General features: G+C 65.3%; 55 protein-coding genes, 2 tRNA genes, 1 other RNA gene and 2 pseudogenes (1 of these 60 only partly in view). 16 read left to right on the top strand and 44 right to left on the bottom strand.

Annotated elements, in window-relative coordinates; all coding sequences use genetic code 11:
- Positions 1-720: 720 nt before the first annotated feature.
- From ACKN61_RS16490 to fabD, 9 genes are all read right to left on the bottom strand, one after another.
- Positions 721-1080, bottom strand: coding sequence for a PilZ domain-containing protein (locus ACKN61_RS16490; protein WP_031373658.1), 360 nt, complete (start codon positions 1078-1080; stop codon positions 721-723).
- On the bottom strand, positions 1077-2054 hold the full coding sequence (locus tag ACKN61_RS16495; protein WP_408950448.1) for a DNA polymerase III subunit delta': 978 nt from the start codon (positions 2052-2054) through the stop codon (positions 1077-1079). Before ACKN61_RS16495 ends, ACKN61_RS16490 begins: the two co-directional genes overlap by 4 nt.
- Complete coding sequence (tmk, locus tag ACKN61_RS16500) at positions 2051-2707, bottom strand: dTMP kinase (protein ID WP_408950449.1); 657 nt, start codon at positions 2705-2707, stop codon at positions 2051-2053. Before tmk ends, ACKN61_RS16495 begins: the two co-directional genes overlap by 4 nt.
- Positions 2704-3852 carry an endolytic transglycosylase MltG gene (gene mltG, locus ACKN61_RS16505; RefSeq protein WP_408950450.1) on the bottom strand — a complete coding sequence of 383 codons (1149 nt, stop codon included), beginning with the start codon at positions 3850-3852 and terminating at the stop codon, positions 2704-2706. The genes tmk and mltG overlap by 4 nt, the downstream gene beginning before the upstream one ends.
- 67 nt (positions 3853-3919) lie before the next feature.
- Entirely contained in the window at positions 3920-4765 is an 846-nt protein-coding gene (gene pabC / locus ACKN61_RS16510) for an aminodeoxychorismate lyase (RefSeq protein ID WP_408950451.1), read from the bottom strand.
- A 133-nt stretch (positions 4766-4898) separates the two neighbouring features.
- A complete protein-coding gene (gene fabF / locus ACKN61_RS16515) occupies positions 4899-6149 on the bottom strand; it encodes a beta-ketoacyl-ACP synthase II (protein WP_031373653.1) in 1251 nt (416 codons plus the stop codon).
- A 157-nt stretch (positions 6150-6306) separates the two neighbouring features.
- A complete protein-coding gene (acpP, locus tag ACKN61_RS16520) occupies positions 6307-6546 on the bottom strand; it encodes an acyl carrier protein (protein WP_031373652.1) in 240 nt (79 codons plus the stop codon).
- 128 nt (positions 6547-6674) lie between these two features.
- Entirely contained in the window at positions 6675-7421 is a 747-nt protein-coding gene (fabG, locus tag ACKN61_RS16525) for a 3-oxoacyl-ACP reductase FabG (protein WP_031373651.1), read from the bottom strand.
- A 194-nt stretch (positions 7422-7615) separates the two neighbouring features.
- Positions 7616-8500: an ACP S-malonyltransferase gene (gene fabD, locus ACKN61_RS16530; RefSeq protein ID WP_408953846.1), complete on the bottom strand. Its 885-nt coding sequence runs from the start codon at positions 8498-8500 to the stop codon at positions 7616-7618.
- Positions 8501-8586: 86 nt separating this feature from the next.
- Between fabD and ACKN61_RS16535 the strand changes: the two genes are divergently transcribed.
- Positions 8587-9546, top strand: a complete 960-nt coding sequence (locus ACKN61_RS16535) for a hypothetical protein (RefSeq protein WP_408950452.1) — start codon at positions 8587-8589, stop codon at positions 9544-9546.
- Between the two features lie 3 nt (positions 9547-9549).
- Here ACKN61_RS16535 and ACKN61_RS16540 read toward each other — a convergent pair whose 3' ends face one another.
- The 3 genes from ACKN61_RS16540 to ACKN61_RS16550 all read right to left on the bottom strand — a co-directional run bounded on the left by ACKN61_RS16540 (position 9550) and on the right by ACKN61_RS16550 (position 11643).
- A complete protein-coding gene (locus ACKN61_RS16540; RefSeq protein ID WP_223621683.1) occupies positions 9550-10530 on the bottom strand; it encodes a beta-ketoacyl-ACP synthase III in 981 nt (326 codons plus the stop codon).
- 265 nt (positions 10531-10795) lie between these two features.
- Entirely contained in the window at positions 10796-10990 is a 195-nt protein-coding gene (gene rpmF, locus ACKN61_RS16545; protein WP_031373696.1) for a 50S ribosomal protein L32, read from the bottom strand.
- Between the two features lie 131 nt (positions 10991-11121).
- Complete coding sequence (locus ACKN61_RS16550; protein WP_031373697.1) at positions 11122-11643, bottom strand: YceD family protein; 522 nt, start codon at positions 11641-11643, stop codon at positions 11122-11124.
- 126 nt (positions 11644-11769) lie between these two features.
- Between ACKN61_RS16550 and ACKN61_RS16555 the strand changes: the two genes are divergently transcribed.
- Together ACKN61_RS16555 and ACKN61_RS16560 are read left to right on the top strand one after the other, a co-directional pair.
- Complete coding sequence (locus ACKN61_RS16555) at positions 11770-12132, top strand: hypothetical protein (protein ID WP_152566378.1); 363 nt, start codon at positions 11770-11772, stop codon at positions 12130-12132.
- 55 nt (positions 12133-12187) lie between these two features.
- Positions 12188-12766 (top strand): Maf family protein, encoded by a 579-nt coding sequence (locus ACKN61_RS16560; RefSeq protein ID WP_408950453.1) that lies wholly within the window; start codon positions 12188-12190, stop codon positions 12764-12766.
- A gap of 64 nt (positions 12767-12830) precedes the next feature.
- Here the strand turns inward: ACKN61_RS16560 and ACKN61_RS16565 are convergent, their stop codons facing one another.
- Positions 12831-14681 carry an ArnT family glycosyltransferase gene (locus ACKN61_RS16565; RefSeq protein ID WP_408950454.1) on the bottom strand — a complete coding sequence of 617 codons (1851 nt, stop codon included), beginning with the start codon at positions 14679-14681 and terminating at the stop codon, positions 12831-12833.
- A 312-nt stretch (positions 14682-14993) separates the two neighbouring features.
- On the opposite strand from ACKN61_RS16565, the gene ACKN61_RS16570 reads away from it, so the two are divergent.
- The 4 genes from ACKN61_RS16570 (at position 14994) to ACKN61_RS16585 (ending at position 19471) form a co-directional block, all read left to right on the top strand.
- Positions 14994-15968, top strand: coding sequence for a MoxR family ATPase (locus ACKN61_RS16570; RefSeq protein ID WP_031373701.1), 975 nt, complete (start codon positions 14994-14996; stop codon positions 15966-15968).
- Positions 15969-16060: 92 nt separating this feature from the next.
- Positions 16061-16993, top strand: a complete 933-nt coding sequence (locus ACKN61_RS16575; protein WP_408953847.1) for a DUF58 domain-containing protein — start codon at positions 16061-16063, stop codon at positions 16991-16993.
- Positions 16986-18989 carry a DUF3488 and DUF4129 domain-containing transglutaminase family protein gene (locus ACKN61_RS16580; protein WP_408950455.1) on the top strand — a complete coding sequence of 668 codons (2004 nt, stop codon included), beginning with the start codon at positions 16986-16988 and terminating at the stop codon, positions 18987-18989. The genes ACKN61_RS16575 and ACKN61_RS16580 overlap by 8 nt, the downstream gene beginning before the upstream one ends.
- Positions 18986-19471 (top strand): Slp family lipoprotein, encoded by a 486-nt coding sequence (locus tag ACKN61_RS16585; protein ID WP_408950456.1) that lies wholly within the window; start codon positions 18986-18988, stop codon positions 19469-19471. The genes ACKN61_RS16580 and ACKN61_RS16585 overlap by 4 nt, the downstream gene beginning before the upstream one ends.
- A gap of 188 nt (positions 19472-19659) precedes the next feature.
- Here the strand turns inward: ACKN61_RS16585 and ACKN61_RS16590 are convergent, their stop codons facing one another.
- The 5 genes from ACKN61_RS16590 to dnaX form a co-directional block, all read right to left on the bottom strand.
- A complete protein-coding gene (locus tag ACKN61_RS16590; protein ID WP_408950457.1) occupies positions 19660-20013 on the bottom strand; it encodes a histidine triad nucleotide-binding protein in 354 nt (117 codons plus the stop codon).
- 175 nt (positions 20014-20188) lie between these two features.
- Positions 20189-20788, bottom strand: a complete 600-nt coding sequence (gene recR / locus ACKN61_RS16595; RefSeq protein ID WP_031373706.1) for a recombination mediator RecR — start codon at positions 20786-20788, stop codon at positions 20189-20191.
- 61 nt (positions 20789-20849) lie between these two features.
- A complete protein-coding gene (locus ACKN61_RS16600) occupies positions 20850-21083 on the bottom strand; it encodes a hypothetical protein (protein WP_031373707.1) in 234 nt (77 codons plus the stop codon).
- Between the two features lie 16 nt (positions 21084-21099).
- Entirely contained in the window at positions 21100-21420 is a 321-nt protein-coding gene (locus ACKN61_RS16605) for a YbaB/EbfC family nucleoid-associated protein (protein ID WP_031373708.1), read from the bottom strand.
- Between the two features lie 116 nt (positions 21421-21536).
- Entirely contained in the window at positions 21537-23744 is a 2208-nt protein-coding gene (gene dnaX, locus ACKN61_RS16610; RefSeq protein WP_408950458.1) for a DNA polymerase III subunit gamma/tau, read from the bottom strand.
- Positions 23745-23988: 244 nt separating this feature from the next.
- On the opposite strand from dnaX, the gene ACKN61_RS16615 reads away from it, so the two are divergent.
- Positions 23989-24081: transfer RNA gene (locus ACKN61_RS16615), tRNA-Ser, on the top strand.
- 289 nt (positions 24082-24370) lie between these two features.
- Positions 24371-24913 carry a putative immunity protein gene (locus ACKN61_RS16620; RefSeq protein WP_408950459.1) on the top strand — a complete coding sequence of 181 codons (543 nt, stop codon included), beginning with the start codon at positions 24371-24373 and terminating at the stop codon, positions 24911-24913.
- A gap of 66 nt (positions 24914-24979) precedes the next feature.
- Here ACKN61_RS16620 and ACKN61_RS16625 read toward each other — a convergent pair whose 3' ends face one another.
- The 11 genes and pseudogenes from ACKN61_RS16625 to ACKN61_RS16675 form a co-directional block, all read right to left on the bottom strand.
- Positions 24980-25246: a hypothetical protein gene (locus ACKN61_RS16625; protein ID WP_408950460.1), complete on the bottom strand. Its 267-nt coding sequence runs from the start codon at positions 25244-25246 to the stop codon at positions 24980-24982.
- A gap of 119 nt (positions 25247-25365) precedes the next feature.
- A complete protein-coding gene (locus ACKN61_RS16630) occupies positions 25366-25626 on the bottom strand; it encodes a hypothetical protein (RefSeq protein WP_408950461.1) in 261 nt (86 codons plus the stop codon).
- Positions 25627-25949: 323 nt separating this feature from the next.
- Complete coding sequence (locus ACKN61_RS16635; protein WP_408950462.1) at positions 25950-26330, bottom strand: hypothetical protein; 381 nt, start codon at positions 26328-26330, stop codon at positions 25950-25952.
- A gap of 265 nt (positions 26331-26595) precedes the next feature.
- Positions 26596-27183, bottom strand: coding sequence for a TonB family protein (locus ACKN61_RS16640; RefSeq protein WP_408950463.1), 588 nt, complete (start codon positions 27181-27183; stop codon positions 26596-26598).
- A gap of 647 nt (positions 27184-27830) precedes the next feature.
- Positions 27831-28454, bottom strand: coding sequence for a hypothetical protein (locus tag ACKN61_RS16645; RefSeq protein ID WP_408950464.1), 624 nt, complete (start codon positions 28452-28454; stop codon positions 27831-27833).
- A gap of 223 nt (positions 28455-28677) precedes the next feature.
- Entirely contained in the window at positions 28678-29061 is a 384-nt protein-coding gene (locus ACKN61_RS16650) for an ankyrin repeat domain-containing protein (RefSeq protein WP_408950465.1), read from the bottom strand.
- A 1195-nt stretch (positions 29062-30256) separates the two neighbouring features.
- On the bottom strand, positions 30257-30736 hold the full coding sequence (locus ACKN61_RS16655; RefSeq protein ID WP_408950466.1) for a hypothetical protein: 480 nt from the start codon (positions 30734-30736) through the stop codon (positions 30257-30259).
- Between the two features lie 3 nt (positions 30737-30739).
- Positions 30740-31588, bottom strand: a pseudogene (locus ACKN61_RS16660) (RHS repeat-associated core domain-containing protein); the annotation flags it as partial.
- A 637-nt stretch (positions 31589-32225) separates the two neighbouring features.
- Positions 32226-33299, bottom strand: a pseudogene (locus ACKN61_RS16665) (RHS repeat-associated core domain-containing protein); the annotation flags it as partial.
- A 187-nt stretch (positions 33300-33486) separates the two neighbouring features.
- Positions 33487-33828 carry a hypothetical protein gene (locus tag ACKN61_RS16670; protein WP_408950467.1) on the bottom strand — a complete coding sequence of 114 codons (342 nt, stop codon included), beginning with the start codon at positions 33826-33828 and terminating at the stop codon, positions 33487-33489.
- Positions 33829-33839: 11 nt separating this feature from the next.
- Positions 33840-38627, bottom strand: a complete 4788-nt coding sequence (locus ACKN61_RS16675; RefSeq protein ID WP_408950468.1) for an RHS repeat-associated core domain-containing protein — start codon at positions 38625-38627, stop codon at positions 33840-33842.
- Positions 38628-39523: 896 nt separating this feature from the next.
- Here ACKN61_RS16675 and ACKN61_RS16680 point away from each other — a divergent pair.
- Positions 39524-40852 carry a glycosyl hydrolase family 28-related protein gene (locus ACKN61_RS16680; RefSeq protein ID WP_408950469.1) on the top strand — a complete coding sequence of 443 codons (1329 nt, stop codon included), beginning with the start codon at positions 39524-39526 and terminating at the stop codon, positions 40850-40852.
- 90 nt (positions 40853-40942) lie between these two features.
- Here ACKN61_RS16680 and ACKN61_RS16685 read toward each other — a convergent pair whose 3' ends face one another.
- On the bottom strand, positions 40943-41677 hold the full coding sequence (locus tag ACKN61_RS16685; RefSeq protein WP_408950470.1) for a metallophosphoesterase family protein: 735 nt from the start codon (positions 41675-41677) through the stop codon (positions 40943-40945).
- 229 nt (positions 41678-41906) lie between these two features.
- Between ACKN61_RS16685 and ffs the strand changes: the two genes are divergently transcribed.
- An RNA gene (gene ffs, locus ACKN61_RS16690) (signal recognition particle sRNA small type) lies at positions 41907-42003 on the top strand.
- A gap of 56 nt (positions 42004-42059) precedes the next feature.
- Here ffs and ACKN61_RS16695 read toward each other — a convergent pair.
- Genes ACKN61_RS16695 through ACKN61_RS16735 form a run of 9 tightly spaced genes read right to left on the bottom strand, consistent with a single transcriptional unit; the run spans position 42060 to position 48041 of the window.
- On the bottom strand, positions 42060-43073 hold the full coding sequence (locus ACKN61_RS16695; RefSeq protein ID WP_408950471.1) for a YncE family protein: 1014 nt from the start codon (positions 43071-43073) through the stop codon (positions 42060-42062).
- 27 nt (positions 43074-43100) lie between these two features.
- Positions 43101-43508: a hypothetical protein gene (locus ACKN61_RS16700; protein WP_408950472.1), complete on the bottom strand. Its 408-nt coding sequence runs from the start codon at positions 43506-43508 to the stop codon at positions 43101-43103.
- 31 nt (positions 43509-43539) lie between these two features.
- Positions 43540-43968 (bottom strand): molybdenum cofactor biosynthesis protein MoaE, encoded by a 429-nt coding sequence (locus ACKN61_RS16705; protein ID WP_408950473.1) that lies wholly within the window; start codon positions 43966-43968, stop codon positions 43540-43542.
- A 1-nt stretch (position 43969) separates the two neighbouring features.
- Positions 43970-44212 carry a molybdopterin converting factor subunit 1 gene (moaD, locus tag ACKN61_RS16710; protein WP_031373540.1) on the bottom strand — a complete coding sequence of 81 codons (243 nt, stop codon included), beginning with the start codon at positions 44210-44212 and terminating at the stop codon, positions 43970-43972.
- Entirely contained in the window at positions 44209-44736 is a 528-nt protein-coding gene (gene moaC / locus ACKN61_RS16715; RefSeq protein WP_408950474.1) for a cyclic pyranopterin monophosphate synthase MoaC, read from the bottom strand. The genes moaD and moaC overlap by 4 nt, the downstream gene beginning before the upstream one ends.
- On the bottom strand, positions 44718-45452 hold the full coding sequence (locus ACKN61_RS16720; protein WP_408950475.1) for a phytanoyl-CoA dioxygenase family protein: 735 nt from the start codon (positions 45450-45452) through the stop codon (positions 44718-44720). Before ACKN61_RS16720 ends, moaC begins: the two co-directional genes overlap by 19 nt.
- Positions 45453-45459: 7 nt before the next feature.
- Positions 45460-46458: a GTP 3',8-cyclase MoaA gene (gene moaA, locus ACKN61_RS16725; RefSeq protein WP_408953848.1), complete on the bottom strand. Its 999-nt coding sequence runs from the start codon at positions 46456-46458 to the stop codon at positions 45460-45462.
- A gap of 47 nt (positions 46459-46505) precedes the next feature.
- On the bottom strand, positions 46506-47261 hold the full coding sequence (locus ACKN61_RS16730; protein WP_031373544.1) for an MBL fold metallo-hydrolase: 756 nt from the start codon (positions 47259-47261) through the stop codon (positions 46506-46508).
- Between the two features lie 30 nt (positions 47262-47291).
- A complete protein-coding gene (locus ACKN61_RS16735; protein ID WP_408950476.1) occupies positions 47292-48041 on the bottom strand; it encodes a 3-deoxy-D-manno-octulosonic acid kinase in 750 nt (249 codons plus the stop codon).
- Between the two features lie 22 nt (positions 48042-48063).
- On the opposite strand from ACKN61_RS16735, the gene ACKN61_RS16740 reads away from it, so the two are divergent.
- Positions 48064-49140, top strand: a complete 1077-nt coding sequence (locus ACKN61_RS16740) for a glycosyltransferase family 9 protein (RefSeq protein ID WP_408950477.1) — start codon at positions 48064-48066, stop codon at positions 49138-49140.
- Here ACKN61_RS16740 and ACKN61_RS16745 read toward each other — a convergent pair.
- Together ACKN61_RS16745 and ACKN61_RS16750 are read right to left on the bottom strand one after the other, a co-directional pair.
- Positions 49137-49790 (bottom strand): hypothetical protein, encoded by a 654-nt coding sequence (locus tag ACKN61_RS16745; RefSeq protein WP_408950478.1) that lies wholly within the window; start codon positions 49788-49790, stop codon positions 49137-49139. The genes ACKN61_RS16740 and ACKN61_RS16745 overlap by 4 nt on opposite strands.
- Before the next feature lie 22 nt (positions 49791-49812).
- Positions 49813-50220, bottom strand: a complete 408-nt coding sequence (locus ACKN61_RS16750; protein ID WP_408950479.1) for a DUF6165 family protein — start codon at positions 50218-50220, stop codon at positions 49813-49815.
- A gap of 140 nt (positions 50221-50360) precedes the next feature.
- On the opposite strand from ACKN61_RS16750, the gene ACKN61_RS16755 reads away from it, so the two are divergent.
- Positions 50361-50451, top strand: a tRNA-Ser gene (locus tag ACKN61_RS16755).
- Between the two features lie 472 nt (positions 50452-50923).
- A complete protein-coding gene (locus ACKN61_RS16760; RefSeq protein ID WP_031373549.1) occupies positions 50924-51628 on the top strand; it encodes a PP2C family serine/threonine-protein phosphatase in 705 nt (234 codons plus the stop codon).
- A gap of 402 nt (positions 51629-52030) precedes the next feature.
- Here the strand turns inward: ACKN61_RS16760 and dnaQ are convergent, their stop codons facing one another.
- The 3 genes from dnaQ to ACKN61_RS16775 form a co-directional block, all read right to left on the bottom strand.
- Positions 52031-52768, bottom strand: a complete 738-nt coding sequence (gene dnaQ / locus ACKN61_RS16765) for a DNA polymerase III subunit epsilon (RefSeq protein WP_223621658.1) — start codon at positions 52766-52768, stop codon at positions 52031-52033.
- Between the two features lie 111 nt (positions 52769-52879).
- Positions 52880-53350, bottom strand: a complete 471-nt coding sequence (gene rnhA / locus ACKN61_RS16770; protein WP_408950480.1) for a ribonuclease HI — start codon at positions 53348-53350, stop codon at positions 52880-52882.
- 30 nt (positions 53351-53380) lie between these two features.
- Positions 53381-54091 carry a methyltransferase domain-containing protein gene (locus ACKN61_RS16775; protein ID WP_408950481.1) on the bottom strand — a complete coding sequence of 237 codons (711 nt, stop codon included), beginning with the start codon at positions 54089-54091 and terminating at the stop codon, positions 53381-53383.
- A gap of 186 nt (positions 54092-54277) precedes the next feature.
- Here ACKN61_RS16775 and gloB point away from each other — a divergent pair, with 186 nt between their 5' ends.
- Both gloB and ACKN61_RS16785 read left to right on the top strand, forming a co-directional pair.
- A complete protein-coding gene (gloB, locus tag ACKN61_RS16780) occupies positions 54278-55063 on the top strand; it encodes a hydroxyacylglutathione hydrolase (RefSeq protein WP_408950482.1) in 786 nt (261 codons plus the stop codon).
- Positions 55064-55092: 29 nt separating this feature from the next.
- On the top strand, positions 55093-55249 hold the 5' portion of the coding sequence (locus ACKN61_RS16785) for a transglycosylase SLT domain-containing protein (protein WP_408953849.1). The gene runs 1085 nt beyond the window's last position; only the first 157 of its 1242 coding nucleotides appear in the window; its start codon is at positions 55093-55095; its stop codon lies off the right edge, out of view.

The following is a 55249-nucleotide window of genomic DNA, read 5'->3' on the forward strand; positions in this document are numbered from 1 at the left end:
CGTGCGGGCCTGTGATTCAAAACAAAAGCATTTTTCTTTGGTTACTTTCTTTTGTTGCTTATGACAAAAGAAAGTAACCCGCCGCTTTAGTGGCGGAAGCTTTTGGCGTTTGATCTTGCTGGACAGATGCGCCGCGATACCGCCACGACGTGGTCGCGGCTTGCGCCGCTCCTACCCTGACGGGCTTCGGCCGGCATCGGTGCGAGATTGATGCGACGCGGTCGCGGCTCACGCCGCTCCTACAGCGGAAGGATTCGCAATGTTCCATTCTTCAAGCAAGTGCAAGGCTTCCGTCCGCTACGCGGCCGGGTTACTTTCTTTTGCTAAGCCCAAAAGTCCGACTGGATTCCCTTCGGTCAAAGGTAACCAAAGAAAAGGGCTCTCCTTGCAAGGGCACAGGCCACGAGTGCGATGCCGGCGCCGGGATTTTCCGATAAGACGTCCCTGTCTTATCGCGGCATTCCATTTAACAGCCGGCCGCACGTCCTGTGCGGCGCCCTCCGGGTCTTCTATCGCCTTCGCGAGCGCATGGCTTCGCCAAGCTCTTAAGCCGGAGCTTTGGAGCTAAAGCTTATGAAGCCAAGAAGCTATGAAGCCAAGAACTGTGTCTGGAGGCTGGAAGATCAATCCAGCCTCAGCCGATGCGCTCGCCCGAGCAGATGCGAAAGACTGGCGGGCCAAACCTAAGAAACGAAGGACAGCGGCACGAAACACGCCGTCCTACATCGTATGCGTCGGCCGCTCCGAATTGAGCGTCCCCGCCAGCAACGCCTCGATCTTGCCCTTGACCGCATCGCCCTCGGCGGTCTCGGCGAACTGGATGCCGATGCCGGCGGCTCGATGGCCCTGGGCGCCGGTCGGGGTCACCCAGACCACTTTGCCGGCGACCGGCATGCGTTCGCTGGATTCGGGCAGGGTCAACAACAGGAAGACTTCGTCGCCGAGGAAATAACGCTTGGGCGTGGCGACGAAAATGCCGCCGAACTTCAGGAACGGCATGTAGGCGCTGTACAGCGCCGCCTTGTCTTTGATCGTCAACGACAGGATGCCCTGTCGCGCTGCGCCTGCCGTTGCATTCATGCCTTGCTTCCTCCTGCGGCGCGACGGGCTTCGTCGCTGCGCCACGCCATCAACAATTCGATCACGGCCAGATCGGCGCGGACCGTGGTCCGCAACAGGTCGCGGGTGCGGTTGGCGCGATCGAACCAAGCCGCAAGACTGCGCGCGCGGGCGGGGTCGGTCAAGCCGTTGGCGGCCTCGGCAAGCGCGATGTCGGACGCGTGTCGCAGACGCAACACCGCCTGTTCGTCGCCGACCCAACGTTGCGCGACTTCCTGCGCCGAGGTCTCGCCGCGGCCGAGCTTGGCCAGATCGGCGGCGACTTCGCGGCGCAACTTGAGCCCGTCGCCGGTCAGCCACTCATGGGCCAGGCCGGGGTGGCCGCGCGCGGCATCGAAGGCTTCGCGTGCGGCCGCCTCGCTGTGCCCCTGCGCCTTCAACCAGGCCAAAGATTCGTCCTGCGGCGGCAGGCGGAACTCCAGGCGCTGGCAGCGACTGCGGATGGTCGCCGGCAGACGCGCCGGGTGCGAACTGACCAGCCACAGATAACGCCCCGGCACCGGCTCTTCCAAGGTCTTCAGCAAGGCGTTGCAGGCCGCGGTGTTGATGGCGTCGGCGGGGTCGAGCAGGATGATCTGGGCGCCGCCGTACTGCGGGGTCAGCGCGAGGCGCTCGGACAGATTGCGGATCTGCTCGATGACGATCTCGGTGCGCAGGCGGGTGCCTTCCTTGTTTGGGATGAAGCTGACGAACTGATAGTCGGGATGAGTGCCGGCCGCCAGCAACAGGCAGCTGCGGCAGCTGCCGCAGGGCTCGCCGTCGGCATCGCGTTCGCGGCACAGCAAGCCGTGCGCGAGGCGTTCGGCGACGGCGCGCTTGCCGAGTTGAGCCGGGCCGCAAAACAACAGTCCATGCCCCAGGCGCCCGGCGTCGATCGAGGCCTTGGCCTGGTCGTAGATGCGGCGCTGCCAGGGGGCGAAGGCGGCGACGCTCATCGTGCCGCCTCGAACGCCGGCGCCGCCGCGATGGTGCGGCGCAGGCGCTCCACCGCCTGTGCGGCGACCGCATCGGCCGGCTGGCTGGCGTCGATCAAGCCGAAGCGCTCCGGCTCGGCGGCGGCGCGCTCGCGATAGGCTTGGCGCACGCGCTCGAAGAAATCGTTGCGTTCGCTCTCGATGCGGTCGGCCGCGCCGCGGCCGCGTACGCGCTGCAGGCCGATCTCGACCGGCACGTCGAGCAGCAGAGTCAGGGCCGGACGAATGCCGACCACGCGCCGTTCCAGCTCGGCGATGAACGCCGGGTCGAGCCCGCGTCCGGCGCCCTGGTAGGCATAGCTGGCATCGGTGAAGCGATCGCTGACCACCCAGGCGCCGCGCTCGAGCGCCGGCAGGATCGCGGTCGCGACGTGCTGGGCGCGCGCGGCGAAGGCCAGCAGCAACTCGGTCGCCGGCGCCGCGGGTTCGTGGTGGGTATCGAGCATCAGCCCGCGGATTTGTTCGGCCAACGGGGTGCCGCCGGGCTCGCGCGTGTATACCGCCTCGATGCCCGCCGCCTCGAAGGCGCCGCGCAGGGCCGCGAGCACGGTCGACTTGCCGGCGCCCTCCCCGCCCTCGAGGGTGACGAAACGCGCTTGCGTCGGCAGGCTCATCGCGCGCTCCCCGGGGCCGCCGGCGGCGTCGCCTGCCCGGCCTCTTCCTGGCGCGCTTCCTCGAGCACGGCCTTGCCTTCCTCGGGCTGGTCGCTGCGGCGTTGCTGGCGATAACGCTGCAGGTACAGACGCACGTTGGCCTGGTGCTCGGCGTAGGTCGCCGCGAACAGGCTGCCGCCGCTGCCGTCGCCGGACGCGACGAAGAACAGCGCATTGCCCGGCGCCGGGTTCGCGCTGGCCTTGAGCGCGCCGATGCCCGGCATCGCGATCGGCGTCGGAGGCAGACCGGCGCGGGTGTAGGTGTTGTAGGGCGTATCGGTCAGCAAATCGCGCTTGCGGATGTTGCCGTCGTAGCTCGGGCCGATGCCGTAGATTACGGTCGGATCGGTTTCGAGCTTCATGCCGAGCTTGAGCCGGCGCTCGAACAGCCCGGCGATCTGCGGCCGTTCCGAGGCGATCCCGGTTTCCTTTTCGACGATCGAGGCCATGATCAGCAGCTCGGCCGGCGTCTTCAGCACGCTGTCCTTATCGCGGCCCTTCCAGGCCGCGGCGACGGCGCGGTCCATCGCCTCGTAGGCGCGCTTGAGCACGTCGAGATCGCTGTCGCCGCCGGTGTAGAGGTAGGTTTCGGGCAGGAAGCGCCCTTCCGGATGCTGACCGGGGTGGCCGATCGCTTTCATCAGCGCGGCATCGTCGAGCTGCGCGGCGTCCTGCTTGAGTAAGGCGGCACGCGCCAGCGCGGCGCGCACGTCGCGCATATTCCAGCCTTCGACGATGGTGAAACGATGGCTGATGACCTTGCCGTCGCGCATCGCGATCAGCAGATCGCGCGGCGTGGTGCCGGGCTCCAGCGCGTACTCGCCGACCTGCAGGCGCCCGGCCGCGCCGAGCTGCTTGGCCAGCGCACGCCACTCCAGTGCCTGGCCTTCCACGACCCCGGCCTGGCGCAGCTTGCGTACCACCGCCGGCAAGGAATCGCCGCGTTCGACCACCAGGCTTTCGCCTTTCTCCAGCCCGCTCATCGGCGAGGCGGCGAAGCCGTCGTAGCGCTGCCACAGCCAGGTGCCGGCCGCGGCCAGGGCGGCCAACAGCAGCAGAATCACGATCAGGCAACCGCAGCCGCGCTTGCGTTTCTTTTCAGCCACGAAACCTCCGTTGTTCGATCCGACCCGCCGCGCGCCGCCGCGACCGCGCGGCCGCGGGTGCGGCGGCTCAGTCCTGGGACGGAACGAAGGCGGGATGCGTCGCGCCGAGCCGGTGCCGCAGCCCGGCCACGGCCGGATGCGGCGCCCAATGCCGCTCGCCGAGCCGCGCCACGGGCAGGATACCGCGCACGGCGTTGCACAGGAAAACCGCGTCGGCGCCCAGCACGTCGGCGGCGTTCAGGCGCTGCACCCGGACCTCGGCCAGCTCCATCAGCACCTGCCGGCACACGCCCGCGACGCCGCTACGATCCACCGGCGGGGTCAGCCAGACGCCGGCCTGCAACACGAAGACATTGGCCGCGGTGGCGCAGACCACCGCGCCGGAGGCATCGCACAGCAGGCCTTCGTCGATCGCCGGATCGTCCCATTCGGCGCGCGCCAGCACTTGTTCGAGCCGGTTGCAGTGCTTCAGGCCGGCCAGGGCCGGCTGTTCGGACAGTGGCAGATCGCACCAGCGCAGGGTCAAACCACCGGCCGGCGACGCGGGCGGCAACGGATGGCGCGAGATCGTCCAGACCGGCTCGGCCTGCGCCGACGGCGCGTAACCGCGGCCGCCTTCGCCGCGGGTCAGGATCAGCTTGAGCACCGCGTCCAGGCCCGCGAGCACTTGCGAGGCCTCCGAACGGACCTGCGCCGGATCGGGCAAGGGCAGCCGCAAACGCTGCGCGCCGCGCGCCAGCCGCGCCCAATGCGCGTCCCACCACGGCAGCTCGCCGCGATGCGCGCGCAGGGTTTCGAACAGGCCGTCGCCATAGGCATGTCCGCGGTCGTACGGCGAGAGCGCATCGACCCGTCGCGTGCCGAGGAACACCCGGGCATCGTTACTTGGCGCAGCGGATGCAGTGGTCGTCATGCCGGCATCGTACGCGCGGCGAATGTCCGGCGCAGCCTTGATGGGAGCGGTGCGATCGCGATCGCGGCTCCCGGAAAAGCAGAAAGCCCGCGACCACCGAAGTCGTCGCGGGCCTTCGCTTGCATCGCCGCAATCAGATGCGCTTGAACACCAGGGTGCCGTTGGTGCCGCCGAAGCCGAAGCCGTTCGACACGGCGATGTCGACCTTGGCGTCGCGGGCGGTGTTCGGCACGTAGTCCAGATCGCAGCCCTCGCCCGGCTCGTCGAGATTGATCGTCGGCGGGATGATGTTGTGATGCAGGGCGAGCACCGAGAAGATCGCCTCGGCACCGCCGGCCGCGCCGAGCAGATGCCCGGTCATCGACTTGGTCGAGCTGACCATGGTCTTGTAGGCGTGGTCGCCGAGCGCGCGCTTGATCGCCAGGGTCTCGGCCAGGTCGCCGAGCGGCGTCGAGGTGCCGTGGGCGTTGAGGTAACCGACCTGGTCGGGGTTGATGCCGGCGTCCTTGAACGCGGCGGCCATGCAGCGCGCCGGGCCTTCGCCGTTCTCGCTCGGTGCGGTCATGTGGAAAGCGTCCGAGCTGGCGCCGAAACCGGCCAGTTCGCAGTAGATGCGGGCGCCGCGCGCCTTGGCGCGTTCGTATTCCTCCAGCACCAGGATGCCGGCGCCGTCGCCGAGGACGAAGCCGTCGCGGTCCTTGTCCCACGGCCGCGAGGCGTGGATCGGATCGTCGTTGCGGGTCGACATCGCCTTCATCGAGCAAAAGCCACCGACCGAGGTCGGCGAGGAACCGCGCTCGGCGCCGCCGGCGAGAATCACGTCGGCATCGCCGTACTGGATCATACGCATCGCCATGCCGATCGAATGGTTCGAAGTGGCGCAGGCCGACACGGCGGAGAAATTCGGACCCTTGATGCCGGTCAGCAGAGAGACCTGGCCGGGCAGCATGTTGATGATGGTGCTGGGCACGTAGAACGGCGAGATCTTTCGCGGGCCGCCCTCGTGGTACTTGATGGTCTGCTCTTCGATGCCGAGCAGGCCGCCGATGCCCGAGCCGATCAGCGCGCCGATGCGCTCGGCGTTGGAGTCGTCGACGACGATGCCGGCGTCTTCCAGCGCCATGAACGACGCGGCGACCCCGTAATGGATGAATTCTTCCATCTTCTTCGCGTCCTTCGGCCCCACCCATTTGGTGATGTCGAAGTCGCGCACCTCGCCGGCGATGCGGGTGGTGAACAGAGCGGGATCGAAATGAGTGATCGGGCCGATGCCCGAGCGGCCGTTGACGATGCCGTCCCAGCTGCTGGCGACGTCGTTGCCGAGCGGGGAGACGAGACCGAGGCCGGTGACGACCACACGGCGGTTGAAGGAACGGTTGGACATGCAACGCTACCTCTGTGGAATCCGTCTTCGGACCTACGCCGGCGTATCGACCGGCCTGAAAAGCACGGGGCCGCAATGCGGCCCCGAGTTGTCACCTGATTCGCGTACTGCACGCATGCCGCAAGCGCCAAAGCACGGGCGGCATGCCTCAGGCGCCTTACGACTTGACGTGCGCCTTGACGTAATCGATCGCCTGCTGCACCGAGGTGATCTTCTCGGCTTCTTCGTCCGGAATCTCGCACTCGAACTCTTCTTCGAGCGCCATCACCAGCTCGACGGTGTCGAGCGAATCAGCGCCGAGATCGTCGACGAACGAAGCGTTGTTGGTGACTTCTTCTTCCTTGACGCCAAGCTGTTCGACCACGATTTTCTTGACGCGTTCTTCGATGCTGCTCATGGATGCTGCTCCTCCCGTGAGGGGTTTTTCGATGGAATAGTCTAATGGAATCGGGAGGTTTCGCGAGGGCCGCCGGCCTTTCGACGAAACTCCTTTGGGTTCAATCGCTTACAGCCTACGCCAAAGGCTCAGGGCATGTACATGCCGCCATTGACGTGCAGTGTTTCGCCGGTGATGTAGGCCGCGCCGGGGCCGGCCAGGAACGCCACCGCACGGGCGATGTCGGCCGGTTCGCCGAAGCGGCCCAGCGCGATCTGGTCGAGCATGCCCTTCTTCGCCTCTTCGGGCAGCTCGCGGGTCATGTCGGTATCGATGAAACCGGGGGCGACCACGTTCACGGTGATGCCGCGGCTGCCGATCTCGCGCGCCATCGACTTGCTGAACGCGATGATCCCGGCCTTGGCCGCGGCGTAGTTGGCCTGGCCGGCGTTGCCGGTCACGCCGATCACCGAGGCGATATTGATGATGCGGCCCTTGCGCGCCTTCATCATCGAGCGCATCACCGCCTTGCTGGTGCGGAACACGCTGGTGAGGTTGGTGTCGAGGATGGCCTGCCAGTCCTCGTCCTTCATGCGCATCAGCAGGTTGTCGCGGGTGATGCCGGCGTTGTTGACCAGGATCGAGATCGCGCCGATCTCCTTGGACACGCCATCGATCAGGGCCTCGATCGAGGCGGCGTCGGCGACGTCGACGACGCGGCCGTGACCGCCGCTGGCGGCCAGGCGCGCGGCGATGGCCTGGGCGCCGGCTTCGCTGGTCGCGGTGCCGACGACGGTGGCGCCCTGGGCGGCTAGTTCGTCGGCGATGGCCGCACCGATGCCGCGGCTGGCGCCGGTGACCAGGGCGATCTCGCCCGAAAGCGGGGACGTGCTCATGCTTGCTTCACTCCGTATTGCCGCTGGCTCGTGGGGTGCTGGCGGGTGGGTTGCGACGCATCCGACGCCGCGGCCGTCTCGTCGCACGACCCCGCCGCCTCGCGCTCGCACCGCGATTTTGCGCGGCCAAGCCTACAGGCTGGGGTCGAGGTTGAGTAGCGCGAATCGGTGACAGTCGGGACGCGGTCGTGGGTTCAGCGCCAGTCGGCCAGGGCGGTCGCGAAATCCGCCGGCGTGCCGATGGCGCGACCCTCGAGGGACTTGTCGATGCGCTTGACCAGGCCGGCGAGGACCTTGCCGGGGCCGCATTCGGCAATGCGGACCACGCCGCGCGCGGCCAGCGCCTGCACGCAACCGGTCCAACGCACCGGCAGGTACAACTGCTGCACCAGGGCGTCGCGAATCGCATCGACGCCTTCGTGGACCTGCGCATCGACGTTCTGCACCACCGGCAGCAACGGCGCCTGCCACTGGATGCCGCTCATCGCCTCGGCGAGACGATTGGCGGCGTCGCGCATCAGCGGCGTATGCGAAGGCACACTGACCGCGAGCTTGACCGCCTTGCGCACGCCGGCCTCGGCCAAGCGCGTCAGCGCCTTGTCGACCGCGTCGGCATGACCGCCGATGACGATCTGGCCCGGCGAGTTGTAATTGGCCGGCACCACAACCTGGGCGCCCGACACCGCCGCGCAGATCTCTTCGACCAGGGCGTCTTCGGCGCCGAGCACGGCGGCCATCGCGCCGGTGCCGGCGGGTGCGGCGTCCTGCATGAATTGTCCGCGCAGACGCACCAGATGCGCGCCGTCGCGCAGCGACAAGGCGCCGGCCGCGACCAGCGCGCTGTACTCGCCGAGGCTGTGCCCGGCCAACACCGCCGGCTGCGCCCCGCCCTGCGCCTGCCATACCCGCCACACCGCCACGCCCGCGGCCAACAACGCCGGCTGGGTGTATTCGGTGCGGTTGAGCATTTCCTCGGGGCCGGCCCGGCTCATGGCCCAAAGATCGACGCCGGCGCCCTCGCTGGCCTCAGCGAAAGTCTCGCGGACCTGCGTGTGCAGTTCCGACAACTCGGCGAGCATGCCGAGCGATTGCGAGCCCTGGCCCGGGAAGACGAAAGAAAGCTGCTGATCGGTCACGCGTGCTGCCGGATCGGTAAGGATGCGGAATGATACGGGCGAACCGCCGGGATCGTCTGTACTCGGCGGTACGGCGTCACATCGCGTCGCAGGAAGGCGCGATCCGCGACGATCCGCGGCGCGGCCGCACCGGGCGCTCTGCCCCTCCCCGCCTGTCCATTCCTTGCCGTTGGCGTCGCTATCGCCGTGAGGATGTTGCCGTTGCCGTTGCCGTTGCCGTTGCCGTTGCCGTTGCCGAGATTTTGATCTGCTTTGCCGCTTTGCCGGTCAAGTGGAGACCCGGAGGGCGGCGCACAGGACGTGCGCCGTTTTTCGATAGGACAAGGATGTCCTATCGAAAAATCCCGGCGCCGGCATCGCACTCGTGGCCTGTGCCCTTGCAAGGAGAGCCCTTTTCTTTGGTTAGCTTTCTTTTGGGCTTAGCAAAAGAAAGTAACCCGGCCGCGTTAGCGGACGGAAGCTCTGCTGTTGCTTGTGGCTTCTCGATCAGCAAGATCAAACGCCAAAAGCTTCCGCCACTAAAGCGGCGGGTAACTTTCTTTTGTCTAAAGCAACAAAAGAAAGTCACAAAGAAAAATGCTTTTGCTTTGAATCACAAGCCCGCACGAGCGATGCCGACGCAGGGATTTTTCATACGGGACATCCCTGTCCCGATGAAAAACGGCTCGCATTCATGCGGGCCGCCCTCCGGGTCTTCTGTTGCCTTCGCGAGTGCGGCTCGACGCACAGCAACAGCAACAACTGCTACTGCAACGACAAAGGCGGAACCTTTACGGCAACCGCCGCCGCTCTTGGGTAGGAGCGGCGCAAGCCGCGACAACGACAACGACAACGACAACGACAACGACAAGCCTGCGTCGCCACACGAAAAAGGTCACGGCTCACGCCGCCCCTACAGGCCGGTGACGAAAAAACCAAACCCCGGAAACACGAAGGCCGGCCTACGACGAAGTCGTGGCCGGCCCAGTGGACGCGAATGCGTCGCCTAAGGCTCAGTAGCGCAGCAGCGCCGAACCCCAGGTGAAACCGCCACCGAAAGCTTCGAGCAGCAGCAACTGCCCGCGCTGCACCTTACCCGAACGCACCGCCTCGTCCAGCGCCAACGGCACCGAACCCGAGGAGGTGTTGCCGTGACGGTCGACGGTCACGATCACGCGATCCATCGGCATGTCCAGGCGCTTGGCCGTGGCTTCGATGATGCGCAGGTTGGCCTGGTGCGGAATCAGCCAGTCGATCTCGTGGCGATCCAGGCCGTTGGCTTCGAGGGTCTCCTCGACCACCGAGTCCAGCGCCTTGACCGCGTACTTGAACACTTCGTTGCCGGTCATCAGCACTTTCACGCCGGCGTTGTGCTCTTCGGGCTTGAAGCCGACCGAAACGCCGACCGGGTTCCACAGCAGTTCCTTCTTGCCGCCGTCGGCGTGCATGTGGGTGCTGAGGATGCCGGTCTCGCTGTCGGCCTTGAGCACCACCGCGCCGGCGCCGTCGCCGAACAGCACGCAGGTGCCGCGATCGTTCCAGTCGAGCATCCGGGTCAGGGTTTCCGAACCGACCACGAGCACGGTCTTGGCCGCGCCCGACTGCACGAACTTGTCGGCGATGGTCAGGGCGTAGACGAAGCCCGAGCAAGCGGCATTGACGTCGAACGCCGCGCAGCCGTTGGCGCCGAGACGGTGCTGCAACAGGCAGGCGGTGGACGGGAAGATGAGGTCCGGCGTGGTCGTGCCGACCACGATCAGGTCGATCTCCTGCGCCGATACGCCGGCGGCTTCGAGCGCGCGCACGGAAGCGTGATAGGCCAGGTCGCAGGTCGTCTCGCCTTCGGCGGCGATATGGCGCTCGCGGATGCCGGTGCGGCTGACGATCCATTCGTCGCTGGTGTCGACCAGCTTGGCCAGGTCCTGATTGGTCAGCACCTTTTCCGGCAGGTAGCTGCCGGTACCCGCGATGCGGGCGTAAATCCGATCTGTCATCACCACTCCGCGGCGTTGCCGTATACGTACCGGAGGACCGATGACGCTCCGAACGCCGCGATAGCGTTATGGAACGCAGGCCGCCGGAATGTGCTTCATAAAAGCTAACGTGCTTTTTGGAAGCATGGCCTCTTGGAAGCATGGCTTCTCAGAAGCAAGGACCGCCAGCACGGGCTGGCGGTAGAACGATAGCGCGATGACCGTCGGCGTGCCGACGGCAGCGCGCGCCTTCATCCAGGCGCGCGGCGCGGCATGCGGACGAAGCTTATTCTTCGTCGGCGATGCGGGTCTTGGTCTCGATCACCTTCTTGCCGCGGTAGTAACCGTCGGCGGTGACGTGGTGGCGGATGTGGGTCTCGCCGGTGGTCGGGTCGGTGGCCAGCTGCTTGCTGGTCAGCGCGTCGTGGGCGCGGCGCTGGCCGCGGCGGGACGGGGAAACGCGGGACTTCTGAACAGCCATGGTCTTGCTCCGGAAAAGCGGTGGAAACCTGAGGTGGATAGCGTAAGCCCGATTAGCAGGAGCGGCTTGCGATTCGCCTGCAGGTCGGAGTGGATCTGAATGGTGGTGCTAAGGGTAAAACCGGGTCTTGCTCAATTCTTCTTCAGCGCCGACAGCGAGGAAAACGGGTTCGCGCTGTCGAGCTCTTCCTGCGGGGCCGGCCAGTCGCGCTCGACCGACTCGCTGCCGGGCGCGATCGGCACCACCGGTACGGCGAGGATCAGTTCGTCCTCGACCAGCTCGGAGGCGCGCAACATGCCGTCTTCGGGCATCAGCAGCGGCTCGTAACCCGGCGGCAGCGCGGCTTCGTCCGCCTCTTCGCGGATCAGGCCGAGCCGTTGGACCATCTGCACCGGCAGCAGGAAACGCTCCAGGGTGCGCTGGCACAACAGCGGCAACTGCGTGTCGATCTTCAACTCGACATAGGGCACCTGCAGTTCGTCGGTGTCGAAATCCAGGGAAAACCGGACTTCGCCCTCGGTATCGAGCAGACTGCCCTGCAACCGGGTCAGCGCCGACAACGGCAAACGACCTTCCACGCCGCGCCGTGCCGCCACCAGGCGCCAGGCATCCAGAACTTCGGGCACCCGCCCAGATGGCACATCGGCTGACATAAGCCGCGGAATGTTAGAGACGCAGCCCCGCGCTGTCAAACCGTAACCCCAGGCCGGCGCAGGGATTTGCCGTCGGCCGGCCCGGGCGTGCAGACTGCCGGCCCCGCCCGCGCACCGAGCCCGACCTTGACGACCCTCCTGCTGCTGAGCCTGGCCGCACTGGCGGCCTTGGCGGTTTCGCTGGGCCTGCGCTACTTCCCGAGCCGCCGCGAGCGCGCGGTGCGCGAACTGCTGGACGCCGCCGACGCCCTGGAAGCCAGGCTGCGCCTGGCCCGGGCCGAAATCGAGGCGGTCGCCGGCGACGAGGGCCGCGACCCGGTCGCCGATGCGATGCGCGAAATGCTGCGCCAGCGCCTGTGGCTGCGCGACCACGGCCGCCAGGCCAGCGTCGCCCAGTTGGCCGAGGTTCGCACCTCGATCGACGAGGCCCGCAGCCGGATCGATCAGCAGCTGAACCAGATCGAACAGGCGCGCGCGCCGTTGGCCTGAACCGGCCGGCCCGACTCGATCCGGGCCGCTCCTCTCTCCTTCTTTCGGGTCTCCGATGTCCGCGCGACTGATCCTGGCCTCCACCTCCGTCTATCGCCGCGAGCTGCTGACCCGGCTCGGCCTGCCTTTCGACAGCGCCCGTCCCGAGACCGACGAGACCCCGCAGCCCGGCGAGACTCCGCTCGCCCTGGCCAGCCGCCTGGCGGTGGCCAAGGCCGCCGCGGTCGCCGCGCTGCAGCCCGGGGCCTGGGTGATCGGCTCGGACCAGGTCGCCGAGTTCGACGGCCGTCCGATCGGCAAGCCCGGCGGCCGCGACGGCGCCCTCGCCCAGCTCGGGGCGATGTCCGGCCGCGAGGTGCGTTTCCTGACCGGGCTGTGCCTGCTGCGCCACGGCGAGGCGCCGAAGACCGCGCTCGACGTCACCACGGTGCGCTTCCGCGAACTGAGCGCGGAAGAGATCGCGCGCTACGTCGACGCCGAGCAACCCTACGACTGCGCCGGCAGCTTCAAGTCCGAAGGCCTCGGCATCGCCCTGTTCGACGCGATCGAATCGCAGGACCCGACCGCGCTGATCGGGCTGCCGCTGATCGCCACCGCGCGCCTGCTGCGCGAAGCCGGCTATCGACTGCCCTGAGATCGCCGCGCTCGCCGGCCACGGCCCGCGAGCGCATCGGATCCGCTGAAAGACCGGCGTCGGCTCAGCGACGCACCTCGATCGGCTGCTCGGCCCAATTCTCGACGCTGCCGTCGCGCCCGTGCAGGCGCAGGCCCAGCCAATGCCGGCCGGGCGGTTCGGCGTCGAGGCGCACCTTGGCATCGAAGCCGACCCGCGGATGCTGCGGATCGTTCGACACCTCCCAGTAACTGCGCACACCGGGCAATTCGCGGCCGTAACTCGCCTGGGCGACGACGCGGCCGTCGAGCATGATTTCCACGCGCGCCAGGCCGACGCCGTCCTTGAACGCCCAACCGCTGACGTCGAACTCGCGGCCGACCTTGCGCCCCGGCAATGGCGCATCGACCCAGGCCATCGCCGGCGTCGTGCAATCGCCTTCGCGCTTGGCTCCGTCGAGCGCGAACAGGGCGAAACGCTGGCGGCCGTGATCGACGTTGAGCATCTGCGGTGGCGGCAAGGGGCCGACCATCGCGCACAGTTGGTGGTAACGACGCAACAGGTTCTTGTATTCGACCTCGGTGGCGCCGACCACGAGCAGCACCGGCGCCGTGCCCCACTCGTCGCGTCCGGCGCTTTGCAGGCCCCACAACCGCAGCTGCGGCGCGCGCCCGTGCTTGTGGTTGATCGGGTGGTCGAGCACGGCGATGCGCGGATCGCCGAGCGCGAAACCGAGTTCGGCGCCGACCTTGAAGTTGTCGGCGACGATGCGCGTGCCCGGCGGCATCGAGCGCTGGCGTTGCCGCACCGCATCGGCGAGTTCGCCCCAACCGGCGAAGTTCGACGGATACCACTTCTCGCCGGCGCTGCGCGCGCGCAGGCCGGGCACCGAAACGACCAGGTAGTAACCGAGTATCGCCAGCAGCGCCATGCCAGCGACCGCCGCAGTGAGCCGACGCGCCCATCGCGGCCATCCCGCCAGTACGCCCGGCAGCAACGGCAACAAGGCCATGAAGCCCGGCAGCGGCCAGTGGAAACTGACCCGCTCGGTATCGGCGAAGAAACCCAGGACGAAGAAGCCGAGCACGATCAAGCTGCCGAACAAGGCGAAGTAGCGGGTGATCGGCGACGCCGCGCGAGCGCCCCGGACGCCGGCGAGGGCCAAGGCGATCAGCAACGGCGGAGTGACCAACAAGGCCTGGATCGCGACGAACCACAGGCCTTCGGCATGAAACGACCAGGGATGCCGGTCGACCAACTGGAAGCGCAGGCCGGCATCGGCGTTGTCCATGTTCCAGGCGACCAAGGGCGCCCAGGCCGAAGCGCCGATCGCCGCGGCGATCACCACGCGCACGTCGCGCAGGGCGCGGCGGCCTTCGGGCAGGCACAGCAGGACCACGCCGCCGACCGCGATCACGGCGATGAAACGGTAGTGACTCAAGGCGCCGAGGGCGAGGCCGGCGGCCAGTTCGACCGCGGCCCGCGCATCGACCTCGCGCAGCAGACGCGCACCGGCGTCCAGGCACAGCAAGGTCGCCAGGGCCATCATCGCGTCGGGCAGCGCGAGCAGGCCCAGGCTGCCCGACAGCGGCAGCAAGACGCCGAAACAACCGGCCACCCAGCCTTGGCGTTCGCCGAATTCGCGCGCGGTGATCCGCGCCAACAACCACGGCACCAGCGCCGACATCGCCAGGAACGGTGCGCGCAGCGCCCAGGTATGGTCGCCGCCCAACTCGACGCCGAGTCGCGCCAACCAGGCAGTCAGGCCGGGCAGATCGGAATAAGCGGCGGCCGGATGCCGGCCTTCCTGCCAATAGAACGCTTCGTCGACGAACAGCGGCAATTGCGCAACCACGCCGAGCTTGAGCAACAGCACCGCCGCCCACAACACCCAGAACAGGCGCCGTATCGGCTGGGCTTCATCCTTATCCCGCATCGGCACGCGACCTCGCTACACTCTGGATGGGGTTGGACACGTTGCGGCGTCGCCGGTTCATTCGCGACGCTCGCACAGCAAGGGGCGGGAAGCCGCAACGGGCGAACCGATCCTTGTTCGCCGCGGTTTGTTGACGTCTATCCCAGATACTCCGAACGCCTTCGAGACCGCTGCTGCAAAAACGGGGTTCGCACGCGATGATGCGAACCCGCGCTCGGCGCCCGCACTCCGGCGCGATCCGCGCTCGTGCGATGCCTGCGACCGCGAGGGTCGACGGCGGACACGACGCTACAGACACAGGACAGACGCACGATGACGGCAGGCAAGATCACAGCAGCAGGCACGACGGCTGTCCATAACGCGACCATCCTAACCGATGCCCTGCGCCTGGCCCTCGAACAGGCACAGGCCCAGGTCAATGCCCTGGTGCTCGGCAAGGCGCAAGCAGTGCGCCTGGCCTTCGTCGCCCTGCTCTCCGACGGCCATCTGCTGATCGAGGATTTGCCCGGACTCGGCAAGACCACGCTCGCGCATGCCTTGGCCGCGACTCTCGGCCTGGAATTCCAGCGCGTGCAGTTCACCTCCGACCTGTTGCCGGCCGACGTGGTCGGCGTGTCGGTGTTCGACCCGCAATCGCGCCAGTTCCAATTCCATCCCGGCCCGGTGTTCACCCAGGTCCTGCTCGCCGACGAAATCAACCGCGCGCCGCCGCGCACCCAGAGCGCATTGCTCGAGGCGATGGCCGAACACCAGGTCACCGTCGACGGTCGCACCCATCCGCTGCCCGACCCGTTCTTCGTCATCGCCACACAGAACCCGGTCGATCTGTCGGGCACCTATCCCTTGCCGGATTCGCAGCTCGATCGCTTCCTGCTGCGCCTGCAGCTCGGCTATCCCGACGAAGCCGCCGAGCGCGACCTGCTCGCCGGCGCCGATCGCCGTAATCTGATCGCCCAGACCAAGCCGGTGTTGAGCACCGACGACGTGCTGGCGATCCGGCGCGCGGTCGACGCGGTCTATGTCAGCGACAGCCTGATCAACTATGTGCAGGCCCTGCTCGCACGCAGCCGCAAGCACCCCGGCGTGCGCGTAGGCCTGTCGCCGCGCGCCGGGCTGGCCCTGCTGCGCGCCTCGCGCGCGTACGCCCTGCTGCTGGGCCGCGCCCACGTCGTGCCCGAGGACGTGCAAGCGTTGTTCGCCCCCGTCGCCTCGCACCGCCTGGTCGCCGAGGCCGACGCCGCGCCCGACATCGCCAAGTCCATCCTCTACGCCGTGACGGTGGATTGAACGCGGCGATGGCGGCGACGCAGGCGCAGGACGATCTCGACCACGGCCCGACCCGGCCCGCTACACGGCGCTGGAGCGCACTGCGCGCACGCATGATGTCGCTGACGCGTCCGCGCCGGCCCGAGCCCTTGCCGGCGCGCTTCGACCGCCGCCGCATCTACGTGCTGCCGACCGGTTTCGGCCTGTTCTACGGCGCCCTGCTCGCGACCATGACCCTGGGCGCGCTGAACTACAACAACAACCCGGCCTTCCTGCTCGCCCTGTTGCTCGGCGGCGCCGGGCTCGCCAGCCTGATCGCGGCGCAGTTGCAACTGGCGGGTTTGAGCATCGTCGCGATCGACGCCGAACCGGTGCCGGCCGGCCTGCCCCTGATCGTGCGCGTCCATGCGCGCGCCGCCCCCGACCGGGTGCGCCGCGGCCTGCGCATCGACGATCACGGCGCGGCCGGCATCGACGCGACCGTGCTCGATCTCGAGCAGGGTGCCGGCGAAGCCGAACTGCGCATCGCTACCGAGCGACGCGGTTGGCTCGACCTGCCGCGCTTGCGCATATCGACGACCCGGCCGCTGGGCCTCGCCCGTGCCTGGGCGCATGTCTGGCCGGAAGCGCCGCTGCTGGTCTATCCGACCCCGGAAGCGCATGGCCCGCCGTTGCCGGTCGGCGGCGGCGATCAGGCGGTGACGCGATTGCATCCGAGCGGCGACGACGTCCATCACTTGCGCGCCTACCGTTTCGGCGATGCCCGGCGCGCCATCGCATGGAAGCATTCGGCGCGGCGCGACACCCTGCTGGTGCGCGAATACGAACAACCGCTCGGCGCCGACGTCGAACTGGAATGGCATCGCCTGACCGGCCTCGGCCAAGAGGCAAGGATTTCGCGCCTGGCGCGCTGGGTCGACGAGGCCGAACGCGACGGCTGCCGTTATCGGCTGAGCCTGCCGAACCAACCCACGCTCGGCCCCGGCACCGGGCCGGGGCATCGCCACGCTTGCCTGCGCGCACTGGCGCTGATGCCGCATGGCTAAGCCCGCCGCTCCGGCGCTGGAGCCGACCACCCGCCGCTGGGCCTTGCTGGCCGGCGCCTGCTGCCTGCTGCCCCTGTTGCTGCAACTGCCGCTGCAGATCGCCGCGGTGATCGCCGCGGCCGGCGTCGGCATCGGCGTGCTGTCCTGGCGCCGCCCCTTGCCGAGCGCCTTGCGCCTGGTGCTGCTGGTCGCGCTGATCGGCACCGTGCTGATCATGACCGGCTTCGCCCTCGGCCGCGACACCGGTTGCGCCCTGCTCGCGGCGATGTTCGCGCTGAAACCGTCCGAAACCCACACCCTGCGCGACGCGCGCAGCCTGATCGGCTTCGCCCTGTTCGGCCCGTTCGCGACCTTCCTGCTCGACCAGGGGCCGCTGTCGCTCACCCTCGGTCTGGCCGCGGCGATGTTCGCCCTGTCCACCCTGCAACGCCTGGCCGAAATCGAATCGCGCCCGGACCCGCTGCGCGCGGTCGAGCCGGCGCAAACGCATTGGCAACGCCTGCTCGCGATCGGCCGCCTGGTGGCGATCGGATTGCCGCTCGCGCTGGCGGTCTTCTGGCTGTTCCCGCGCCTGAGCTCGCCGTTATGGGGCGTGCCCGAGCGCGCCCTCGCCCGCCCCGGCCTGTCCGACCGGATGAGCCCGGGCGAGATGGTCGACCTGATGAACGACGAGACCGTGACGCTGCGCGCGCGCTTTCGCGGCGCGGCGCCGCCGACCTCGCAGATGTACTGGCGCGGGCCGGTACTGTGGAACTTCGACGGCCGCGAATGGACCCAGCCGCGCTGGTTCCAGGGCCTGCCGGCGGCCCCGATGCGCGCGGGGCGCACCAACTGGGATTACGAACTCGAAGTCGAGCCCACCGACACGCGCCAGTTCGTCTCGCTCGATCTGCCGCGCGAAGCGCCGCCCGGCACGCACTTGTCGATCGATCACGGCATCTACGCCGACCGTGCGCTGACCTCGTTGAGCCGCTGGCGCCTGCAATCGGCGCCGCCGGCCTCGTACGAGCCGCAGTTGCGCGAAACCCTGCGCCGCGCCGCCCTGTCCCTGCCCAGCGGCTACAACCCGCGCACCCTCGCCCTGGCGCAGCGCTGGCGCGCCGAAGCCGGCAACAACGACACCGTCATCGTCGACCGCGCCCTGGCGATGATCCGTCGCGAGTTCGTCTACACCCTGGCCACGCCCTTGCTCGGCCGGCACTCGGTCGACGAGTTCCTGTTCGATCACAAGGCCGGCTTCTGCGAACACTTCAGCTCCTCGTTCGTGGTGCTGATGCGCGCCGCCGGCATTCCCGCCCGCGTGGTCACCGGTTACGCCGGCGGCTATTTCAACCCGGTCGGCAACTACTGGCTGGTGCGCCGCTCCGACGCCCACGCCTGGGCCGAGGTCTGGCTGCAGGGCCGCGGCTGGGTGCGGGTGGACCCGACCGCCGCGGTTGCGCCGGAACGCATCTACGACACCCTCGCCGACCGCCGCCCCGGCGCCGGCGGGCTGTTCGGCGGCATCGCCGGGGCGACGCCGTTGTTCAACCTCAGCGACTGGCTGCGCCGCGGCTGGAACGATTTCGTGCTCGGTTTCGATGCCAGCCGCCAGCAGCGCATGCTGCAGCCGTTCGGCGTCGACCGTCTGGACAGCGGCAAACTGATCGCCCTGTTCGTGCTGTTCGCCAGCCTCACCCTGCTGTGGATGGTCTGGCTCAGCAGCCGCGGCGAGCGCGAGCGCGACCCGGTCCTGCGCGCCTGGCACCGGCTGTCGCGCCGCTATCGCCGCCTCGGCCTGGAGCGCGAGGCGCACGAGCCGGCGCTGGCCTGGGCTGAACGTGTGACCAAGGCCCGCCCGGATTTGGGCGAAAGCCTGCTCCGGCTCAGCCAACATTTCAGCGATTGGCGGTACGCTGGTGGCCAACCCGGGCGGCGCGAGGCCCGAGAACTGCGCAATGAACTGGTCCGGGCGCTACGCGCACACCGCCCCGGCCCCACTGGAGAACGTCGATGAAGCTCCGACTTGCCTTACTCGCTGCCGGCGTCGCGCTGATCAGCGCCTGCGCCTCGCAGCCCAAACCGTTGCAGGGGGCGTTCACCGCCCTGACCCCGTCCGATGCCGCAGCCCAGGACAGCACCGGCGCCGTCGTGCGCTGGGGCGGCCGCATCGTCAACGTCGAACCGCAGGCCAACCGCACCTGCTTCGAGATGATCTCGACCCGCCTGGGCGATTCCGGCCGGCCGTACTGGGCCACCGACGACATCGGCGGCCGCTTCCTCGCCTGCCGCGCCGGCTTCTACGACCCGGCCCTGTTCGAGCGCAACCGCGAAGTGACCTTCACCGGCCGCATCTCCGGTTACGAGTCGCGCCGCATCGGCGAATACGACTACCGGTTCCCGAAACTCGATGCCGACGTCGTCTATCTGTGGCCGGTGCGCGAGCGCGTCGACGTGATCGAACGCCCGGCGCCGTGGCCGTGGTGGGGCTGGTGGTGAGGCACCGCGCAATCGTTTCGCGATTGCGGTAACGAACGAAGGCGCCTGTGGGCGCCTTCGTTGGTTTTGGGGCGTGGATATGCAACGGTCCGGGCACGTTCCCGTGCTGCGAAGCAGGAGCAAATCCCCCCTTCCCCCCTTTTCAAAGGGGGAAAAGCCGGCGCATTCTCGATGCGATGAGGCGCCGGTCAGCGCGGGGTGCCGAAGCGGCCTAGCTGGGCGCCGGCGAGCAGATGCAGGTGGATCTGGAACACGGTCTGGCCGCCGTCGCCGTTGCAGTTCATGACCAGGCGATAGCCGTCCTCGGCGAAACCTTCGCGCTGGGCGAACGCCGCGGCGGCATGAGCCAGGCGGCCGACGATCACGGCCTGGTCGGGCTGCAAATCGTTAAGCGTGGCGATCGGCGTCTTCGGCACGAACAGCACGTGCACCGGCGCCTGCGGCGCGATGTCGCGGAATGCGATGAGGTCGTCGTCCTCGTAGACGACGTCGGCGGGAATCTCGCGACGGATGATCTTGCCGAAGATGGTGGTGTCGGTCATGAGAGCCGGGATTCGGGATTGGGGAGTCGGGAATCGTACCGCGCCGCCGACGACGAAACTTGAGCAGTCGCGTCCTTCCCGTCCTCTCGCCGTCGAACCTCGCCGGCCATCGAATCATTCGAGTCGCCAGGCTTCGCTTCAACCGATTCCCGATTCCCGACTCCCAATTCCCGCCCTACTGCGGCACTTCGCTGCGGCTGCCGAAGGCATGCGAGAGGGTGCCGCGGTCGACGTATTCGAGTTCGCCGCCGAGCGGTACGCCATGGGCGAGCCGGCTCGGCCGCACTTGGTGCTGGCGGGCGAGCTGGGCGAGGTAGTGCGCGGTGGCCTCGCCTTCGACGGTGGGATTGGTGGCGATGATGAGTTCCTGCACCTCGCCCTCGGCCAGGCGCGTGGCCAAGGTGTCCAGGCCGAGCTCGCGCGGGCCGATGCCGTCGAGCGGGCTCAGGCGGCCCTGCAGGATGAAGTACAAGCCGCGATAACCGGTGGCCTGTTCGATCGCCAGCCGGTCGGCCGGCGACTCGACCGCGCACAACAGATGCGCATCGCGCGAACCGCTGGCGCAGGTCGCGCAGACTTCGGTCTCGCTGAAATCGCGGCAACGCACGCAATGGCCGATCTTCTCGATCGCCTCGGCGAGCGCGTCCGATAAACGCTGGCCGCCGCTGCGCTCGCGTTCGAGCACGTGGTAGGCCATGCGCTGGGCCGACTTCTGACCGACGCCCGGCAACACCCGGAAGGCGTCGATCAGTTGTTCGAGCAGGCGACTGCTCATGCCTGCGCCGGCATCGGAACGGAACGGACGGTCGTCATCGCGGTCGCTTCGGCTCGCCGGATTATTCGGAGGTCGGGAAACTGCTGCGCGCCATCGGTTCGCGATTCATCGCGCGCACGACGTTCAGGCACAGGATCGCGCCGAGCAGCGGGATCATCCACACCAGCGCCGACTGCAGGCCTTTCTGCAGGCCGGTCAGGTCGGGCTCGCGCCAGACCGTCCAGGTCGCGTACAGATCCAGCCCGAGCAACGCGGCCGCAACCAATGCGGTGGTGATGCCGATATGCAGATTCATCGATGAGCGCCAGCGGTCAGAACGGCAGCTTCATGCCCGGGGGCATCGGCATGCCGGCGGTCGCGGCCGACATCTTCGCCTGCGATTCGCTGTTGATCTTGTTGACCGCATCGTTGAACGCCGCGGCGATCAAGTCCTCGACCATTTCCTGATCGGCGAGCACGCTCGGATCGATGCGCACTTTGCGGCAATCCATGCGGCCGGTCAGGGTCACGCTGACCATGCCGCCGCCGGCGCTGCCGGTGACTTCGATCTTGGCCAATTCTTCCTGGGCGCGCTGCACGTTTTCCTGCATCTTCTGCGCCTGTTGCATGAGTTGGGCGATGTTGCCGCGCATGATGGTCCTGCCTCTTGGTCGTGAAAGTAATCGGTGGATCGAGGCCGCAGTCTGCCGCAGCCTCATGTCGTCGGTGATGTAGTTGGGCCGCAAACCGCGCGGCGCAAGGGTTGCGGTCAGGCCTCGTCGAAGGGACGGATCGAATCCGGCACCACCTTGGCGCCGTGCACGTCGATCAGACGACGCACGTCGGGGTCGTTCATGAAACGCTCCTCGGCCGAAGCCTGGCGCTCGTCGCGCGCGCGCAGGTTGCGCGCATGCAGCGATTCGCCGGCCGCGCTGGCCGCTTCGAAGCGGATCTGCGGCGCTGCACCGAGGCGGCTCGCCAAGGCGTCGGCGACCATCTTGATCAAGGCCGGTGCGCGCAGATGGTCGTCGTCGGCCGGCAAGGACAAGGTCAGCACGCCGTCGCCGTAAGCCACGAAACTGGCGTGCTCGGCGAGGATGCGGGCCGGGCCGCGCAGGCCGCTAGCATCGACCAGCGCATGCCAGGCGTCGTCGTCGGCGATACCACCGGCCGAGACCGAGGCCGCGCGGGCCGGCATCGTGATCGGCTCGGACGGACGCGCCGGCACTGCGGGTGCAGAGACGGTCTCCATCCGCGGCGCGACGACCGAAGTTTCGCTGTCGGGGCCGGGGCTGCCGAACAGGCTCGGACCCGGATCGACCGGCGCCGTCGGCGACGCCATGTCGCGCACCGGCTCGGCCGCGGCCTGGGTCGGTACTGCGACCGGCGCTTCCGGGCGCAGCTCGACGCGCTCGGGCGCGGCTGCGCGTTCGACGAAGGGTGCCGTCGCCCGGGCCGGCACTTCGGTTCGGTCCGACACTCGGTGATTGTTCGGCTTGGGCGAAAGCTCTTCGTCCGGCCAGGTCAGCGGAGGCCGGGCCTGCGGCTCGGCATCGGCCTGGGGCTTGGCGGCCACGACCGGTTGCACGCGCGGCGCCGGTTCGGAGGGCGCCGATTCGGACGGCACCGTGGCGATCGGCTTGGGTTCCGGCTTCGCCACCGGCGCCGCGACGGGCTCCGGCTGCGGATTCGGACGCGCCGTGGTCTCCTGCACCGGCGCTTCCGAGGCCGGCACCTTGCTCGCTTCGAGGTTCGGCGCCGCTTGGCGCCCACCGCCCATCTCGCGCATCGCCGCTGCGGCCTGGGCCGCCGCGCTGGCACTGGCGCTGCGCGCCGGCTCGCTGCGACCGCCCGACGACGGCGCCGGGCCGGCATCGCCGCCGGCCCCGGCCGGACGGAACGCCAGCATGCGCAGCACGCTCATCTCGAAACCTGCCCGCGGGCTCGGCGCCAGCGGCAGATCGCGGCGGCCGTTGACGCTCATCTGGTACCACAGCTGCACGACTTCGGGCCGCAGTTGCTCGGCCAGGGTGTCGACATCGACCCCGTCGGCCTCGACCGCGGCCTCGGGCACGAGCTGGCGCACCTGGATCCGGTGCAGCGCATCGGCCAGGGTTTCCAGCACCCCGCCCCAGTCCGGCGAGAACTCGGCCAGGGTCGCGACCTCGTCGAGCAGGCGCTGACCGTCGCCGTCGGCCAGGGCGGCCAGGACCGCACCGACCCGGGTCCGGTCGACCGTGCCGAGCATCGCCGCCACTGCAGCCCCTTCCAGGCGCGCATCACTGCCGGCGCCGCTGTAGGCGATGGCCTGATCGAGCAAGGACAGGCCGTCGCGCAGGCTGCCGTCGGCGGCCTTGCTGAGCTGGCGGATCGCGGCCTCGTCGACCGGGATGCCCTCGGCGGCGAGGATCCGGGTCATCTGCCCGGAAATCTGCTGCTCGTCCAGGCGCTTGAGGTTGAACTGCAGGCAGCGCGACAGCACCGTCACCGGCAGTTTCTGCGGGTCGGTGGTGGCGAGCAGGAACTTGACGTGCCCCGGCGGCTCCTCGAGCGTCTTCAGCAGCGCGTTGAACGCCGACTTCGACAGCATGTGGACTTCGTCGATCAGGTAGACCTTGACCCGTCCGCGGCTCGGCATGTACTGGGCGTTGTCGATCACTTCGCGCACGTCGTCGACACCGGTGTTGCTGGCGGCGTCGATCTCGAGCAGGTCGATGTAGCGGCCGGCGTCGATGTCCAGGCAGGCGTTGCACTCGCCGCAGGGGTCGGCCGAGGTGCCGCGCTCGCAGTTCAGCGACTTGGCGAAGATGCGCGCGATCGTGGTCTTGCCGACGCCGCGGGTACCGGTGAACAAGAAGGCGTGATGGACGCGCCCGGTGCCGAGCGCGTTGGTCAGCGCGCGCACCACGTGTTCCTGCCCGACCAGCTCGGCGAAACGCTTCGGGCGCCACTTGCGGGCGAGGACGAGATACGACATCGGATCCTTTGCGATAAGGCGTTCTGACGGGTCGGACGCGGTGCGCACGACGCCGTCCGGGCGCTCGCGACGGAAGCCGGGAGCGAAGCGTGAACGAACCTCCACATTGTGCCACGCCCCACCCCGGCGCCCGAGCCTCGGCGCACCTGTGCGGCGGCGGCCGAAGCCTCGGCTTGTTACCGGGCCCCGCCGCGGCTAGAATTCCCGGCTCTGCACGGCCCGCGACAGCGCCCGCACAGATCCCGGAGAGGTGTCCGAGTGGTTGAAGGAGCACGCCTGGAAAGTGTGTAAGCGTCTAAACCGCGCTTCGGGGGTTCGAATCCCCCTCTCTCCGCCAGATTACGAAACAAGCCCCTGACGACCTCAGGGGCTTGTTTCGTTTGGGGCGCCGGTAACGCGCGTTGCCGGCCGCCGGGAAGCCGGGCCTCGGCACCTCCGTGGGCCTACGCGCCCATGCGGGAGCACGCGCGGCGGCATCAAGGCCGCCATCGAGGGATCCATGCCATGAAGAGAACCCTGCCGTTCCATCCGCCTCGATGCATCAAGATTCTTGGTCGACCGACCCCAGACTCGGACAGCCAAGACCGGGCCTCGCCCATGCAGGCACACGGGAGAGGCATTCCTAGGTGAAGGACAAAAGCAAAAGCAAAATCGAAATCCAACTCGGCGAAGACGAGCTCAGGCAGGTCGCGCTGTTCGCAGCGACCTGCGCCCGGCGCGTGCTGCCGATCTTCGAGGCCGCCTGCCCGAGCGACCATCGCCCGCGCGAAGCCATCGCCGAGGCGGAGGCTTTTGCCGCCGGCAACAAGCGCACTGCAACGCTGCGCGCGTGCGCCTGGGCAGCTTATGCGGCCGCTCACGAAACCAGGGACGCGGCTGCAGCCAACGCCGCGCATGCCGCCAGCCACGCCGCAGCCGCGGCTTATCTGCATCCCCTCGCCACCCCGCACCAAGTCAAACACGTACTCGGCGCGGCGGCGCATCAAGCACTCGCCCTCGAACTCGAAGCCCGGAACAACAGCACCGTCGGTAGAGAACAACTGCACTGGGCCGCGAACCTCGCATCGCCCGCGGTACGCAGCGTCCTGCGACGCCTGCCGTCCCCGGCTCAAGGTCGCGGACGCTTCAGCGAACTCTTGAATGAGCTCGATGCCGAATTACGGCGTTGAGCACCAGTCGAGACACTCAAGGTTTGCGCGGGCGCCCGGTCCGCAATGGGGATCATGAAACCATAGCTAGTCCAGGCAAACCGTCTTGATCGGCAAGCGGTCCTTGTAAGAAAAATACTCTTTGCAGTCGCGATCGTAGCGTTTGGTTTGCCGCATGCCGACATCGCCGGCCGATAAAAACTCGGACAGGCTCGTGTTGCCGTCCCGATTCCAATCCATGTCGCTCCACGAATAGCCCTTATCCAGGGCAGCTACCGAGCGGAGCGATAAATAAAGCATCAATGCAAAGCAGGCTGCGATAAGCAACCACCCTGCCACACCGGATTTACTCATCACTTGCGTTCTGACCTTAACGCATCGGACAGCCGATTTCGTTCACTCAAAAGCAAAACCACACCTAATCGCGGACAGAACGTCCCTCGAACGACGGTGGGCATCGCCATCGAGACCCATCAGCCTGCCCTGAAAGCCGCCGCAGCAGCAGCTATCGCCAGCAAGTGAACGACTCCGAATATAAGCCATTCGCGCGCATTGAATGTGGCCATCATGAAAAATGGATTGCGAGAAACCGGTTTTCGCCCCAGCCTCTTGTTATTCAGATGAAAGACGAAATTGCCCCAGACTGACGGGATAAGCATAAAAAGAACCAAAAAAGCCAGTTGCGCAGCTGGCATCCTGCCAATGACATCGAACATCTGATCTACAGGATCCATACTCAACCTATCCGTCCCATATCTTGGCGCTCCAACATTCCGCCGACGGCTACGCGACCTTTGAGCTATCCCGTCCGCGCCCGAAGCCCTTAGAAGTGCTCGCCTGCTCTGACCCGATTTTTTATGAGCGACTGCTACTTTTGCCCTCTACCAAAGGATTCAATAATTTTCTCCAAAAAATCTGACTCCCATCCCACCCATTCGTCAGCTTGCAATTTTTCGGAGACTTGATCTTCGGAAATGACATAATCGAAAACACCACTTTCCTTCGCTGACCAGCGCTCAAAGGTACTAGCATCGAAGACTGCCAGTATAGCGAAGTGCTAGTCGACGTCCTCGTAAGCCACCCATTTCGACTGCTCACCGCTAACAACAATAATGGAACCGAAAATCTCGAAGGGTCCTTGCGTTACATGAAGTCGCAAATCTTTTATTTCATCGGCATTCGATACTGAAAAAAACAGATCTCGCTCAGGCTGCTCTTGCAGTCGGACAAGAACAGAAATAGGCGTTCCGTTTGCCTTTAAATTTTCGCCGAGCATGAACTCCAAGAAGTTGCGGGTATCAAATATTCCAGCACCAATAACAAAAAAACCTTGGAGCTTGCCTTCGCTGAACACATAATCAGGAAATGCAGCTTGCCAATTTATGGCGTTCCTTAATTCGTCGGCAGCTGGGCCTTTCGGGATTGATTGAGAGGTCATAAGCTTCGATCCTGGCTGAATCGCAATTTGGCAAGGGGGTAACGCTTGCCGGCAGCTCGGAGGTCGGCAGAAGGTCCGCCAGTGCTACCAGAGACCCGGATATATCGTAGGTGTATCTTCCCTTGGTCACTGCGAACCGGGTCAGAGTGGCTTCCGACAGTGGCTAGACGGAAAGGTGCTCTGACCCGGCTTTTTACTCTGGAACGTAATGGTCAGCCATCTACTCCTGCTGCCGCTTTTTTGCATTGCGGCCTGTTCCAGGCTCTCACCGGTTACAGCCCAAAGTCGTGACAAGCTGAATTGGCGTCTTCCTGGGCGGAAATTTCCAGCTTTCCACTCGAGCTCTGGCCTGCACGTCGCATTTTATGTCCTTCGACGATCTCTTAAATCTGGCGTTGGAGACCTTGCCAGCCGGCGAGACAGTAAACTCAATTTTCACCGCAGAAGCAGAGGTCAGAACAGGCTTCGCGCCGCCTTTATTAACGGGTGCTGGCGCAGGCTCCTTCGAGCTCACCAGCGAAAGCAGATCAATGGCGGGGCCTTTGCCCCAAGAAACCTTTCCCGAATGCTTGCCCACAAGGATTTTGTCCTTGTCGGGAGATCCATCGATTCCCGTACGAGGAGTGATCTGCCAGTGGGAACCCTGACTGACTGGTGCATCTGTCGCGCCACAGCCGCCTATGTACCGCTCACAATAGAATAGCGCGACGGCGCCGGCTTGTTTCTCCGTCACCCCAGCTTTCAGATTGATCAAGCCGACTTGGTCTGCCAAATCCCGTTCTGCTGTTTTGATTTCTTGCGCGTTTGCGAATGTGCAAACGCTGAGAATCAGAGCTGCCAATGCAGTTTTCATCAGTTCACCTGTGCATGTAGGGCGCCAGTGCGAACCCGGGCCAGAGTGGCTTCCGACAGGGGCTAGACGGAAAGGTGCTCTGACCCGGTTTTTTACTCTACCCCTTAGTCGGAGACGATCCTTTCCATGCTCACGACATAGATACCAAGCTGCTTGCATGCTGTAACCGAGATCATTCCCGGGATTCGCGCGGAGTAAGCAATTAGTCCCTCGACCCTGACATTGACTCCGTGCAAGGCCGAAGCCTTCGCAATCATGGCGTCGTTGTCATCGTCAATGAGGACAGGCAGACAGTACCTACTACTTGGGTTCTCGACCGACGTCCAAGTCGGATATATCTCTCTACCCTCACCCTTCCAATAGAGGCGTCCATCGATAGATACGCGGCGCGCAATCATTACCGAAGGATCTATAAAGTATTGTTCGCTTTTTGAATCCAGCCCCGCTCCCTTTGCGAAAACTGGGAACGAGCACAAAACCCAAAGCAACACTAAAAAACCCCTCATTAGATGCCTCAATAGACTTAAGGTCACGGCATAGAAAAGAAGGCAGGTTTATTCCAGCCAGAAAAAAGAGGAAATGAACCTTACCCCATATTTCTCACCTGCTATTTTCAAGGTCGATAAGCCTCGCTTGATCGGGAGAGGCTAAAGCAAAGTAATTCCGGCTTTGGCGAGACAAGCGGAGAGCCCTTTGAGGTCAAAGTACCTCCCGTCGCCAGGGATCCCCGAGAAATCAATATTGGGATCGCTCTTCTGCTTCGATTCCTTGAGCGAGAGGGCGATGAAGGCGATGCTTTCGCACCCAAGATCCTCTGCATGCGCGAGTCTAAGCTGGACCCAAGACTTGTCGTTCATCGTGTCATCATAGACAGGATAAATAAACTCGTTGTAGCTGGTTGCGGGTATGTAGGCGTAGTCATTCCCGCACCGAGCATCACGCGAATCGCCATAGGCAAATAGAATCTTCTGGCCGATCGAGTACGGCTGATCCGTGCATATGAGTATCTTCTTGGGCTTCTTGCCTTTCGTGAAATCGACTTGATACTTAAAAATTCGCGACGCAGACACAGCTTCTGGCATTGCCCCCCACCTTATTACGCCTACGCCATAGACTGACGCCTTCGCTAAACGCTCAGCCATTGGCCTTGACGCGACCACCTTATCGGCCATCGCCGCACCGCTCGAAGCGCTCAAAATAAGAACCAGCGCCGAACTACGAAATACTTGTGAAATGACCTCACTTCTTATATTTCGCACGGCAGTTCCCATAATGGCATTAGCCTTTCGCTGTTCCCGCATGCACTTCAGCCTTGTTTTTCACGCCCAAGCACAGCACCTGCGAACCAGGTCAGAGTGGCTTCCGACAGGGGCTAGGCGGAAGGTGCTCTGACCCGGTTTTTAAATTTCTGAGAATGAACCACCCTCTTTATCATGAAGGGTACTTGGCGCCAAATTCATCCGTGTGGACATAGATTTTGCATCGTTGACCGGCTCAACGAGAGATGGCATCTGGCTGATACTTAAGTATTGCTGCGACCACCTCTTCTCGATTTTTCTTCAGCAGATCAAGTGGGCGATCGCCGTATTCGTTCTCCACGAGCAAGCTGGCTCCGTTTTTCAATAGAGCATCAACGACTGGCGCATATCCGAACATGATTGCGTAGTGAAGCGCCGTATGGCCGATACCGCCCGGGATGTCGATATTTGATATTACCGGAAGCATGAGTTTCAGGTCGTCGATGCCACCACTAAGTGCGGCCAAATGCAGTGGCGTCTCTCCGTCGGCTCCCCGATCATCAAAATTTCTAATATTGAAGTCAACGAATATCTCGTGCATTCGATATTTATCGAGCAGGTTGGCGAGTTCATTATTCATTCATCACATTCCTCAGGGCAGAGTTCCTTAAACTCTTTTTCGAGCTTGGTGATCGTCGCATTGCTTCGTGCAATGTCGCCAATATGTCGACCGCCAGGAAACTTGCTACTGGGCCACTTGGAGTCCTAGGCTGAGCGCAATCGATTCAGCGTCTTATGGTGCTCGATACGGTTCTTTAAATGCCTGAACGGGTCTGGGTCGTAGGCAACACCGGCTCGCTGGATATCCTTATAAGCTTGATACTCCTCTCCCCGCTCCATCTTCTCGCTGTACATGCGAGCTCAAGCACCGGCTCCCATCGCCTCACATGGCGCGCCCCCCCCAACGAAGGGGAGTACAGCAATAGTGCAGCGCCCGTAGTGTAGGCCGAAACCGTAGCGCCGCCGGCAACCAGAGCCTGTAGCGCTAGTGTCAGCCCCGTTCTTGATGGTGGCACGAATCCGCGCACGGGATAGACTGATGTGGGACTGTTGTTGCGTCCAAGCCAAACAGATCTACGTTGCTCATTGGGGCATTGCCCGCATACGCGAATGTGCTCAGTCCGCCTCGTATGCCAATGGGATCGCTTTGAATGTATAAGCAGGACCCAAGACTTGTCGTTCATCGTGTCATCACAGACAGGATAAACAAACTCGTTGTAACTGGTTGCGGGTATGTAGGCGTAGTCATTCCCGCACCGAGCATCACGCGAATCGCCATAGGCAAACAGGACCTTCTGACCGACCGAGTATGGCTGGTCGGTGCATATGAGTATTTTCTTGGACTTCCCCCTTTCGTGAAGTCGATTTGATATTTAAAAATTCGTGGCACAGACACGGCCTCTGGCACTGCCCCCACCTTATTACGCCTACGCCATAGACTGACGCCTTCGCTGAACGCTCAGCCATTGGTCTTGATGCAACCACCTTATCGGCTATGGCCGCACTGCCTTGAATGAAAAGCAAGGCAAACAGGAATTTTTTCATTAGGGATCGCATGCGCATTGTTGAGCAACGCCGTGCGCACGCTGCCGGCTAGCTTGCCGCCCTGTTAGTAAACTACGAGCGATAAACTCGGCGCCGGGATTATTTCGGAAAACGCCCACCTTATTTCATATCGCCTACCTACATGAATACCAAGTAATCAATGGTGCTCAGGCATGGGCGCAGCCATGCCCCCAGGATACTAACCAGATAGGCAACCGCCCAAAGCCAAATCAATTTACCCGAACGCCGCGATTTTCCTCAATCCATTTCCTACAATTTTCCTGCAATTGCCTTCGATTTCCTGGCTTGTTCACCCACTCGAAATATGCAAAAACACCCCGCTCAGCCAGCTGCTTCGTGACTTCGCCGGGAAGCACCTCCTCGAACGGAACCATCTTGAACTCATATAAAAGGAAAAAAGCCAAATCCCCGACGGCAAAATTGTTTACTTTCGTCGGCTCGGAACGAGGATCCATCATCTGCGTTGAATCGGAAATCCGATCCAACAAACATGACTTCGCGACCTCTCGGTTATTACTTATTTTTAGATATGCGGGATCAGTCTCCGGCCATCCATCCCGGAGAGGCATGCTTTTTATTTCAGCAAGACTATCGCACGCCTCGGCTTTACCCATAGCTTTCGCGTTCGTCCCCTGCGAAGAGCACGAAGCCAACAAAAACAGGAAGCCACCAAAAAAAAGTGCCTTCATACCTCACCTCCCCTTATAGGCATTGAATTTTATCGCTCGCTTACCATTGTCCGGCCTCATGTACAACGGCACTCGGCTCGGCGGAGCGGGATAAGGTGGCGCCCGAGAATATTGCGGACTACTCGTATAATGCATGCCACTAGTAAAGGCATTCACAGGACGCTGCAAGTAATAAGACAAAGTGCGCGCGATATTACTGTCCCCGACACCCGCATTGCAGCCATAAATGTAGAACTCGGCACCATTTGACATTCTCCCCGGGCCAATTCCTTTCGCATCCTCCGCAAAAAGATTCGTGCCTTCACCCGCACCCTCACCAATCATGAGGGCCGAGGCCCCAGCATGGCCAAAGTAGTAAGCACGATCAACCGGCGCTCCAGTCAACAGCGCATTACTAAAATCAGACACGCTAGACACCCTAATAGTCTCACTGGTCCAGCCCTCACTCGCCAGAAACGTACTTACGGTTGCGGCAGCCAACTCAAAGGAGCGGCCCGGGTTATGTATACCCAACCCGGGATCACCTACCATCAGCAGAGCCCTAAGCAAACCAAAAGGGTCAACAGAAGATAACGGACTAGCATCTGTATAGCTGAAGGTATTGACTCCGCCCCTCAATCCAATCGGATCACTCTGCACATAACGACCCGTTCCCGCATCGTAATCCCGGAAGTAGTTGTAGTTCAGCCCCGTAGCCGCATCAAAGCGCTGCCCCGGGAACCGCATATCGAACACGAACGCGGTGCCGTCCTGATCCGGGTCCTGGTTCGGCGGGTTGTTGCCGAAGGCTTCGCCCTTCGCGTCCCAGGTCCAGACCGCGAGGTTGCGGCTCGGGTCGATCACCGCGCGCGGTAATGCGAACCGGGTCAGAGTGGCTTCCGACAGGGGCTAGACGGAAGTTGCTCTGACCCGGTTTTTGGTTGCCGGGATGCCCTACAAGAAAAAAGGCCCCGTTGCCGGGGCCTTAAAGATGGCTGCGAAATGTCTATGGATTCCTGAGCGATTCAGACCCCGTTGCCGGCGCCTTTGAGGCTCTGCGGCTACCGCTCTATTTATCGCTGACAGCTTCCATGTGTATTACATATATGCCCAACTGCTTACAGGAATTTACCGAGATTGAATCTGCGTCCGAAGAAACGAAAGAAATTATTCCGTAGATTTTAACGTTCTTCCCGCTAAGTTTTTCGGCCGCCTCGCTCGTCGAGTCATCTTTCTGGTTTATGAGTACTGGGAGGCAGTAATCGCGAGGCGCCGGGGTGCCCGCCCAAGTCGGATAGAGATTCCTGTCTTCGTTGCTCCATTGCAGGCGTCCGCTAATCGATACCCGTCTCGCAATGGCTGGAGAGGGATCCCTAAGGATCTGTGTGGATAATCTTTCTTCATTGGTTTCGGCGACGGCGCTCGCTATATTTACGCCGGAGAGGGACAAGCCTAGTAGTATGATAAAAGCGGCTTTCATGTGACCTCCGTTAGCTTGTTTCCGGGCTCTCTACGGACTTAGTCGGTTCTGAAATTGATTGAGACGGCTCTGGATGTTCCGAAGATCATTAAGGGGCAGTGTGCCTCTTAGTATCCTGTACTGGAACTGGCCTTTGTCGATTTCAAGTACGCCATAAACCGAGTTTCTAACTATGTAGCTCGGATATCCAAGCAAAACAGCTTCATGTTCGCCATATCCTGGGATCGATTCAAATTGTTTACCCTTCGGATGGGAATGGCAAATGGCAGCGGTTTCCTCTCTGGTTATCGAAAAATCGCCTTTGACTCCCTTGGCGGTTTCCTGCGTAGGTGCCGGAATAATCGTGAAGCTTCCATCCTTCCCGATAGACGCGAAGTGCTCATCTGTCTCCGAGCGATCTAGTCGTCGGCCATTTGCGAGAAATATTTGATCGGTGGCTGCGCTACCGATAACTGTTCTGCTGCCATGCCTTGTGGTGTCGTAATTGCTTGCATTGAAGCATTTTCGCTCTTGCTTTAGTTGTGGCGGGCACTCTAGTCCAAACGGGTCTGCGGCGGTCAGCGGACTGCCTCCTGCATATCCAAAGGTACTTAATCCACCACTCAAGCCAATCGGGTCACTTTGTATATAGCGGCCTATGGTCGGATCATAGTCGCGGAAGTAATTGTAGATCAATCCGCTTGCCGCATCGAACCGCTGCCCCGGAAACCGCATATCGAATACGAACGCGGTGCCGTCCTGATCGGGGTCCTGGTTCGGCGGGTTGTTGCCGAAGGCTTCGCCCTTCGCGTCCCAGGTCCAGACCGCGAGGTTGCGGCTCGGGTCGATCACCGCGCGCGGGGTGCCCAGGTGGTCGGGTTGCACGTAACGCAGGGTCTGCGCCACGCCGGCACCGACGGCCAGGCCGACCGGTGCATCGCCTAGCCAGATCGCCTGCTGCTTGGTCGCGCCGTTGGCGTCGTAGTCGCCGAGCCAATGGCCGGCCTCGTCGTACAGCGTGTAGCCGGTGATCGCGCCGGTGGCGTTGTCGGCTCGCGAGACCCGCTCGCCCTTGGCGTTGTAGATGAACTCCCTGGCCATGCCACCTATGCTGGTGGTGTTGCCGAAAGAAAGGTCCCGTTGCCCCGGCCTTTAATCAATTTCCCTGCTACGTTCAAAATTCCACGCGAAGTTAAATAATTTCACGATCAGCTTTAAAATTCAGCCCAGACAACATAAGGACAGAAGAGGGGCGCTTCATTTCTAGAGCGCCCCTCTATTTCCAACAGCACGACCCTTCCCAGACTAGCTCTCAGAAAGTCTCTTGCACCGCACCAGGAAAGCGCTCTTTTTTCAAGACGAAGCCCCCCTCACCCATGAATCCATTTTTGGTCACTGGCGAACCTCCATCCATTAGCTCAACGTCATTCTTAGGAACGCAGTATCGCTCACTAAAAATTGGCCTTGAGTACTTCAGGCAATAAACATCCCCTGAGAAGTCGTATAAATACCAAGTTCCAGCGGAACTTTTATCCGATGCCACTACTATGGATTTCAGCTCATCGCCTGAGACATGCTTAGGCTTGGTAAGAATCCAACCAAACAGTCCGGCGAGCGCAAGTGCAGGTATGGCAATTTTTCCCCATATAGTCATAGCACTCTCGATTATTTTTGGTGATAAGGCTTCTGCAGCGAATTATCTTTACGCGTACTTTTCCAAATCTCGATCTTATCTGCCAGCGCACGCGGTGTCGGTGCTCCAAACGTTAGCGGATAAGTCCAATCTCTAAAAGATATTTGAGCCGCTGGCAAAGTGTAGTTGAGCGCCTCCTGTATCCATGTGGCGCAGTTATCTCGAAGCGCCCACTCCCATTTCTTCTTAACAAATTCATTAAAGCGACTTAGCTGCTCTGCGCTTAAATTCATGTAAAAACTTGTTTCCGCCGTATAACTATCCGGATGATTTCGCTCTATATTTCTCCAAAGATCATTCCCTGGCTGTGGCGGCAATCCTTTTGTTAATCGATGTCCGAGTTCCCAGGCTCCGTAAGTCTCAAGCAGCATGCCGCGATCTGAGTAACGACCAATCCAAGCATGACCATCCGTCGAAGATGATTCCGAGGTTACATTTGTATGAACACCTAAGATATCCAATCCATAGAGGTCAACCGACAAGCCCGGGGATGAACCAACATAGCTATAGGTATTCATCCCACCATCAAGCCCAATCGGATCACTCTGCACATAACGACCCGTTCCCGCATCGTAGTCCCGGAAGTAGTTGTAGTTCAGCCCGGTAGCCGCATCAAAACGCTGCCCAGGGAACCGCATATCGAACACGAACGCGGTGCCGTCCAGATCGGGGTCCTGGTTCGGCGGGTTGTTGCCGAAGGCCTCGCCCTTGGCGTCCCAAGTCCAGACCGCGAGGTTGCGGCTCGGGTCGATCACCGCGCGCGGGGTGCCCAGGTGGTCGGGTTGCACGTAACGCAGGGTCTGCGCCACGCCGGCACCGACGGCCAGGCCGACCGGTGCATCGCCTAGCCAGATCGCCTGCTGCTTGGTCGCGCCGTTGGCGTCGTAGTCGCCGAGCCAATGGCCGGCCTCGTCGTACAGCGTGTAGCCGGTGATCGCACCGGTGGCGTTGTCGGCCCGCGAGACCCGCTCGCCCTTGGCGTTGTAGCGGTAGCTGGCCTTGACCACGCCGGCCTGTTTGACCTGGCTCATGCGGTCGTTGGCGTTGTAGACGAACTCCCGGGCCGTGCCGCCGATGCTGGTGGTGTTGCCGACTAGGTCGTAGCCACGGCCGACGCCGCCGACGTTGCTCAGGCGGTGGCTGGTGCCCGGATAGGTGTAGTTGGTGGTGATGCCGCCGTGCAGCAGGCTGTTGCGGTTGCCGGTGGCGTCGTAGCCGTAGGTCTCCAGCGGCGTGCCGGTCGGGCCGTCGCGGGTGATCTTGAGGCGGCCCAGGGTGTCGTAGTCGTACTTGGCCAGGAACGCGCTTTGCAGGCCGTCCTTGAGTTCGGTCAGTTCGCCGACTTCGTTATAGCCGTAGGCCAGCGACAAGCCACCGGCAGCGTTGTCGTGGATGGTCTTGGCGCGGTAGTCCTGATCGTAGGTACGGGCCAGGCTGCGGCCGTTGCCGTAGGTCCAGCCGGTGGCCGGGCCGAACGGTTCATAAGCCGCATTGTTGAGCAGCACCGTGCGCACGCCGCCGGCCGGCTTGATGCCGACTTCGGTGACCTGGTCCAGGGTGTTGCGGACGTAGTCGACGATGGCGTTGTCCGGGTAGGTGATGGTGCGCACCTGGCCCGAGCTGGTGTAGGCGTAGCGCAGGGTGAAGCTGCGGGTGCCGACGGTCTGCACCTTACGCACGAGCTGGCCCCAGCGGTCGTAGCAGTACTTCAGCTCGGTGCCGTCGCTGCGCATCGCGGTCACACGTCCGAGGGCGAAGTTCTCGCCGGCGGCGCAGACCGAGTTGACCGTGTCGTAGTCGTACTCGACGTCGGCGGCGCCGCCGCTGTACGAGATCGTCTTCGGCCGGTTCAGGGCGTCGTAGGTGTAGGTGTGCGGGCTGGCGTCGTTGGCGTCCTGCTTGCTCGCGAGCAAGCCGGCGCTGTTATAGCCGTAGGTGGTGGTACCCGTGTCCGGGCTCGACAACTGGACTTGATCGCCGAAGCCGTTGTAGCCGTAGGTGGTGTTGAGGCCCTTCGGGTCGGTGACCTTGGTGACTTGATCGAGCGCGTTGTACTCGAGCTTGGTCTCGACCGCGAGGCCGCCGACGTCCTGCAGGGTGCGGCTCAGGCGATTGAGCGGGTCGTGATCCTGGTTGGTGACGCGGCTCAAGGCGTCGGTGGTCAGGTCCGGATTGCCATCGTTGTCGTAGCTGAAGCTGGTCGCGTGGGCCAGCGAGTCCTTGGCGGTCTGCAACTGCCCCAGGGTGTTGAACACGCGTGACAGGGTGCGCTTCAAGGTGCCGGAGGCGGTCTTCGTGTCTTCCTGCTTGCGATTGCCCGCCAGGTCGAGGGTGTACTGGATCTTGTTGCCGGCCTTGTCGGCCACGCTGGTCAGGCGCTGGGCGCTGTCGTAGGTGTAGGTGATGTAGGCGCCGCCCGGCGGGGTGATGCGCTTGACCAGGCCGGTCGGCCAGTACTCGACCCGGGTGATGCGGTCGTCGGTCTCGACGCTGTTGTCGGCTCCGCGCACCTTGGTTGCGGCCAACCAGCCGCGCGGGTGGTACTCGTAATCGGTGACGATGCCGTTGGCGTCGACGACCGACAACGGACGGCCCTGCGGGTCGTAGCCAAAGGTTTCGGTGACGCGGCCTAGCGCATCGACGACCTTGCGCAGGTCGCCCTTGCGGTAGGTGCACAGCGCCGGCTGCGTCGCGCAGGTGCTGTCGTCGCTGCCGTAGTACTGGAACGTCGTGACGTCGTTGACGTCGGTGCGCGGACCATCGACCGACTTGACCAGCCCCAGGATCGGGCAGGTGCTGTTGCTCGCGGCCACGTCGGCGGCTTCGCAGTAGGCATAGGTCGTCGTGCGGGTCTGGTTGCTGACGGTATCGCGTACGGTGACCGTAACCGGCTGCAGGCGCGCGTTGCGGACGATGCGGGTCTCGCGATTGCCGACCTGGGTCAGCAACGTGCGGTTGCTGGCAAGGTCGCGGCGTTCCGCGCTGGTGCGCTCCTGCGCGAGTCCGACCGCTTCCTTGACCGTATGCGTGCGCGCTAGCTGCCCGGTCACCGAGTCATTCGCCTCGGCATACGTGTGCTTGGTCTGGGTGCCGTTGCGGTCGGTGACGGTGTCGAGGCGACGGCGGAAGTCGACGGTCTCGTCGTAGTAAGTCCTGCCGATGGTGCCGCGAGTGTCGGTCAGGTCGCTGACCTTGCGCGGTGCGCCGCTCGCCGGCGACGCCGTCAAGCCATAGGTGGTCTGCTGGCCCAGCACATCAGTGACGGCGGAACCGCCGGCCGTGGGATAGACCAACTCGACGCGTTCGACGCCGCCCGAAAGCACGGTCGCGGCGATGCGGTTCTTGGCGTCGTAACTGTAGGTGCTGTAACGCTGGCCGCCTTCGCTGCTGACGCCGGTCAGATTGTGCGGAAACCTCGCATCTTGGTAGTGATAGGTGCGCTGTTCGCTGCCGGGGTAAGTGACGGCCTCGACCTGTCCGTTCGCGTTATAGCTGTATGTCGCCAAGGCCGCGCCGGCCGAGCGGATCGCGGTGATCGGCGCGTCGTCGCCGAGGGCGATGTACTCGAACGCCAAGCTGCGGCCACTGTTGTGAGCGATCGCGGCCAAGCGGCGCATGCCGTCGTAGCTATAACTCAGGATCGAGCCGTTCTCTAAGCGCTGTTCCAGCAAACGGCCGGCGGCGTCGAAACGCAAAACCCGGTCGCTGCGATGCATCAGCCACTGCGCGCCGTCGGCGACGACCCGGTCGCCGCTTTGGTTATTCGCCTCGTAGGCGCTACCGGCCTGGGTGAAGGCGACCTGGGTGCCGTCGGCTTCGATGAAGCCGATCCGCACCGTCGGGTCGGAAGGCGTGGTCGGATCGGGGCCGACCAACAGCCGCAGGTTATGCGAATGCGTCCAGCCATGGCCGAAGCCGCCGGCGACGGTCGAAGTCGACGAGTGGTAATAACGGTCGAAGGCGACCCAGCCGAGATCGAAATCGCGCGTCTGCTCGGACTTGTCGCCGGTGGCGGGGTCGCAACGGGCGCCGACCGGGCAATCGTTGTTCGGCAACGGCTCGCTGTAATACACCATATCGAAGCTGGGCCCGGCGGCACAGGCGCTGAGATCGCTCTTCCAGCTCATGAGCAGGCCGGGGCAACTGGCCGCTCGATCCTTGACGATTCTGACCTGGGTCCCGCTGAGGTAACAGGCGCCGCCACCGCCGGGCGCCACCATGTACTTCACCTCGGCGGGATTGGATTCGCGGATCGCGATCGGGCTGGTCGACCAGGTGAGATCCGTTGTCCAGACCGTCGGCGTAACCGTGCTGGCCGCCGCGCAGCCCTGAGCGACGCTCTGGGCGTCGTAGTCCTGCTTGATGCGGGCGACGATCGCCTCCATCGAAGTCTGCGTCGGCGTGCCCGACGGGTCGTTGAGCTCCTTGTAGGCCCAATCGGTCAAGGTCGGCGGCTTGGGCTCGATGGCGTACTTGTAGACGGTCTTGCTGTTCAGCGCGACCTGGCTTTTGACGTACATGCTCATCGGCGGACCGCCGAACTGGGCGAAATAATTCCTGATGCCTTGCTGCATCGCGGCTTCGGTGGTCTGCGGCGCTAAGGCAAGGCTGTTGGTGCGCCACAGCTTTACCGTTTCCTGCGCCTGCGCGCCCGAAGCGAGCAGCAAGCCCAGTGAGGCCAGAGTCAGGTTCCAGCCAATATGGGTTCGAGCCGGCCGGCGCTCGGCCTCATTGTCGGCATCCGTTGCGACAACTGTCATGGTCATTCCTTCTATGGAGCTTGGAGAGGCCGTACGCACGCTCGGTGAGGGAGGACCGCCGGCGCCGGCATGGGGGATTCGATATCCGAAAGCGAAGCGTCGGGCATCGTGTGCAGCTTGATCGTTGCTTATGTCCGGGCGGCGACGCGTGGCCGCCGGTTCGAGCCGGGGCATGGCGGCGGCGCCGCGTTTGCGACAACGAAAGTCAGGGCGGTTTCGATCTCGGCGGCTGGCCGAAGCACGGCCGTGGCGGCCGCTGTGCGTGCGGGCAAATCCATCTGCATTGCTCCCTTTCCTTAGGTCGGCAAGTCGATACTACGCCCGCGCATCTCAACGACAGCGACGCGTGCTGAGCGTCGACAACGGATGCATGCAAGGGCGTGTTCGGCGCTCACTGTAGGCGCAACGGGTTCGCGAAAGCCAGTACAAGGCGAGGCCTTTGCGCAAAATTACAAACAGAGACGCCGCGCACAAAATATCGCGACTGCGGCGCAATCGCCGCGATCTATCGAGCGGCTTTCGCAGGCCGTCTCGACGCGAGCTAAATACCGGATGACCGGCATCCATTCGATGCGGCTCGAATACCACGCCAAGGCCTTCCCCGCCCGACGTCCCAGCGCATCCACGCCGCTGTCGCAACATCACTGCACCACTGCCGCAGCAAGGCGTGAGGGTCGTGGAGACCGCTGCCAGAGCGCGACCGCGGACTCACTAAGACGGATCGTTACAAACCTTGTGGCCGTTGTCCGGGAAAACTGCGCCGTGCATCGCATCGGCCATGACAAGCGACGCCTAGATTGCGCCCGACGTTCGCGACCGTACGTGCCCGGTGTGGCCCCACCGCCGGTCGCGACCGTCACGCCATGCCCGATCCGGGCACTTACCTAGGATGCCTAATGAGCAAGAAGACCACGAGTTCCGATGCAAGCCCCCATTCGCGTTCGCGCCGCAAGCTGATCGGCGCGGCCGGCATGATCGCCGGCGCCGGCGCGGCCGCCGCGGCCACCACCGCCGCCTCGATCGGCGGTTCGATGTACCAGAACGAACCCATCGGCGGCGCCCCGGCGCCGCGTCGCGATGGCGCGTTTGCGTCCACCGCGCTGGTCGGTACCGACCCGGGCCGGATCAACGTCAAGGACTACGGCGCGGTCGGCAACGGCAGCACCGACGACACCGCCGCGATCGAACGCGCGCGCGATGCGGTGTTCGCATCCAGGAACGGCAACGGCTGGCTGACCCATCATCTTTATTTCCCGGCCGGCATCTACCGAGTGACCAAGGCCGACGTGCTGCTGCCCAAGGGCCCGGACACCGCCAAGACCAAGATCAACGGCTATGTCATCGAAGGCCAGGGCAAGCGCAGCTCGGAGATTCTGTTCGATGCCGCGCCGACCGGCGGCGACGCGTTCGCCAACAACCTGCTGACCGCCTACGGCCGCCTGCGCCAGTTGCGCGTGCGCGAGATCAGCTTCCGCGCCGCGCGTCCGGGGCTCAACTGGATCTATTGCTGGGCTTCGGTGGCCGGCGGAACCAACCAGGACTTCGCCTTCGACGACGTCGAATGGCGCGGCCCCTGGAACCGGGTCATCGGCCTGGACGGCCCGGCCGATTCCAATCTCAATTCCGAGTGGGCCTTCAATCGCTGCCACCTGGCCAACGATGTCGTGTTGGGCGACGCCTTCCTGCATTCGGGCATGACGCCGACCCACAGCCAGCAGGACCAGTTCCTGAATTTCTGGTTCCGCGACTGCAAGTTCGAGTACCAGAGCGGCACCTTGCTGCGCTTCGCGCGTGGCGGCTACATCAACGTCTACGGCGGCTCCTGGATCCAGTGCAACGAGACCCAGGACATCCCGTCGGTGTTCTTCGACCTGCCGCCGGGCCCGCACAACAACACGGTCAAGACGCTGATCGTGATGGGCGTGCGCTTCGAATTGCGCCATGCCAAGAGCAAGCTGATGAATTGCGGATGGGATGCGGCGAACGCGAACCTGACCTTCATCTCTTGCACCGATGCGGCGCGCTCGTTCCAGAGCCACATCGGCCCGCCGTCGATCCCGGTCACTTATCGGCCGCGCGGCGGCGACATGCCCTACGTGAAATGGCAGTCGTGCCAGCTCATGGGACGCCATGAGTCTTTCGCCACGGTCAATCGCGAACGGCTGGTCTTCGAACAGTGCCACACCTTCAACTATCCGATGGCGCAGTTCCTGGTGCAGAAGTAAGCGACGCGGCGCGGGGCGGATTCGCCCCGCGCCGGTCTCGAAGCTGGCGGATGGGTCGTTCGCTGCGAGCCGAACCAGGTCCGCATCCGCCTACACGTAGCCCGTCGCCAATGCGCGCGCCCAATCGGACCGGCCGTTGCGCAAAGCCCGTTCGGCTTCCGCATCCCAGTCGTAGCCCACCGTGAGCAGCTGCGCGCTCCATTCGTCGTTGGCTCGCTCGACGATGGCATAGCGCGCCTGCGGCGAACCGGTCTCGACCCGGTGCGGATGCGGATGCTCGCCGGCGTAAGCCTGCAAACCGACGCTGCCGGGATTGACGATCAGACGGCCGTCGGCCAAGCGCAGGCTGCGCGGCACGTGGGTGTGTCCGCACAGGATCACCCGCGCATCAGTGTCGCCGGCACGCTGCGCCGCTTCGTCGTGATGAGCCGGGCGCATGCCGTGCTCGTCGACGGTCTCGATGAAACACTCCAGGTCGCTGCGCGGCGTGCCGTGGACCAGCAGCACCTCCTCGTTCAGACGCCAGGTCGGCGGCAGGCTGCGCAGCCACTCGCGCTGGTCGGGGCGGATCTCGGCGACGGCATGGCGGTCGGACGCGCCCATGCGTTCGGGCGGATCGGTCAGCACCTGGCGCTCGTGGTTGCCGGCGATGGTCGGCCAGCGCAGCGCGATCAGGCGGTCGGCGGTTTCGCACGGCCGCAGCGGGCCGGACAACAGGTCGCCGAGATTGACCGCGAGATCGACGCCGCGCCGCTCGATATCGGCCAGGACCGCATCGAGCGCCCCCAGGTTGCCATGGACATCGGAAATGACGGCTATGCGCATCGGTCGATTCTAGCGCCGGGGCTGCCCGGCCTACGCGGAGCCGCGGACCAGGCGCCATGCGGCTCTCCAGGCCGATGTATGGGCGTGCGGCGGCCAAGATTGCGCCGCGATGGCGGCTTCAGGCAGAATACTGGGCTCTCCGGTCGACAACCGGGCCGCCCACCGGCGACCACAGCTGTCCATCGGAGCCGCGAAAGCGCTGCGGCGCCTTCGTTCTCTATGGTGGCCCCGTTGGCGCCTCCGCGACGATAAGTTGAAAATCCCGCCAGGGCCGGAAGGCAGCAACGGTATCGACCGATTCGGGCGCCGGAGTCACGCTTGCGGGGCCGCCGCCTTTTCGGGCCCCGGGATTACCCCGAACGAGGCCGTCCGACGGGTCGGCTCAATCGCCCGGCAGCGACACGGCCAGCGCATCGGGCTCGCGCCCGGTCTTCCAGTAGGCGATCGGCTTCCAGGTCTTGCGATCGATCACCGCGACCTCGTCGCCGCCGCTGATCGCGACATACACCCGCGACCGCTTCGGGTCGGCTACCACGCCGATCGGCAAGGCGGCGCGACCGAGCAAGGTGTCGCGATACTCGGCACCTTCGCGCGACAGCGCGATCGTCGCCAGCGCTTTCTTGCGCCGCGCATCGAACACCGACACCGTCGCCGCGCGTGCGTTGCTGACCAGGGCGTAGCGGCCGTCGGCGGTGAAGGCGACGCGAATCGGAAAGCCCGGGCTCGGCAAGGTCTTGCGGATCGCGAGCGTGCGCGCGTCGTGCACGGTCACGGTGCCGGCCTCGCGGTTGCTGACCCAGACTTCGTCGCTGCCGGGGCGTACCGCGATGCCTTCGGCGCCCTTGCCCGCCTCGACTTCAGCGCTCTTGATATTGCCGTTCAAATCGACGCGACTGACCGTGCCCCGGTCGATCTTGCTGACGTAGGCGGCCTTGCCGTCGGCGGATACCGCGACCATGTGGCCGCGCCCCTCGCCCATCGCGATCTCGGCGACGATCTGGCCGCCGCCCAGATCGATGCGCAGCAGATGACCCGAGGCTTCGGTCGTCGCCAAGGCTTCGCGATCGCCGGGCAGGAAACGCAAGCCATGCGGGCGGCCGTGGCGGCCAAGGTCGATGATGCGCGGCGGCTTGCCGCTTCGCAGGTCGAGCACGCTCAAGGTATGGCCCGGGGTTTCCCGGCTGCCGTAGTTCGCCACCAGCGCGGTGGCGCCATCGTGGCTGACCGCGATCTCGTGCGGGGCCTGCCCGGTGGCGAATTCGCCGAGCTTGCGGCCATCGTCGAGCGACAGACGCCAGACGGTGTCGGCAGATTTGTTGCCGACCAACAGCTCGCCCGAAAACGCCGGCATGGCGGCGGCGAGCAGGAGGATCAGGCACAGCGAGCGATATCGCATCGTCCTAGGCTCCGGAAACAGCAGGCTCTATCGGCTGCCGAGATCACTAAAAGGAGGTCTGTCCGGGTAGTTCCAACGCCAAACCAGCCAGAACACGATTCCCGACAACAACCCCAATGGGCAATCCACCAGCAAGTCCCTCGGCACCGGTGGAGCGGGCAATCTGATGACGATCGCCGCGATAGCGCCGACACAGGCTCCCGATCCCATCGCAGTCCACACGTTGACCAGATTGAAACGGTCGAACAGCACCACCATCGGAACCCCGAATACCAACGCGATGGGCAAGACGAACATGTAAGCCAGCGGGATGAATAAGATGTTCGTCATCGACAGTGAAGTGCCGTCGATCAGTGTCGAAGGCAGATTCAGGCCGATCGCAGGCACAAGCGCAGCGGCCGCCATCCCGACGAGGATGACGAGCGTCTTGTGCAAGGATTGCTCCGTCCTCTGCATGGTTCGGTCCCTAAGCCGCCGGCGACTCCGGATGCAACCAATCCGCATCCCCATCCGCATACCGCTCATGTTTCCAGATCGGCACCCGCGACTTGGTCTCGTCGATGATGTAGCGGCAGGCGGCGAACGCGGCTTCGCGATGGGCGGCGCTGACCCCGACCCAGACCGCGAGCTCGCCGATCGCCAGGTCGCCGACGCGGTGCACGCAGCGCGCATCGACGATGGCGAAACGCTCGACGGCTTCTTCCAGCACGCGCTCGCCTTCGGCCAGGGCGAGTGCGGCATAGCTTTCGTAACGCAGGCCGGCGACCGCGCGGCCGCCGTGGTGGTCGCGCACCCAACCCTCGAAGCTGGCGAAGGCGCCGGCGCGATCGCTGAGCAATTGCGCGCGCAAGGGTGCGATCTCGAAGGAATGCTCGGACAAGGCGAATCGTGCCATCTCAGCCTCCCGAGACCGGTGGAATGAAGGCGACTTCGCTGCCGGCGCGCGGCGCTTCGTCCCAGCGCGCGAAGGCGCCGTCGACGGCGACACGCAGGCGCTCGACCGGCAAGGCGAACCCATGGCGCTGGCGCAGCGAGTCGTACAGCGCGCGCAGATCGGCCGCGTCGGCCTCGACCGATTCGCTGGCGACGCCGGCGGCATCGCGCAGGCTGGCGAAATACAGCACGGTGAGGCGGCTCATCGCTCGTCCCCCGCCCTGCGCTTCGGCTTCGCGGCGAAGTCGCGTTTGCCGCCGCGCTTGCCGGTCAACTTGGCCGGCCCGAGCACGATGCCGTGCGACAAGGCCTTGCACATGTCGTAGACGGTCAGCGCCGCGACCGTCGCGCCGGTCAGCGCTTCCATCTCCACGCCGGTGCGGTGGGTGGTCTTGACCTCGCACTCGATCATCAGGCTATTGTCGCCGTCCCAATCGATACTGAAACGGCAGCCGTCGATCGGCAGCGGATGACAAAACGGGATCAGCTCATGGGTGCGCTTGACCGCCATCGTGCCGGCGATGATGGCGGTGTCGATCACCGCGCCCTTCTTGCTCTTGAGCCCGCTGGCGCGCAGTTGCAGCGCGACCGCGGCGGGAAAACGCACGCAGCATTGCGCGACCGCCTCGCGGGCGGTCACCGACTTGTCCGACACATCGACCATGGCCGGGCGGCCGTCGCGGTCGATATGGGTAAGGGAAGGTTTGGATTTCAAATCGCCAGACTCCATCGCAGTGCGTGCCCGGGGTCGGACGGGCCGAACAGGAAATGCAGGACGCGCCGCCGCCCCTGCGGCCGGCTGGCCTTGGAAGAAGCATGCAACAGCAACGGTCGCATGATAAGCAGATCGCCCGGCCGTGCGGTGCATTGTGTCTCGCCGCGCTCCTCGCGCAGAGCGCTGGCCCTTTGCGCGCTGAGCTTTCCAACCAGATGCGAGCCCGGCACCACGCGCAACGGCCCATCGGAATCGCTACACGGATCCAGGTGGATGCGCACGACGGTCAGCCGCTCCAGGAGCGCCGTCGGCGGCTGGACGAAATGCGAGCCCTCCTTGTGCGACCAGCCGGAGAGCGCCTCATTCGCGACCTTCTCGGCGACCGGGATCGACAAGTCCTGATGCAGGGCGACTTTCCAGTTACGCGACTGGCTTTTGCGGAATAAGGTGCATTGCACGGCGAGCGCATCCTCGGCCAACACACCCAGGTCGCGAAGCCGCAGGCGCAACGGCGCCACCAGCGCCCGGCACCACGCGTGTTGAAGCAGATTGCGGGTGCCCGCATCGTCGCCATCGCAGGCGTCGACATGAGCCGCCATGGCAGCGACGTCCACCGCACCGAGCACACCGGGCAAACGAAGAAAGCCTTGCGCCTCAAGCGATCCGGAGAGCATGCAATCGGAAGCCGCAACGGGGAACGACTGGATCGCACTGCAGGCTAACGACGACATCGCAGCCTCAACCGCCGATCAAAAACATCTCGACGTGGCGCTTGGAGCGCGGGGCGTCGAGGGCGCGCAGTTCGCTGTAGCGGTCGCCGCGGCGCGACCACAGCCCGGCCAGGCGTTCGGCGAAGGCGGCTTCGCCCAATGCCAGCGACGGCCGCAGGTCGGTGCCTTCGGCGGCGAACAGACAGGTATACAGCCGGCCGTCGGCGGACACCCGCGAGCGATGGCAGTCGCCGCAGAACGGCGCGCTGATCGAGGACACGAAGCCGATCTCGCCCTGGCCGTCGGCGAAACCGTAGCGCGAAGCGACTTCGCCGCGGTAATTGGCGTCGAGCGCGCGCAGCGGCCAGCGCGCGTGGATGCGGTCGCGCAGGGCCTGCGAGCTCACCACGCCCTCGGCGCTCCAGTCGTTGCAATTGCCCACGTCCATATATTCGATGAAACGCAGCACATGGCCGCTGCCGCGGAAATGTTCGACCAAGGGCAACACTTGGTCTTCGTTGATGCCGCGCTGGACCACGCAGTTGATCTTGATGGAATCGAAGCCCACCGCGCGCGCCGCGGCGATGCCTTCGAGCACGTCGGCGATTTCGCCGCGGCCGCCGGACAGGCGCCGGAAACGCTCGGGGTCGAGTGCGTCCAGGCTCACCGTGAGGCGGCGCAGGCCGGCCTCGCGCAGCGCCTGCGCATGACGCGCGAGCAGCGAACCGTTGGTGGTCAGCGCCAGGTCGTCGATGCCTTCGATGCGCGCCAGGCGCGCGACCAGTTCGGGCAGGCGCTTGCGCAGCAGAGGCTCGCCGCCGGTCAGGCGCAGTTTGCTGACGCCCACACGGACGAAACCGCGCACCAGGGTTTCGATCTCGTCGAAGCTCAGGCGCGAGGCCGCATCCAGCCCGTAGTCGTCCGGCACGCGCTCGGCCGGCATGCAATAGGGACAACGGAAGTTGCAGGCTTCGATCACCGACAGGCGCAGGTCGCGCAGCGGCCGGCCGTGGAGATCCAACGGCATCGGCAGCGGCGGCAGACCGGGGGCGGCACTCACGAAGGCGGCATTCACTAGGACGGCAGTTGCGTAACGGTGGGCTCGGCCAGCTCGATCGCCTCGCCCGGCCTACCGACACGATACCCCCGCGCCGCCAATACGTCGCCCTCTTCGCGGCTGCCATAGTGATAAAGCAGGCAGCGATTCAGCAGTTCGCGCGAGTACTCGCGCTCCAGGTCCTCGATGCCGCTGTGCGAGGGGTTGCCGTGCAGGGCGCAGTCGTGGGCGATCAGCTCGCCGGCATCGGCGTACTTGGCCAGGACCTCGGGGATCGGGCGGGTGTCGCCGGTCCAGATGGCGCTGCCGCGCAGACGCAGGCCGAAGGCGCTGTCGGGCCAGTGGTGGCGGGTTGCGAACACCTCCAGGCGCAGGCCGCCGTGCCAGAAATGGCCGCTGACCGGCACCAGCTGGAAGGCGTCCCAGAAATTCACCCCGCCCTCGGCCAGCACGTTCGGGTAGTCGGCCACCCGCTGGTGCAGCAGCGGCACCACCGTCGCCGGCACGTACAGCCGCACCTTGCCGCGCCGCTGCGGGTCGAAATAGTGGGCCACGAACAGGCGCTCGAACCCGGCGATGTGGTCCAGGTGGGTATGGGTGACGAACAAGGCCTCGGGCATCCGGCCGTAATGGGCCAGGAACGCGGTCAGGCCCTCGCCGCCGCAATCAATGGTGAGCCAGGGCTCGCCGTCGCGCTCCAGCGTGGCCATCGCCGACCCCAGCTCGACCGCCGACGCATTGCCGACGCCGTGCAAACGCAACCGCCAAGTCATGCCCGTCCCCTCGATTCGCTGACCACGTCTTTAGTAACCACGTTCCCAGGCGCGGTCATAGGCCGTGCGCAGTCGGGCGAAATCGCGTTCGACCTCGGCCTCGCCGCGGTCGCCGCGCAATTTCAACAGTGAACGCTTCAGCCGGGCCAGGTTGCGCTCGCGCCAGGGGGTCGCCGGAATCCGGATCTGGCCGCGGTCCAGGTCGATCACCCAGCCGTGCCCGCCGCTGTCGAACAGCAGGTTGGTGGCGTTGAGGTCGGCGTGATCGAGGCCGACCCGGTGACAGCGCGCGATCAGCCGCCCGGCTTCTTCCCAGGGCGCGCCGTCGCCGGCCACGGCGGCGCGGTCGGCCAGCGAGCGCACGTCGCCGAGGCGCTGAAGCAGGATCGCGGCGTAGTAATACCAACCGTCGCGGCGATACCAGGCGGCGACCGGCTTCGGCACCGGCAGACCCTTGCCGGCCAGTTCGCGCAGCAGGCGGAACTCGGCGAAGCTGCGGGTCTGGTTGGCGCCGCTCCACCAATAGCGGTCGCGGTTGAAGCGTGCGACCAGGCCGCCGCGCAGGTAACGGCGCAGCACCACCCGGCCGAACGGCGCGTCGACGAACCAGGCGCCGCCACGGCCGCCGCTGTCGACCGGACGCGCATTGCCGCCCCAGTGCGCCGGCGAGAACCATTCCGGCGCGGCTTGCTGGACCTGCGCGCGGTCGAACAGAATCGCACCGTAACCGCTATCGTCGCGGTACGGCGTCAGTCCCTCGGCGGCGTCATAACCCGTCATCCGACCGAGTCTAACAAGTCACGTGACCACATCGCCTCTCAGTTCCCATCCCTCGATCTGCCTGCTGCGCCTGTCCGCGCTCGGCGATGTGACCCACGTCGTACCGTTGGTGCGCACTTTGCGCGCGGCGCGGCCGCAGGCCTCGATCGCCTGGATCATCGGCAAGGGCGAGCGGCGCCTGCTCGAAGGCCTGGAAGGCGTCGAATTCCTCGAGTACGACAAGAAAAGCGGCTTCGCCGGCATGCGCGCCCTGCGCCGCAGCCTGCGCGAACGCCCCCTGCCGGGCGGCCGCTTCGACGTGCTGCTGCAGATGCAGGTCGCAGCGCGCGCCAACCTGCTGTCGGCCTTCCTGCCGGCGCGGCGCCGGGTCGGCTACGACCGCTCGCGTTCGAAGGACCTGCACGGGCTTTTCATCAACGAGCGCATCCCCGACCGCCCGGGCATCCACGTGCTCGACGCGATCGGCAGCTTCTGCGAACCGCTCGGCCTGCGCCAGACCGAAGTGCGCTGGGACTTGCCGGTGCCCGAGGACGCGCGCGAATGGGCGCGCGCGCAATGGCCGCAGGACGAGGCACCGACCTTGCTGATCTCGCCGTGTTCGAGCCACACCGTGCGCAACTGGCGCAACGACCGCTACGCCGCGGTCGCCGACCATGCCGCCGAACGCGGCTGGCGGGTAGTGCTGTGCGGCGGCCGCAGCGAACTCGAACGCAACACCGCCGACGCGATCCTCGCGGCGATGCGCCACCCGGCGCTGGACCTGGTCGGCAAGGACACCTTGAAGCAACTGCCGGCGCTGCTCGAACGCGGACAGCTGTTGATGACACCCGACTCCGGCCCGATGCACATCGCCAACGCCATGGGCACCAAGGTGCTCGGCCTGCACGCGGCCAGCAACCCCGCGCGCAGCGGCCCCTACAGCGACCGCCGCTACTGCGCCGACCGCTACGACGACGCCGCGCGCAAGTATCTCGGCAAGCCCGCGGCCGAGATCGCCTGGGGCACCAAGATCGAACACGAAGGCGTGATGGATTTGATCTCGGTCGAGGACGGCGTCGCCGCGTTCGAGCGCTACCTCGCCGATCATCCGACGCGCTAAGGCGCGCCGTTCTCGATCTGCAGCCGTCGCCAGATCGACAGCTGGGTGCGCTGGCGGCGGCGCTCGCGATAGACCGCGGCGATCAACGCCAGCGCGATCACCAACGCGGCGACCGCGATCTGGCCGGCGCTCCAGTCGCGCCAGCCGCCGGTCAGCGCTTCCACGGCGACGAACACCAGGCAAGCCGCGGCGGCGTTGCAGGACAGGCTGCACAACACCTTCATGCGGTTGAGGGCGTTGCGCGAAGACGGGTCGGCCGCCTCCAGGTACTCACGCATGCGCCGGTCGACGTCGTGGAAGACCGAGGTCGACATGTGTGCGGCATCGGGCAGCACCAACCCTTCGCTGCGCGCCAGCCGCTCCGACAGAAAGGCGATGGCCGGCGCCCAGGCCTGGCGCAAGCGCGGCCAGACGATGCCCTGGGCGACGCCGTAGACCAGCCGGCCGATCGGGCTCAGGGCCAAGCCCAGCGCATAGGCGCCGGCGAACCAGGTCGGCAGGGTCAGCTCCGGGGCCTGCTCGCGCAGCAGGTGCAGGCCGGCCGGGTGGCGCAGGGCCACTGCAGTCAGCAACAGCCCGCCCGGACACAGCCAGGCGAGCAGATCGTCGTACAGCCAGGCGCCCGCGGCGCGCGGCTTGGGTTCGGCCACCGGCACCGCCGCGGCCGCCCGCTCAGCCGACCAGGCCGGGGCCGTAGTCCTGGTAGGACTTCTCTTCGACGTAGGTCGAACCCAGGGCCAGGTTGATGTCCTTCTTGACCCGCGCCCGCACGTCGTTCTCGATGTAGACCGAGCGCGCCAGGCGGATGAACTCGGCATCGAATTCCTGGCGCTTTTCCTTGATGCGGATGTCGTCCTCGATCACCCACAGGCGCTCGTTGACGGCCTTGAGCTCGGCGCGCAGGCGGACGATGTCGCCGCCGGCGGCGGGGTGGGCCATCCAGGTCTGCTCGAGCGCGCTGAGCTCGTTGCGGACGTTGGCCAGCTTGGCCTCGTCGGTCATGCGCTCGGACTTGATCTGCAGGATCGCGATCTTGTCGAGCAATTCGCCAAAGGACACCGGGACCAGGATTTCGGACATGTCGCGCAGCCGTTTCGTTGCGAAAGAAGGCCGCTAGTGTAGCCCCGCCCTCCCCGGCCCCGGGAGGCGTCGACGCGGCGATCACGACAAGCCTTGTCGGCGGATGCTTCAGCCCGTATCATTCTCGGCTCACTGCACCCGGAGAGGTGGCAGAGTGGTTGAATGTACCTGACTCGAAATCAGGCGTACGTTTATAGCGTACCGGGGGTTCGAATCCCCCCCTCTCCGCCAGATACAGACAGAACGGGCTCTTCGGGGCCCGTTTTGTTTTTGGGCCCCGGCCCGGCCGTTGCGGCGATGCCCGCGGGGCCCGGCGCGAGATTGGTCCGATCGAAACCGAAAGTTGCGCTCCGCCCCGCTTCGCATAACCGGTCATCGGCACGGCCGCCATCGTCAGCGACTCAGGGCGAAGGTTTTCACAACGGTCGCGTTCGCTCGTCCAGTGTGTGAAGCCGGTGCTTCATGAGCCGTTTGGCCGACGTGGGCCACGCTCCAGCTTGCTTCGTCCCACTCGCGCAGGAGCCACCGTCGATGCCTTGCGCCACCACCGTCTCTACCGATCCGATCCACACGCGGCCTTCATCCATGCTCGGGCATGAAAGCCGAACACGGATCACGCTTTCTTGCTACGCGGCCGCTTGATCGCGATGATTGCGTTTTCAGCATTGGCAAACCCGACAACTGCGAGCGGCACGACCGACAGATGATCGAATTCGGACACCTCACGCATGTCGGCCTGCGCCGCGAACTCAACGAAGACACCTATTACGGTGACAGCGAACTCGGCCTATGGCTGGTTGCCGACGGCATGGGCGGGCACGAGTACGGCGAGGTCGCCAGCGCGCTGGCGCGCGAGGCCATCGTCCGCGAGGTCCGCAACGGCGCCCCGCTGGCGCAGGCCATCCGCATCGCCGACGAAGAGATCATCCGCACCTCGCGCCGGCGCAACGACGCCCTGCCGATGGGCACGACCGTGGTCGCGGCCCGCATCAACGGCAACCGCTTCGAAGTGGCCTGGGTCGGCGACAGCCGGGTCTACCTGTGGCGCGACGGCCATCTGGCCCAGTTGTCGCAGGACCACAGCTACGTCCAGGAGCTGATCGCCAACGGCGCGATCACCCACGAACAGGCACGCAGCCACCCGCACCGCAACGTCGTGACCCAGGCCTTGGGCGTGACCGACCCGCGCAATCTCAACGTCGAGACCATGAACGGCGAACTGCGCCCGGGCATGCAGTTGCTGCTGTGCAGCGACGGCCTGACCGAAGAGGTCGACGACCGCAGCATCGCCCGGGTGCTCGCACACAACGATTGCAGCGCGCAGGAATGCGTGGACTCGCTGGTCGCCGCGGCGCTCGACGGCGGCGGCTCGGACAACGTCACCGTGGTGCTGGTGCGCAGCCACTGAGGGCGTCGCGGCCTGGGGCCGCGCCGACCCTACGCAAGGTCAAAATTTTCCAATTAATTCCAAACCTGCGATTCGCACTGCCTGGCTTGCGCGGCAGGAGTCGCTCTCGTTCGTCATCCAGGAATGCCGCGCTATCGCCCCGTCGCTCCCGCGCAGGCGGGAACCCAGGGCTCTATCGCGACGCGACTCCGAAGGCACCCGGCCAGGGTTGCACAGCGCCCCATCACCGCGTCTGCGCGCATGACGCCCTGCTGGTTGTACAAGCAAGGCATCCCGAACGCTTTGCAGCCAAAACGCTGAAGTCTCTGAATCCCGGTCTTCGCGGGGATGACGGCCGGATAGTTACGCCACTGCGGATCGCAGGTCGCTGGCGATGCCCGATGGGCATCGCGCTGCTTGCGATCAGGCCTCGACGGCTTGCGCGACCTCGACCGGCGGCATCGCCAAGTCCCAGATGCATTTGCCGGCTTTCTTGCGCAGCTTTTCCAGGCGCGCTTCGTGGGCGGCGAGTTCGGCCGGCAACACGATCACGCGCGGGCGCGGGGCGCTGACGTCGATCTGGAAGCTGGCTTGTTCGAGCCTGGCCGCGGCCGCGCCGGGGTCGCCGAAACCGATCTCTTCCTGGCCCGAGGTCAGGCCGATGTAGACCTCGCCCAGCAACTGGGCGTCGAGCAAGGCGCCGTGCAACTGGCGGTGCGAGTTGTCGACGCCGAGGCGTTTGCACAAGGCGTCGAGCGAGTTGCGCTGGCCGGGGAAACGCTGGCGCGCGAGCAGCAACGAGTCTTCGATGGTGACGCGGTCGCGCAACTTGCCGTACTGCGGCCCGCAACGCGACAGTTCGTTGTCGAGGAAGCCGACGTCGAACGCGGCGTTGTGGATGATCACTTCGGCGCCTTCGATGAAGGCGAGGAACTCGTCGACGATCTGTTCGAACGGCGGCTTGTCGGCCAGGATCTCCAGGCTCAGGCCGGTGACTTCCTGGGCGCCGGCCTCGAAGTCGCAATCGGGCTTGATGTACTGATGATAGGTGCGGCCGGTCGGGCGGCGTTCGACGAATTCGACGCAGCCGATTTCGACCACGCGGTTGCCGCGTTCCCAGCTCAGGCCGGTGGTTTCGGTATCTAGGATGATTTGACGCATGGCGGGATTCTAGCGGGGAGCGAGTCTGGAGGCGTGAGAAATGAGAAAGAGCGAGGCAAAGCCGGCTTTCGCTCGGGCTCACTCCTCACTCCTATCCACTCACTCCTGTCTTCAGGGCCGATACGCCCGCAGCCGCTCCGCCTGCACCCGCGCCAGCACGTCGACGCGCTCGTTGTCGGGGTTGCCGGAGTGGCCCTTGACCCATTTCCACTCGATCGCATGGCGCCGGCTCGCGACGTGCAGGCGCTCCCACAGGTCGCGGTTCTTGACCGCATCGCCGCCGGCAGTCTTCCAACCGCGCCGGACCCAGTTGCCGATCCATTCGGTGATGCCCTTGCGCACGTACTGCGAGTCGGTGGTCAGCACCACCTTGCACGGCTCGCTCAGCGCTTCCAGGCCCATGATCGCGCCCATCAGCTCCATGCGGTTGTTGGTGGTGTCGGGCTCGCCGCCGGCGAGTTCGCGCTCGCGCCCCTTGTAGCGCAGCAGTGCCGCCCAGCCGCCCGGGCCGGGATTGCCGAGGCAAGCGCCGTCGGTGTGGATTTCTACGATCTTTTCGGCGTCTTGACTGGATTCGCTCACGCAACGGCTTCTCTATACGACAGCCGGGCATTATCGCCTTTGCGCGCCGCGAGCGGAGCCGCGATGCACGTCGCGCGGCACCAGGCCGGTCTGCCAACGCAGTTGCTGCACCCGCATCGGCCCGATCGCGGCATGCACGCGCTTGGTCAGGGTCAGCGCGACCCCGGCCCGCACCACGTCGGCGGCGCCGACGCCGGCCTCGCCGTGGGCGACCCGCCAGCGCGGGCCCAGCCACTGCAGGCTGACCGCATCGGCGCCGAAACCCGAGGCACGCAGCATCGCCTGCCAATGGCCGGCATCGCGCGCGCGCAGGCCGCTGCCGGCCCAGCGCAGGCGGTACGGGCTCCAGGGGTTGAGGGTCGCCAACCACAGCCGGCCGCCGGGCGCGAGGATCCGCGCGCACTCGCTGAGCAGCGGCTGCGGGTCGGCGCCGTCGTCGAACACGTGCTGCAGCAGCACCGCGCCGAACGCCTCGCTGGCCAGCGGCAACGGCAGGCGGCAGCGCACGGCGCCGTCGAAGCCCTTGGGACTGCGCCGCAGCGCCAGCCCGCGCCGGCCGCCGGGCGGCGACGCGGCGGCGACGCCGAACCAGGCCCAGGGCAAGGTCGGGCTGGCCGCGAGCACCCGGGACATGGCCGCGGCCTCGACCTCGAGCAGCCCTTGCCCGACCACCTCGCCGAACCAGTTGAGCGGACAGTCGGGGTCGTGGTCGGGTTGACGGCCGTGGGACAGGGCGGGCATGGTCGCGGTTCTCGACAGGAGTCTCGGAAGGCATCGGGCCAGGACGGCACGGGGCTTGCGAATACCCCGACTGTGCGCCCCCGGGCCGCGTCAGGCAAATCGTTTTCCGGCTCCCATCGGCCCCTTACCCGGGCCACCCAGCCCGCGAAGCGGTCCGTCCCGCCCGCGCCCGCCAGGAGACCGACGATGCGGTTGCTCGCCCTGCCCGCCCTCAGCGACAACTACATCTGGGCCCTGTCGGGCGACGACGAATCGGCGCTGATCGTCGACCCGGGCGACGCCGCGCCGGTCATGGCCGCGGCCGCGCATGGCCTGCGCCCGGTCGGGATCCTGCTGACCCACCACCACGACGACCACATCGGCGGCACCGCCGCCCTGCGCGAGCGCTGGCCGGAGATCCCGGTGTTCGCCCCCGACGACGAACGCATCCTCAGCGCGACCGCCCGGGTCGACGAGGGCGTGAAGCTGCACGTCGCCGGCTGGACCCTCGACGTCATGGCGGTGCCGGGCCACACCCGCAGCCACATCGCCTATTACCTGGACCGCGGCGCCCATGGCGACGAGCGCCTGTTGTTCAGCGGCGACACCTTGTTCAGCCTGGGCTGTGGGCGCCTGTTCGAAGGTACCGCCGCCCAGATGCTGGTCTCGCTGACCCGCCTGGCGGCCCTGCCGGACGAGACCCGGGTCTGCTGCGGCCACGAATACACCCTGTCCAACGCCGCCTTCGCGAGCGTGGTGGAACCCGACAACCCGGCGCTGCGGCGCCGCATAGAACAGGCTCAGGCCATGCGCAACGCCGGTCGTCCCACCGTTCCCAGCAGCCTCCTCGACGAGCGCGCGACCAACCCCTTCCTGCGCACCCGCGAAGCCGGCGTGCTGCGCGCGATCACCTCGCGCCTGGGCCACCCGCCCGAGGACGACGTCCAGGCCTTCGCCGAGTTGCGGCGTTGGAAAGACGGGTTCCGCGCTTGAAGCGGGCCGACGCCAGACGGCGCGCGCCGCTGCGTGCCGCCCTGCTCGCCGCGCTGTGGTTGAGCGCGGCCTGCGCCGCGCCGGCTGGGGCCGCCGAAGCCCCCGCAGCCAAGCCCACCCCCGCCAAGACCGACGCGCCTTCGGGGCCGACCCGCAACGGCCGCGACATCTACCAGCGCTTCCGCG

Source organism: Lysobacter sp. Hz25 (assembly GCF_046097045.1).
In the GTDB taxonomy this organism is placed as follows: domain Bacteria; phylum Pseudomonadota; class Gammaproteobacteria; order Xanthomonadales; family Xanthomonadaceae; genus Lysobacter; species Lysobacter antibioticus_B.

Coding starts and splice junctions, on each gene's coding strand:
- ACKN61_RS16490 (WP_031373658.1), bottom strand. CDS start 1,080: ATGAATGCAACGGCAGGCGCAGCGCGACAGGGCATCCTGTCGTTGACG.
- ACKN61_RS16495 (WP_408950448.1), bottom strand. CDS start 2,054: ATGAGCGTCGCCGCCTTCGCCCCCTGGCAGCGCCGCATCTACGACCAG.
- tmk (WP_408950449.1), bottom strand. CDS start 2,707: ATGAGCCTGCCGACGCAAGCGCGTTTCGTCACCCTCGAGGGCGGGGAG.
- pabC (WP_408950451.1), bottom strand. CDS start 4,765: ATGACGACCACTGCATCCGCTGCGCCAAGTAACGATGCCCGGGTGTTC.
- fabF (WP_031373653.1), bottom strand. CDS start 6,149: ATGTCCAACCGTTCCTTCAACCGCCGTGTGGTCGTCACCGGCCTCGGT.
- acpP (WP_031373652.1), bottom strand. CDS start 6,546: ATGAGCAGCATCGAAGAACGCGTCAAGAAAATCGTGGTCGAACAGCTT.
- fabG (WP_031373651.1), bottom strand. CDS start 7,421: ATGAGCACGTCCCCGCTTTCGGGCGAGATCGCCCTGGTCACCGGCGCC.
- fabD (WP_408953846.1), bottom strand. CDS start 8,500: ATGCTCGCCGAGTTGTCGGAACTGCACACGCAGGTCCGCGAGACTTTC.
- ACKN61_RS16535 (WP_408950452.1), top strand. CDS start 8,587: ATGATACGGGCGAACCGCCGGGATCGTCTGTACTCGGCGGTACGGCGT.
- ACKN61_RS16540 (WP_223621683.1), bottom strand. CDS start 10,530: ATGACAGATCGGATTTACGCCCGCATCGCGGGTACCGGCAGCTACCTG.
- rpmF (WP_031373696.1), bottom strand. CDS start 10,990: ATGGCTGTTCAGAAGTCCCGCGTTTCCCCGTCCCGCCGCGGCCAGCGC.
- ACKN61_RS16550 (WP_031373697.1), bottom strand. CDS start 11,643: ATGTCAGCCGATGTGCCATCTGGGCGGGTGCCCGAAGTTCTGGATGCC.
- ACKN61_RS16560 (WP_408950453.1), top strand. CDS start 12,188: ATGTCCGCGCGACTGATCCTGGCCTCCACCTCCGTCTATCGCCGCGAG.
- ACKN61_RS16565 (WP_408950454.1), bottom strand. CDS start 14,681: ATGCGGGATAAGGATGAAGCCCAGCCGATACGGCGCCTGTTCTGGGTG.
- ACKN61_RS16570 (WP_031373701.1), top strand. CDS start 14,994: ATGACGGCAGGCAAGATCACAGCAGCAGGCACGACGGCTGTCCATAAC.
- ACKN61_RS16575 (WP_408953847.1), top strand. CDS start 16,061: ATGATGTCGCTGACGCGTCCGCGCCGGCCCGAGCCCTTGCCGGCGCGC.
- ACKN61_RS16580 (WP_408950455.1), top strand. CDS start 16,986: ATGGCTAAGCCCGCCGCTCCGGCGCTGGAGCCGACCACCCGCCGCTGG.
- ACKN61_RS16585 (WP_408950456.1), top strand. CDS start 18,986: ATGAAGCTCCGACTTGCCTTACTCGCTGCCGGCGTCGCGCTGATCAGC.
- ACKN61_RS16590 (WP_408950457.1), bottom strand. CDS start 20,013: ATGACCGACACCACCATCTTCGGCAAGATCATCCGTCGCGAGATTCCC.
- recR (WP_031373706.1), bottom strand. CDS start 20,788: ATGAGCAGTCGCCTGCTCGAACAACTGATCGACGCCTTCCGGGTGTTG.
- ACKN61_RS16600 (WP_031373707.1), bottom strand. CDS start 21,083: ATGAATCTGCATATCGGCATCACCACCGCATTGGTTGCGGCCGCGTTG.
- ACKN61_RS16605 (WP_031373708.1), bottom strand. CDS start 21,420: ATGCGCGGCAACATCGCCCAACTCATGCAACAGGCGCAGAAGATGCAG.
- dnaX (WP_408950458.1), bottom strand. CDS start 23,744: ATGTCGTATCTCGTCCTCGCCCGCAAGTGGCGCCCGAAGCGTTTCGCC.
- ACKN61_RS16625 (WP_408950460.1), bottom strand. CDS start 25,246: ATGAGTAAATCCGGTGTGGCAGGGTGGTTGCTTATCGCAGCCTGCTTT.
- ACKN61_RS16630 (WP_408950461.1), bottom strand. CDS start 25,626: ATGGATCCTGTAGATCAGATGTTCGATGTCATTGGCAGGATGCCAGCT.
- ACKN61_RS16635 (WP_408950462.1), bottom strand. CDS start 26,330: ATGACCTCTCAATCAATCCCGAAAGGCCCAGCTGCCGACGAATTAAGG.
- ACKN61_RS16640 (WP_408950463.1), bottom strand. CDS start 27,183: ATGAAAACTGCATTGGCAGCTCTGATTCTCAGCGTTTGCACATTCGCA.
- ACKN61_RS16645 (WP_408950464.1), bottom strand. CDS start 28,454: ATGGGAACTGCCGTGCGAAATATAAGAAGTGAGGTCATTTCACAAGTA.
- ACKN61_RS16650 (WP_408950465.1), bottom strand. CDS start 29,061: ATGAATAATGAACTCGCCAACCTGCTCGATAAATATCGAATGCACGAG.
- ACKN61_RS16655 (WP_408950466.1), bottom strand. CDS start 30,736: ATGAAGGCACTTTTTTTTGGTGGCTTCCTGTTTTTGTTGGCTTCGTGC.
- ACKN61_RS16670 (WP_408950467.1), bottom strand. CDS start 33,828: ATGACTATATGGGGAAAAATTGCCATACCTGCACTTGCGCTCGCCGGA.
- ACKN61_RS16675 (WP_408950468.1), bottom strand. CDS start 38,627: ATGACAGTTGTCGCAACGGATGCCGACAATGAGGCCGAGCGCCGGCCG.
- ACKN61_RS16680 (WP_408950469.1), top strand. CDS start 39,524: ATGAGCAAGAAGACCACGAGTTCCGATGCAAGCCCCCATTCGCGTTCG.
- ACKN61_RS16685 (WP_408950470.1), bottom strand. CDS start 41,677: ATGCGCATAGCCGTCATTTCCGATGTCCATGGCAACCTGGGGGCGCTC.
- ACKN61_RS16695 (WP_408950471.1), bottom strand. CDS start 43,073: ATGCGATATCGCTCGCTGTGCCTGATCCTCCTGCTCGCCGCCGCCATG.
- ACKN61_RS16705 (WP_408950473.1), bottom strand. CDS start 43,968: ATGGCACGATTCGCCTTGTCCGAGCATTCCTTCGAGATCGCACCCTTG.
- moaD (WP_031373540.1), bottom strand. CDS start 44,212: ATGAGCCGCCTCACCGTGCTGTATTTCGCCAGCCTGCGCGATGCCGCC.
- moaC (WP_408950474.1), bottom strand. CDS start 44,736: ATGGAGTCTGGCGATTTGAAATCCAAACCTTCCCTTACCCATATCGAC.
- ACKN61_RS16720 (WP_408950475.1), bottom strand. CDS start 45,452: ATGTCGTCGTTAGCCTGCAGTGCGATCCAGTCGTTCCCCGTTGCGGCT.
- moaA (WP_408953848.1), bottom strand. CDS start 46,458: ATGCCGTTGGATCTCCACGGCCGGCCGCTGCGCGACCTGCGCCTGTCG.
- ACKN61_RS16730 (WP_031373544.1), bottom strand. CDS start 47,261: ATGACTTGGCGGTTGCGTTTGCACGGCGTCGGCAATGCGTCGGCGGTC.
- ACKN61_RS16735 (WP_408950476.1), bottom strand. CDS start 48,041: ATGACGGGTTATGACGCCGCCGAGGGACTGACGCCGTACCGCGACGAT.
- ACKN61_RS16750 (WP_408950479.1), bottom strand. CDS start 50,220: ATGTCCGAAATCCTGGTCCCGGTGTCCTTTGGCGAATTGCTCGACAAG.
- ACKN61_RS16760 (WP_031373549.1), top strand. CDS start 50,924: ATGATCGAATTCGGACACCTCACGCATGTCGGCCTGCGCCGCGAACTC.
- dnaQ (WP_223621658.1), bottom strand. CDS start 52,768: ATGCGTCAAATCATCCTAGATACCGAAACCACCGGCCTGAGCTGGGAA.
- ACKN61_RS16775 (WP_408950481.1), bottom strand. CDS start 54,091: ATGCCCGCCCTGTCCCACGGCCGTCAACCCGACCACGACCCCGACTGT.
- gloB (WP_408950482.1), top strand. CDS start 54,278: ATGCGGTTGCTCGCCCTGCCCGCCCTCAGCGACAACTACATCTGGGCC.